Annotated in this window: 61 protein-coding genes and 1 tRNA gene (1 of these 62 only partly in view); 35 read left to right on the forward strand and 27 right to left on the reverse strand. The window is 46.4% G+C overall.

Annotated features, from left to right (window positions below; genetic code table 11):
* Positions 1-45 precede the first annotated feature (45 nt).
* Genes ABV409_RS00305 through ABV409_RS00320 form a run of 4 tightly spaced genes read left to right on the forward strand, consistent with a single transcriptional unit; the run spans position 46 to position 2332 of the window.
* Positions 46-327 (forward strand): EF-hand domain-containing protein, encoded by a 282-nt coding sequence (locus tag ABV409_RS00305; protein ID WP_353875464.1) that lies wholly within the window; start codon positions 46-48, stop codon positions 325-327.
* Positions 328-338: 11 nt separating this feature from the next.
* On the forward strand, positions 339-1112 hold the full coding sequence (locus ABV409_RS00310) for a YHYH protein (protein WP_353875466.1): 774 nt from the start codon (positions 339-341) through the stop codon (positions 1110-1112).
* Positions 1113-1116: 4 nt separating this feature from the next.
* On the forward strand, positions 1117-1689 hold the full coding sequence (locus tag ABV409_RS00315; RefSeq protein WP_353875467.1) for a toxin-antitoxin system YwqK family antitoxin: 573 nt from the start codon (positions 1117-1119) through the stop codon (positions 1687-1689).
* Positions 1670-2332, forward strand: a complete 663-nt coding sequence (locus ABV409_RS00320; protein WP_353875469.1) for an SCO family protein — start codon at positions 1670-1672, stop codon at positions 2330-2332. The genes ABV409_RS00315 and ABV409_RS00320 overlap by 20 nt, the downstream gene beginning before the upstream one ends.
* A gap of 3 nt (positions 2333-2335) precedes the next feature.
* Here the strand turns inward: ABV409_RS00320 and ABV409_RS00325 are convergent, their stop codons facing one another.
* On the reverse strand, positions 2336-3448 hold the full coding sequence (locus ABV409_RS00325; RefSeq protein WP_353875470.1) for a LytTR family transcriptional regulator DNA-binding domain-containing protein: 1113 nt from the start codon (positions 3446-3448) through the stop codon (positions 2336-2338).
* Between the two features lie 201 nt (positions 3449-3649).
* On the opposite strand from ABV409_RS00325, the gene ABV409_RS00330 reads away from it, so the two are divergent.
* The 10 genes from ABV409_RS00330 (at position 3650) to ABV409_RS00375 (ending at position 10105) form a co-directional block, all read left to right on the forward strand.
* Positions 3650-4042: a hypothetical protein gene (locus tag ABV409_RS00330; RefSeq protein ID WP_353875472.1), complete on the forward strand. Its 393-nt coding sequence runs from the start codon at positions 3650-3652 to the stop codon at positions 4040-4042.
* 17 nt (positions 4043-4059) lie between these two features.
* Positions 4060-4623 (forward strand): YceI family protein, encoded by a 564-nt coding sequence (locus ABV409_RS00335; RefSeq protein ID WP_353875473.1) that lies wholly within the window; start codon positions 4060-4062, stop codon positions 4621-4623.
* The gene (locus tag ABV409_RS00340; protein ID WP_353875475.1) at positions 4620-5027 is read left to right on the forward strand and encodes a hypothetical protein; all 408 of its coding nucleotides are present in this window, start codon (positions 4620-4622) and stop codon (positions 5025-5027) included. Before ABV409_RS00335 ends, ABV409_RS00340 begins: the two co-directional genes overlap by 4 nt.
* 11 nt (positions 5028-5038) lie before the next feature.
* Complete coding sequence (locus tag ABV409_RS00345) at positions 5039-5884, forward strand: DUF5777 family beta-barrel protein (RefSeq protein WP_353875476.1); 846 nt, start codon at positions 5039-5041, stop codon at positions 5882-5884.
* A 10-nt stretch (positions 5885-5894) separates the two neighbouring features.
* The gene (locus ABV409_RS00350) at positions 5895-6179 is read left to right on the forward strand and encodes a hypothetical protein (protein ID WP_353875478.1); all 285 of its coding nucleotides are present in this window, start codon (positions 5895-5897) and stop codon (positions 6177-6179) included.
* Positions 6180-6327: 148 nt separating this feature from the next.
* Complete coding sequence (locus ABV409_RS00355; RefSeq protein ID WP_353875479.1) at positions 6328-7989, forward strand: lamin tail domain-containing protein; 1662 nt, start codon at positions 6328-6330, stop codon at positions 7987-7989.
* Between the two features lie 23 nt (positions 7990-8012).
* The gene (locus tag ABV409_RS00360; protein WP_353875480.1) at positions 8013-8180 is read left to right on the forward strand and encodes a hypothetical protein; all 168 of its coding nucleotides are present in this window, start codon (positions 8013-8015) and stop codon (positions 8178-8180) included.
* Positions 8181-8249: 69 nt separating this feature from the next.
* The gene (locus tag ABV409_RS00365) at positions 8250-8678 is read left to right on the forward strand and encodes an OB-fold protein (protein WP_353875481.1); all 429 of its coding nucleotides are present in this window, start codon (positions 8250-8252) and stop codon (positions 8676-8678) included.
* A 1-nt stretch (position 8679) separates the two neighbouring features.
* Positions 8680-9225 carry a YceI family protein gene (locus ABV409_RS00370; protein WP_353875482.1) on the forward strand — a complete coding sequence of 182 codons (546 nt, stop codon included), beginning with the start codon at positions 8680-8682 and terminating at the stop codon, positions 9223-9225.
* Positions 9215-10105, forward strand: a complete 891-nt coding sequence (locus tag ABV409_RS00375) for a DUF5777 family beta-barrel protein (RefSeq protein WP_353875484.1) — start codon at positions 9215-9217, stop codon at positions 10103-10105. The genes ABV409_RS00370 and ABV409_RS00375 overlap by 11 nt, the downstream gene beginning before the upstream one ends.
* 30 nt (positions 10106-10135) lie before the next feature.
* On the opposite strand, the gene ABV409_RS00380 is transcribed toward ABV409_RS00375, so the two are convergent.
* Positions 10136-12589, reverse strand: coding sequence for an alpha/beta hydrolase family protein (locus tag ABV409_RS00380; RefSeq protein WP_353875486.1), 2454 nt, complete (start codon positions 12587-12589; stop codon positions 10136-10138).
* 169 nt (positions 12590-12758) lie between these two features.
* On the opposite strand from ABV409_RS00380, the gene ABV409_RS00385 reads away from it, so the two are divergent.
* The 8 genes from ABV409_RS00385 to ABV409_RS00420 all read left to right on the forward strand — a co-directional run bounded on the left by ABV409_RS00385 (position 12759) and on the right by ABV409_RS00420 (position 19606).
* The gene (locus ABV409_RS00385; RefSeq protein WP_353875488.1) at positions 12759-12920 is read left to right on the forward strand and encodes a Lacal_2735 family protein; all 162 of its coding nucleotides are present in this window, start codon (positions 12759-12761) and stop codon (positions 12918-12920) included.
* Between the two features lie 3 nt (positions 12921-12923).
* Entirely contained in the window at positions 12924-13208 is a 285-nt protein-coding gene (locus tag ABV409_RS00390; RefSeq protein ID WP_353875489.1) for a TIGR03643 family protein, read from the forward strand.
* Entirely contained in the window at positions 13205-14314 is a 1110-nt protein-coding gene (locus ABV409_RS00395) for an FAD-binding domain-containing protein (RefSeq protein ID WP_353875491.1), read from the forward strand. Before ABV409_RS00390 ends, ABV409_RS00395 begins: the two co-directional genes overlap by 4 nt.
* 8 nt (positions 14315-14322) lie before the next feature.
* Complete coding sequence (locus ABV409_RS00400) at positions 14323-14961, forward strand: flavin reductase family protein (RefSeq protein ID WP_353875493.1); 639 nt, start codon at positions 14323-14325, stop codon at positions 14959-14961.
* Positions 14958-15092 carry a DUF2256 domain-containing protein gene (locus ABV409_RS00405; RefSeq protein ID WP_353875495.1) on the forward strand — a complete coding sequence of 45 codons (135 nt, stop codon included), beginning with the start codon at positions 14958-14960 and terminating at the stop codon, positions 15090-15092. Before ABV409_RS00400 ends, ABV409_RS00405 begins: the two co-directional genes overlap by 4 nt.
* Positions 15089-16567 carry a cryptochrome/photolyase family protein gene (locus ABV409_RS00410; RefSeq protein ID WP_353875496.1) on the forward strand — a complete coding sequence of 493 codons (1479 nt, stop codon included), beginning with the start codon at positions 15089-15091 and terminating at the stop codon, positions 16565-16567. The genes ABV409_RS00405 and ABV409_RS00410 overlap by 4 nt, the downstream gene beginning before the upstream one ends.
* 1049 nt (positions 16568-17616) lie before the next feature.
* Complete coding sequence (locus tag ABV409_RS00415; protein WP_353875497.1) at positions 17617-19293, forward strand: serine hydrolase domain-containing protein; 1677 nt, start codon at positions 17617-17619, stop codon at positions 19291-19293.
* Between the two features lie 181 nt (positions 19294-19474).
* Positions 19475-19606, forward strand: a complete 132-nt coding sequence (locus ABV409_RS00420; protein WP_353875499.1) for a hypothetical protein — start codon at positions 19475-19477, stop codon at positions 19604-19606.
* Here ABV409_RS00420 and ABV409_RS00425 read toward each other — a convergent pair.
* The 6 genes from ABV409_RS00425 to ABV409_RS00450 form a co-directional block, all read right to left on the reverse strand.
* Positions 19603-20475, reverse strand: coding sequence for an ROK family protein (locus ABV409_RS00425; RefSeq protein WP_353875500.1), 873 nt, complete (start codon positions 20473-20475; stop codon positions 19603-19605). The genes ABV409_RS00420 and ABV409_RS00425 overlap by 4 nt on opposite strands.
* Positions 20472-21617, reverse strand: a complete 1146-nt coding sequence (locus ABV409_RS00430; protein ID WP_353875501.1) for a glycerate kinase — start codon at positions 21615-21617, stop codon at positions 20472-20474. The genes ABV409_RS00425 and ABV409_RS00430 overlap by 4 nt, the downstream gene beginning before the upstream one ends.
* Positions 21618-21622: 5 nt before the next feature.
* On the reverse strand, positions 21623-23227 hold the full coding sequence (locus tag ABV409_RS00435; protein ID WP_353875502.1) for a sodium:solute symporter family protein: 1605 nt from the start codon (positions 23225-23227) through the stop codon (positions 21623-21625).
* The gene (locus ABV409_RS00440) at positions 23224-23811 is read right to left on the reverse strand and encodes a GNAT family N-acetyltransferase (protein WP_353875503.1); all 588 of its coding nucleotides are present in this window, start codon (positions 23809-23811) and stop codon (positions 23224-23226) included. The genes ABV409_RS00435 and ABV409_RS00440 overlap by 4 nt, the downstream gene beginning before the upstream one ends.
* Positions 23812-23814: 3 nt before the next feature.
* Positions 23815-25134: an amylo-alpha-1,6-glucosidase gene (locus tag ABV409_RS00445; RefSeq protein ID WP_353875504.1), complete on the reverse strand. Its 1320-nt coding sequence runs from the start codon at positions 25132-25134 to the stop codon at positions 23815-23817.
* A 78-nt stretch (positions 25135-25212) separates the two neighbouring features.
* Positions 25213-27879, reverse strand: a complete 2667-nt coding sequence (locus ABV409_RS00450) for a TonB-dependent receptor domain-containing protein (RefSeq protein WP_353875505.1) — start codon at positions 27877-27879, stop codon at positions 25213-25215.
* A 155-nt stretch (positions 27880-28034) separates the two neighbouring features.
* On the opposite strand from ABV409_RS00450, the gene ABV409_RS00455 reads away from it, so the two are divergent.
* Positions 28035-29060, forward strand: a complete 1026-nt coding sequence (locus tag ABV409_RS00455) for a LacI family DNA-binding transcriptional regulator (RefSeq protein ID WP_353875507.1) — start codon at positions 28035-28037, stop codon at positions 29058-29060.
* A gap of 717 nt (positions 29061-29777) precedes the next feature.
* Here ABV409_RS00455 and ABV409_RS00460 read toward each other — a convergent pair.
* The 16 genes from ABV409_RS00460 to ABV409_RS00535 form a co-directional block, all read right to left on the reverse strand.
* Entirely contained in the window at positions 29778-30728 is a 951-nt protein-coding gene (locus ABV409_RS00460) for an AlbA family DNA-binding domain-containing protein (RefSeq protein WP_353875509.1), read from the reverse strand.
* A 222-nt stretch (positions 30729-30950) separates the two neighbouring features.
* Positions 30951-31027, reverse strand: a tRNA-Arg gene (locus tag ABV409_RS00465).
* An 8-nt stretch (positions 31028-31035) separates the two neighbouring features.
* Complete coding sequence (locus tag ABV409_RS00470; RefSeq protein WP_353875510.1) at positions 31036-31488, reverse strand: GatB/YqeY domain-containing protein; 453 nt, start codon at positions 31486-31488, stop codon at positions 31036-31038.
* 100 nt (positions 31489-31588) lie between these two features.
* Positions 31589-33550: a cell division protein FtsZ gene (gene ftsZ / locus ABV409_RS00475; RefSeq protein ID WP_353875511.1), complete on the reverse strand. Its 1962-nt coding sequence runs from the start codon at positions 33548-33550 to the stop codon at positions 31589-31591.
* Positions 33551-33579: 29 nt separating this feature from the next.
* Positions 33580-34911, reverse strand: coding sequence for a cell division protein FtsA (gene ftsA, locus ABV409_RS00480; RefSeq protein WP_353875512.1), 1332 nt, complete (start codon positions 34909-34911; stop codon positions 33580-33582).
* A gap of 3 nt (positions 34912-34914) precedes the next feature.
* Positions 34915-35613, reverse strand: a complete 699-nt coding sequence (locus tag ABV409_RS00485) for a cell division protein FtsQ/DivIB (protein WP_353875514.1) — start codon at positions 35611-35613, stop codon at positions 34915-34917.
* A 10-nt stretch (positions 35614-35623) separates the two neighbouring features.
* Positions 35624-36976 carry a UDP-N-acetylmuramate--L-alanine ligase gene (gene murC / locus ABV409_RS00490; protein ID WP_353875515.1) on the reverse strand — a complete coding sequence of 451 codons (1353 nt, stop codon included), beginning with the start codon at positions 36974-36976 and terminating at the stop codon, positions 35624-35626.
* Positions 36973-38061, reverse strand: coding sequence for an undecaprenyldiphospho-muramoylpentapeptide beta-N-acetylglucosaminyltransferase (gene murG / locus ABV409_RS00495; RefSeq protein ID WP_353875517.1), 1089 nt, complete (start codon positions 38059-38061; stop codon positions 36973-36975). Before murG ends, murC begins: the two co-directional genes overlap by 4 nt.
* Complete coding sequence (locus tag ABV409_RS00500; RefSeq protein WP_353875519.1) at positions 38048-39250, reverse strand: FtsW/RodA/SpoVE family cell cycle protein; 1203 nt, start codon at positions 39248-39250, stop codon at positions 38048-38050. The genes murG and ABV409_RS00500 overlap by 14 nt, the downstream gene beginning before the upstream one ends.
* Before the next feature lie 5 nt (positions 39251-39255).
* Positions 39256-40590 (reverse strand): UDP-N-acetylmuramoyl-L-alanine--D-glutamate ligase, encoded by a 1335-nt coding sequence (gene murD / locus ABV409_RS00505; protein ID WP_353875520.1) that lies wholly within the window; start codon positions 40588-40590, stop codon positions 39256-39258.
* Position 40591: 1 nt separating this feature from the next.
* The gene (gene mraY, locus ABV409_RS00510; RefSeq protein ID WP_353875522.1) at positions 40592-41812 is read right to left on the reverse strand and encodes a phospho-N-acetylmuramoyl-pentapeptide-transferase; all 1221 of its coding nucleotides are present in this window, start codon (positions 41810-41812) and stop codon (positions 40592-40594) included.
* A gap of 1 nt (position 41813) precedes the next feature.
* Positions 41814-43277 (reverse strand): UDP-N-acetylmuramoyl-L-alanyl-D-glutamate--2,6-diaminopimelate ligase, encoded by a 1464-nt coding sequence (locus ABV409_RS00515; protein WP_353875523.1) that lies wholly within the window; start codon positions 43275-43277, stop codon positions 41814-41816.
* Positions 43274-45286, reverse strand: coding sequence for a penicillin-binding protein (locus ABV409_RS00520; RefSeq protein ID WP_353875524.1), 2013 nt, complete (start codon positions 45284-45286; stop codon positions 43274-43276). Before ABV409_RS00520 ends, ABV409_RS00515 begins: the two co-directional genes overlap by 4 nt.
* A complete protein-coding gene (locus tag ABV409_RS00525) occupies positions 45286-45603 on the reverse strand; it encodes an FtsL-like putative cell division protein (protein ID WP_353875525.1) in 318 nt (105 codons plus the stop codon). Before ABV409_RS00525 ends, ABV409_RS00520 begins: the two co-directional genes overlap by 1 nt.
* A 36-nt stretch (positions 45604-45639) precedes the next feature.
* A complete protein-coding gene (rsmH, locus tag ABV409_RS00530; RefSeq protein ID WP_353875527.1) occupies positions 45640-46533 on the reverse strand; it encodes a 16S rRNA (cytosine(1402)-N(4))-methyltransferase RsmH in 894 nt (297 codons plus the stop codon).
* Positions 46523-46996 (reverse strand): division/cell wall cluster transcriptional repressor MraZ, encoded by a 474-nt coding sequence (locus ABV409_RS00535; RefSeq protein ID WP_353875528.1) that lies wholly within the window; start codon positions 46994-46996, stop codon positions 46523-46525. Before ABV409_RS00535 ends, rsmH begins: the two co-directional genes overlap by 11 nt.
* 261 nt (positions 46997-47257) lie before the next feature.
* Between ABV409_RS00535 and ABV409_RS00540 the strand changes: the two genes are divergently transcribed.
* The 10 genes from ABV409_RS00540 (at position 47258) to ABV409_RS00585 (ending at position 53756) form a co-directional block, all read left to right on the forward strand.
* Positions 47258-48022 carry an alpha/beta fold hydrolase gene (locus tag ABV409_RS00540; RefSeq protein ID WP_353875529.1) on the forward strand — a complete coding sequence of 255 codons (765 nt, stop codon included), beginning with the start codon at positions 47258-47260 and terminating at the stop codon, positions 48020-48022.
* A gap of 58 nt (positions 48023-48080) precedes the next feature.
* The gene (gene yihA, locus ABV409_RS00545; RefSeq protein ID WP_353875530.1) at positions 48081-48689 is read left to right on the forward strand and encodes a ribosome biogenesis GTP-binding protein YihA/YsxC; all 609 of its coding nucleotides are present in this window, start codon (positions 48081-48083) and stop codon (positions 48687-48689) included.
* 54 nt (positions 48690-48743) lie between these two features.
* Positions 48744-49088: a DUF3307 domain-containing protein gene (locus ABV409_RS00550; protein WP_353875531.1), complete on the forward strand. Its 345-nt coding sequence runs from the start codon at positions 48744-48746 to the stop codon at positions 49086-49088.
* Positions 49089-49189: 101 nt separating this feature from the next.
* The gene (locus ABV409_RS00555; RefSeq protein ID WP_353875532.1) at positions 49190-50029 is read left to right on the forward strand and encodes an ABC transporter ATP-binding protein; all 840 of its coding nucleotides are present in this window, start codon (positions 49190-49192) and stop codon (positions 50027-50029) included.
* 35 nt (positions 50030-50064) lie between these two features.
* Entirely contained in the window at positions 50065-50778 is a 714-nt protein-coding gene (locus ABV409_RS00560; RefSeq protein WP_353875534.1) for a hypothetical protein, read from the forward strand.
* Positions 50779-50818: 40 nt separating this feature from the next.
* Complete coding sequence (locus ABV409_RS00565) at positions 50819-51148, forward strand: GntR family transcriptional regulator (RefSeq protein ID WP_353875536.1); 330 nt, start codon at positions 50819-50821, stop codon at positions 51146-51148.
* The gene (locus ABV409_RS00570; protein ID WP_353875537.1) at positions 51135-51677 is read left to right on the forward strand and encodes a GIN domain-containing protein; all 543 of its coding nucleotides are present in this window, start codon (positions 51135-51137) and stop codon (positions 51675-51677) included. The genes ABV409_RS00565 and ABV409_RS00570 overlap by 14 nt, the downstream gene beginning before the upstream one ends.
* Positions 51678-51701: 24 nt before the next feature.
* On the forward strand, positions 51702-52151 hold the full coding sequence (locus ABV409_RS00575; protein WP_353875538.1) for a hypothetical protein: 450 nt from the start codon (positions 51702-51704) through the stop codon (positions 52149-52151).
* A gap of 36 nt (positions 52152-52187) precedes the next feature.
* Entirely contained in the window at positions 52188-52871 is a 684-nt protein-coding gene (locus ABV409_RS00580; RefSeq protein ID WP_353875539.1) for a DUF4386 domain-containing protein, read from the forward strand.
* Between the two features lie 48 nt (positions 52872-52919).
* Positions 52920-53756 carry a DUF2306 domain-containing protein gene (locus ABV409_RS00585; protein WP_353875540.1) on the forward strand — a complete coding sequence of 279 codons (837 nt, stop codon included), beginning with the start codon at positions 52920-52922 and terminating at the stop codon, positions 53754-53756.
* Between the two features lie 5 nt (positions 53757-53761).
* Here ABV409_RS00585 and gldC read toward each other — a convergent pair whose 3' ends face one another.
* Positions 53762-54094: a gliding motility protein GldC gene (gene gldC, locus ABV409_RS00590; protein WP_353875541.1), complete on the reverse strand. Its 333-nt coding sequence runs from the start codon at positions 54092-54094 to the stop codon at positions 53762-53764.
* Position 54095: 1 nt separating this feature from the next.
* Positions 54096-55067, reverse strand: coding sequence for a gliding motility lipoprotein GldB (gldB, locus tag ABV409_RS00595; protein WP_353875542.1), 972 nt, complete (start codon positions 55065-55067; stop codon positions 54096-54098).
* A gap of 65 nt (positions 55068-55132) precedes the next feature.
* Here gldB and nadE point away from each other — a divergent pair, with 65 nt between their 5' ends.
* Together nadE and ABV409_RS00605 are read left to right on the forward strand one after the other, a co-directional pair.
* On the forward strand, positions 55133-55936 hold the full coding sequence (gene nadE / locus ABV409_RS00600) for an NAD(+) synthase (RefSeq protein WP_353875544.1): 804 nt from the start codon (positions 55133-55135) through the stop codon (positions 55934-55936).
* 158 nt (positions 55937-56094) lie between these two features.
* Complete coding sequence (locus tag ABV409_RS00605) at positions 56095-56724, forward strand: response regulator (protein WP_353875546.1); 630 nt, start codon at positions 56095-56097, stop codon at positions 56722-56724.
* A gap of 52 nt (positions 56725-56776) precedes the next feature.
* Here the strand turns inward: ABV409_RS00605 and dnaG are convergent, their stop codons facing one another.
* A protein-coding gene (gene dnaG / locus ABV409_RS00610; protein WP_353875547.1) for a DNA primase crosses the window boundary here: on the reverse strand, positions 56777-57671 show its final stretch. Its footprint extends 1079 nt past the window's final position; the window shows 895 of its 1974 coding nt (coding positions 1080-1974); its start codon lies off the right edge, out of view — the gene reads right to left on this strand; the stop codon is at positions 56777-56779.

Genomic DNA, 57671 nt, shown 5'->3' on the forward strand with positions numbered 1-57671 from the left:
TCTCCATCTAATTATACAAACAGAGTAATCATGAAAACAAACGGTATGAAGCTAGTAGCATCCACCTTGGTGTTCCTTTTCACCAGTGGCACCCTCATGGCGCAAGCAAACAATGAAGATCGAGAGCGGCGTGAGCCACCAACAGTCGATGAGATTTTCGAACACCTTGACACCAATGAAGATGGCAAACTTTCCAAAAAGGAGGTGAAAGGACCCCTTAGTAGGGACTTCGACAAGGTCGATACGAACGAAGACGGTTTTATTTCAAGGGAAGAACTGGAGAAGGCCCCCAAACCGAAACGTAGGGAAAGACCGAACCGTAATTAAAAACGACACCGATGAAGAACAAATCGATGATTTTCAGTGTCGCCCTATTGCTTTTGGCGGCGTTGGCCTGCAGTTCAGACAGTGAAGACCCCCTGTTGGGGAATAACGATGCCACGGGCTCCGATGACGATATTTCGAGCGGTACCCTGAGTGCCGCTTTCGCGGAATTCGATGAAAACGAAACCACGATCTACCTTGACGGCACCAATGTCGTGATAGAAACTACGGGCTTCCCAAACCATGAGACCGTCTATTGGGGCGAGGGCAATGCCCTGTATCGTGAAGAACCGGATGTGGCACTGACCCCGAGTATTATCCCGAATTTCAATGGCTCGGCGACTTTGGTCGTTCCTTCAGATCCCCAACTAGCGGCGAACAGTACATCGACCAATCTCGGGGCCATCGGCATCGCCGTCAGCGGAGCGGCGATCTATAATGACCAAGAAGGAAATGGACCATTGAGCGGCGCCGCGGGGAGTCTTGATTGGAGTGGCGGCCATATCGGGCCTTCGGCCTACCATTATCATTTGGAACCCAAAGCTTGGTCTGACGACGACGATGCCCTTATCGGGATTCTTGCCGATGGCTTCTTTGTATATGGAAGAAAGTGTTTTGAAAGCGGTGATTACCCGACCGACCTTGATGCCTCGGGCGGGCATTTCGGATTGACCCAGCATTCCGATGAACCCGTATACCACTACCACATTCAAAATGAGTTATACCTCAATGAATATTATGTCATTTTTCCAGGGGATTACCAAGGCACTCCTAGCAGTATCAATTAGCCTAGTGGGCCTGATTTGGTTCGTAACGTTGAGGGCCCCACAAGGCGATGTCGACGGACAGGCCCCAAACCGCAACCAATCATTTGTCAGAATCGATGCTTCGACCTTGGTTTTAGACAAACAACTGGGTGTTTGGCATTACAAAGGCAGCCCGTTTAACGGTCAGGCGTTGAGCTGGCATCACAATGGCCAAGTGGCATCACGAATCCCCTTCATTGAGGGCAAGCGTCAAGGCACCGCTTTCAGCTGGCACGAAGATGGGGCATTGGCAAGCAAAAAGACCTACAAGACGAACCGCCTAGAAGGAACATCATTGACCTGGTGGCCCAATGGGTATTTGAGTTCTGAATCGAATTATGTCGATCGCGTACGTCACGGCGTGCAAAAACGATGGTATCCCAATGGGCAAATGGCCCGATTGATGTATTTCAATCAAGGTAAGGAGGAGGGCCTGCAAAAGGCTTGGCTCGAAACCGGTAAACTATACGTGAACTATGAGGCTAGAAACGGCCGGTTCTTTGGAATGAAACGTGCGAACCTCTGTTACGAATTGGAAGATGAAGTGGTTCAAAAATAGCATGCTCCTACTGGTTTTGGTTTCTTGGGGATGCCAGGACCGGACAGCACTACGAAAAGAAAGTCGCGTGGCCGTTTTGCCCTATTACAATGATCCGTCGTTCACCCCGACTTGGTTGGAAGAAAACAGCGATTCGATCCGGGGGATGCACCGCATCCCCGATTTTGAATTGATCAATCAACTGGGCGATACGATTACGGAGCTCACCTTTGCGGATAAAATCTATGTTGCGGATTTCTTTTTCACAAGCTGCCCGGGCATTTGCCCTAAAATGACGGCGAACATGCAATTGGTCCAAGAAGCATTTGAATCCGATCAGGAAATCGTATTGATTTCGCATTCGGTAACCCCCTTGTACGATTCCGTGCCTGTTTTAAAGCGTTATGCCGATGCGAAGGGTGTGCAGGCCGGCAAATGGCATTTGGTAACGGGCGATCGAAGCACTATCTATGATTTGGGGCGATACGCCTATTTTGTAGATGAGGATTTGGGGCTTTCCAAAGAGGCATCCGATTTTCTGCACACCGAGAATTTCATCTTGGTCGATAAACGAAAGCACATCAGGGGTATTTACAATGGCTTGAACAAGACCGCCATAGCGCAGCTCATTGCCGACATCAAAACCTTGAAGGCGGAGTATTGATACTTAAGAATTCAACCACTGCTTGAATTCGGCTGCCCGGTTCTTGCTGATGATGATATCAAAATCCGAATCGGGTTCGACGACCAATTTTAATTGGTTGTTTCCGTATTTAATGATTTTTCGAATGGCCGAAATCGCGACGATGAATTGCCTGTTCGCCCTATAAAAATGGGTGTCGTCCAAATGGGAAAACAACTCATCAAGGCTTGAATTCGAAGTAGATTGTGCCCCATTGATCGCTACGACGTAAGTCACCGTACTTTCCATAAAGATATAGGCGATCTCTTCGGTCGAAATGGGTCTCAGTTCGTTGCGGACATAGGTCAAGATCCGCTTTTTGCCCTTATCGGTGACCTCGCTCTTCGCATCGGGATCCGTCTCGGTCACCCGTTGTTGGTAATTGTCAAGGTCTTTGTTGAGCTTGGCCAAATTGATGACCTCGTCTTCGAGTTTTTGGTTCTTGGCTTCCAAGCGCTTCTCATAGGAACTTCCGATCAACCGCACCAAAATGACGGAACATAAAATGATGGCAAAACCCATGATGCTGAAGATGGTGTAGAATTTTCCGCGCAGCGCACCGATTTGCGAGGTGATCTTTTCGGTGTTGGCATGCGCAGCGATGATCCAATCCGAATTCGCAACAGGATAGAGGTAAATGATCTCCGATTCTTTATCCTCTTCCTTAAAATCAAGTAACCCACCCACGTTCCGGCGGTTCACCAAGAGGTCATAAAAATCTTCAGAGGTCATTTCACCATCAATCGACGATACCGAAGATTGCTGGGGATTGATCTGCTGCCCTACTTTCGTGATATCAGGATGGCAGATCTCCTTGCCCGACCAATCGAACATGCAAATAAAACCGTTCTCGATATCGGTATGTTCGATGCTTTTCTGTACCATAGCGACCACACTATCCCGATTCATTCCGTTCGCCAGTTGCATGCCGACGAGGGTGGCCACTTCTTTCGCTTCCCGTTTGCTCGATTCCAATTGGGTCTTGAGCAGTTCATTCGCACTGACCTTGATAATAGAGCGAATTGAAATTCCGGCAATCAAAATAAAGATGCAGGTAATCGCCAAAAAGGTAAAAAAGTACAAGCGGTCTTTTCGCATGCGTCCAAAATAGTAAAACCTCGATTGCCGTTCAAATGTATGCCGATCGAAAGTTATCGGTTTTAGGCACCCTTTTCAAACAACTCCTTTCCCTTTCAAGGCCCAAAGTTCCCTTTCGCCAACATTTATATGATGTAATCCTTTGGTCATCAGTTGCTTTGTGGTGAAGCAAAAAATAAATGTTCAACCAAAAACAAACGTATGAAAAGAAAAGCAATCTTCTTCCAAGCCGTTCTCGTGCTCCTTTTGATCGGCTGTACGAATGACAGTGAAAGTGACCTCCTGTTAGTCGAAGAAGGGGAAAACGAAGAAACCGTAGACCCTGATGACGGGACCAACGCCACGGTCACCTATGGCGACGACATCGCCCCCATCATCACCAGAAACTGCTTGGGTTGTCATTCGAACCCTACACGAAACGGGGCACCGTTTTCACTGACCACTTTTGCACAGGTCAGCTCTCGGAGCGATGCCATTCTCCGCACGACATCCTTGCAAACCGGAGAACCGGGTGCGATGCCCCCAGCAGCGAGAATCCCTCAAGCATCCATCGATTTGATCGCACAATGGATCGAGGAAGGAACACCTGAATAACCTCTAAACAAACTGAAATGAAAACACTGAAAACCTTAGTATTGCTATGCTTGGTCATAGCGACATCCGGCACCCAAATATGCCGGGCCCAATCGAAATTTATCGACAAGACCGGCTCGATTACCTTCGAAGCTTCCGAAAAACTCTTCCAAGAGGTCAAGGCGACCACCGGATCTGCCACGGCCATTCTTGATGTGGCCACCAATCAAATCGCCGCCCTTGCCCTGGTCAAAGGATTTCGATTCAAGAATTCGTTGATGCAAGAACACTTCAACGAGAATTACATCGAATCGGATACCTACCCCAAAGCGATTTTCAAAGGCGAACTTTTGGACACGGACCTTAACGGTTTGGATGCGAGCCCGAAAACCGCACGCATCAAAGGCACCCTTGAACTTCACGGGGTCACCCATGAACTTGACGATACCATGAACATCCATCGTATCGAAGACACCATTTTTATAGAAGGTGAATTCAGGGTGACACCCCAGGACTTTGCCATTGAAATCCCAAAAATCGTTCGCAACAAAATCGCCAAAGAGGTTTTGGTTGCCGTCAATTTCAAACTTCTGAAGAAATGAAACAACAAAGAAAAATAGCGGTAACCGTCGTTTCGATCTTACTGGTTGCCTTGTTGGCGTTCGCAGCCAATGAGTACCTGTTCGGCGGGCATCGCGATATCGCCGAAGAGAAAGCGGCATTGCGAATTGAGACGGCTGCACTCATGCAGAAGGTCCAGGCCTCGGTTTCCGAAGAACAGGCACTTGCCGACAGCGTCATCGAAATCAGCGGGGGCATCTCCGAAATAGAAGGTGGCAACACCATCATATTGGACGGAAGCGTTCAAGTCGCCCTGGATCCCGAGCGGGAACCCCCACAGTTGTCCGAAGGGGCCATGGTAGTGATGAAAGGGCGCTATGTCGGTTATGACGATCTGCTCGAAATGGTCAAGGTCGACCAAGCCATATTATTGATAACAAACTAAAAACACCAACAATGAGAATACTGTTTTTCCTTCTGTTTTTTGCACCCCTATATGGGATAGCACAAGACGATCTATTCGACGAAATCGATACCGATGCGACCGACAATTATGAAAGTGCCGCGTTCAAAGGTTTGAAAATCGTCAATTTCGAATCGACCAAAATGGTCTCAAAAAACGAACTCTACTTTGTAGTCTCGCACCGTTTTGGATCGATAAAACCAGGTTTTGAAGACTTTTTCGGTCTTGACCAAGCGGTTACCCGATTGAATTTTATCTATGGAATCTCAGATGGGGTCACCCTAGGGGTTTCACGTAGTTCCTTCTTGAAAACCTATGAAAGTTCGTTAAAAGTTCGCTTGGCCCGACAGCAAAAGAAAGGCTTTCCGATCACCCTCGTCGGTTTTGGTACCGTTTTGGTGAACGGTGCCTTGGATCAGGGGAACCTTCCGGGGTTGGAATTCCAAAACCGTTTGGGATACACCGCCCAATTGCTGATTTCCAAAAAATTCAACAAGAATTTTTCCTTGGAACTTATCCCCACCTTTTTCCACGATAATTTGGTATCGATCGATGAACAGGAAAATTCACAATACGCCCTGGGATTCGGCGGAAGGCACAAACTATCGAAACGGCTTTCATTGAATGTCGATTACGGATTGCATTTGAACCGCGCCGATACCTCACCGTTCAAGAACCCACTATCGATCGGTATTGACATCGAAACCGGGGGACACGTTTTCCAACTGCACTTCACCAACGCCCAGCCGATGAATACCAATGGCTTTTTGGGTCGGGCCACCGGTGATTGGTCGGAACTGGATATTTTCTTTGGCTTCAATCTATCAAGGGTCTTTTAAGATGGAAGCGATGAAATCACACACAGCCCGTATTCCGGTCCAGCAATCTTTTTGCCAGCGATGCGCCGAAACCATCAAAAACGTCTTGTCGCAAATTGAAGATGTGACCCATGTACGATTGTATCCTGAAGAAGCCCTAGTGGTCTTCAATTTTATCAGGGCAAATGAAATTTCAAAGGTATTGAACGCCCTTTCCGACTTAGGGTTCCCCGAACGGGGCGAAGAACGGATCGGTTTTGACATTCCATGCATAGAATGCACTCAAATACTTGATATTCAAAGGGAATGCGCCTAAAACCATTTGTGAAAAGTGGAATTCGGCCAACTGAATTTATTCCCTTTTAAGGCCGAAAATTCCCTTTCACACACATTTATAAAAAAGAAGCACACAAGGCATCGTTGCTTTGTAGCAGAAATTAACAAATCCTATAAAAACAATTAAAATGAAAAAGTTTCTATCACTATTTGCAATTGCTATCGCTATTATGGCGTGCTCGGAAGACGATGTCACCGAGGTGCCCGACGATACCTCCAACCCACCCGTTGACAACGGACCTGTAGGTGAAGCCTCGGTCGTCATCAACGAAGTCGCTTACCTTAGCGCCGAAGTCGAACTCTACAACAATGGTGATATCGCCATTGATGTAAGCGATTATTTCCTTTGCCTTGGCCCAGGCACTTACGATCGGGTCAGCACCTTGATCACCTCAGGAAATGCCACTATGGAACCGGGTGATTTCTTGGTCTTGAACTATGCACGTCCAGGAGCTACCGGTGGTCTTGGTCTTTACATCAACAACTCCGGGTTCGGTGATGCCGCGAACATCGCCGATTTCGTTCAGTGGGGTAATGCGGGGAGCGCGCGCGAAAATGTAGCCGTTGCCGCTGGAATTTGGACCGCTGGTGATTTTATCCCCGTTCTTGAAGATTCGGCCAACAGTATTGTATATGATGGGGAAGGGGAAGCCTCATCCGATTGGACCGAGACCTCTACCGTTACTTTGGGAAGCTCCAATGTCGTCACGGAACCTGTTACCCCTGAAGCCTCCGTTGTTTTGAACGAGGTCGGTTACTTGGGCAACTTCCTAGAATTGTACAACAACGGTAATGTGGCCGTTGATGTGAGTGATTATTTTCTTTGCCTCGGCCCAGGAACCTATAGAAGGGTCGGCGACTTGAACGTTGAAGGCGATTTGAACCTTCAACCTGGCGCCTTTTTGAGTATTGCCTATGAAATGCCCAGCGCTACAGGAGGTATCGGTCTTTATGCCAACAACGATGGCTTTGCTGATGCCGCCAACATCCTGGATTTCGTCCAATGGGGTGCTGCAGGTAGTCCACGTGAGAATGTGGCCGTCGAAGCAGGGCTCTGGACCGCTGGCGAATACGTCGACGTTGTAGGTAGTGCCGACAACAGCATCGCCTATGATGGGGAAGGCTCATCAGCAGCCGATTGGTCTGAGACCACAACAACGACCTTCGGTGCTGCCAACAGCTTTACCGCACCTGAAATCCGTTCGGTCATTATCAACGAAGTCGAATATTTGGTAGAAGATCTCATCGAATTGTATAACAACGGAAACACGACCATAGATCTATCGGACTACTGGATGTGCTTCGGACCTGGCCAATACTTCAGGATCGGTGACCCAGCTATGACTACCATAGTTTCTGGGGATGTCAACTTGGCCCCTGGTGATTTCTTGGTGATTACCCCAGCAGCTTTGGAAGCCCCTAACGATGCGGGCGGTTTGGGGCTATACGCCAATAACAATGGATTCGGTAATGCCGACAACATCAGGAGTTTCGTACAATGGGGGAACTCAGGAAATGCCAGGGAAGGTGTTGCCGTCGAAGCGGGTATCTGGAATGCGGGAGGTTTTGTACCGAATGTAGCATCAGGATCCAGCATCGCTTATGATGGAGAAGGATTCACCGCCGATGATTGGGCAGAAGACACCACCCCTACCCTGGGATCAGGAAACGGCTCATCAAGTTCATCGAATAGCCAAGGCGGGCAAAATAACGGCAACGGAAACGGAAGCAACGATGGTTCCAACGACGGTTATGATGGATACAATGACGGTACCGATACCGGCAACTAATCGTGAACCTTAAAATTCATATTATGAAGACTAGATTTATAATGTACTTGATGATCTTACTAGGGGTACTGGGCTACTCGTGTAATGATGATGACGATAGTGCCTATGCCGCAAACGAAGTCGACCCACCGACCTCAACGATCATTAAAATTGATGGGAAACAAATTGCTATGTCTTGTTTTTTAAGTTAAGTTTAGTCTGAAACCAAAGGGCCAGTTTCCATAATTCTGGCCCTTTCGGTTATCAAGGCACCTATTGAAATGGCTCGAAAAAACTACATTGCGGCAATCGGCTTCCTCACTTTGGTCGTTCTTCTCATCATTTGGGTGGTGCACTACGTGAACCGGGCTCCTGAAACCGTCGACTCCGACACCCTAGTTGAAATCAAGATCAGCTCCAAGGATCTCTTGGCTGAATTTCTTGCGGATGAGGCGAAAGCCAATGAAAATTATGTTGAAAAAGTCATCGAAGTGGCTGGCACCGTCAAGGAAGTCACTTTTTTGAATAACCGATATACCGTATTATTGCAAGGACAGGGCGAATATGCCTGTTTGATTTGCGATATGGACAGTGGCATGGTCGAAGAAATCCAATCGATCGCCAAGGGCGATTCCATAAAACTGAAAGGGGTCTGCAAAGGCTTTTTGATGGATGCCATATTACTGAACTGTGTATTAATCGCCAACTAAAATGAACCGACCGACCTTAATACTCTTACTGCTGTTTCCGATGACACTCGTCTTTGGCCAAGACCGATTGGTGGCTAGACAAGGACAGGTTTCCTTTTTTTCCTATACCTCGGTAGAGAACATCGAAGCGACCAACAACCAAGTCTTCAGCATCATCGATTTAGACAAGAACGAAATCGCCATCAGTATGTTGATGCGGGCTTTTGTCTTCAAAAAAGCCTTGATGCAAGAGCACTTTAATGAAAGTTATATCGAATCGGACATCCACCCTAAAGCGACTTTTGAAGGAAGGATTTTGGAGTTCGATCCCAAGCTGCCCGATACCCAGACCAAATTGGTCAAAGGCATGATCAGCCTTCATGGGGTGACCAAAGAAAAAGAAATCAAAACCACCATTGAACGTGTCGGTCAAGGATTGCTCTTAACGGGATCCTTTACGATGACCGTGGCCGATTACCAAATCAAAATACCGCCCATTGTGGCCGGTAATATCGCGAAAACCATCGAAGTGACCTTTAGAATCCAATTTGCATCCTATGAAAAATAAAGCACGCTATCTGCTGGTCCTATTCGTATGTACCGTTTCGTTAGGAAGGGCACAATCGCTGTTAGATGAGGTAGAACAGGAAATCGACGATCAGACCATTCTGACCGAAGCTACCTTCAAGACGACCGTTTTGGCTTTAGGCCAATCCGTACAAACCCGAAAACAAGGTACCTTGGAGATTTCGGCCAACACCCGTTTTTGGAACATTCCGCAGCGCACCCAAGGTTTTCTGGCCGATCGGGTAAGCACCCGATTTGGGTTGTCGTATGCCATTTCGGATCGATTGAGCTTAGGAGTGGGCGCAACCACCTTCGACGGCATCTTGGATGGTCATTTGAAATACAAATTGATTCGGCAAGTCTCACAAGGCAAAGGAGCACCGTTTAGCTTGACCGTGTTTCAAAATACAAGTATTCGCACCAATCCGAACCGCAGCATCAATCGCAGTGACGGTTTTTCAGATAAGTTATCCTTTACCACACAAGCCTTATTGGCCCGTAAATTCACTAGGAACCTCTCACTTCAATTGGCACCGACCTTCATACATCGTAACTCCTCATTGAGTACGGAAGACCCTAGAAACCATTTTGCGATCGGCTTTGGAGGACGTTACCGGATCGGTGGGCATGTTTCCATTTCCTCGGAATACTATTACCTCACCAACCCTATTGAATCGGTTACCACATTTGATGCGTTTGCCATCGGTGTTAATTGGGAAATGACCGATTTGATGCTCCAATTCCATTTGAGTAATGCGCCGAATATCGCAGAAGACGCTTTCATCACCCAAACTAGAAATAACTTCAATACCCGTGACGGCAACCTATTTTTCGGTTTCAACGCCACCTTCATATTGCATCTAAGGAGGAACGACCGCTAAGGTGCCGAAACGGATTGCATCGACTTGAGCTTAAGGTCGATCCTTGAACTGTTCGGCATTTTCGATCGCGGTTTCCGTCTTCTTGTTTTTTACGTGGGTCTCCAACCAACTGTCTTGTTCCCAAAGCATGTGCATGATCGACTCTTTAGCACGATATCCATGGCTCTCTTTGGGCAACATGACCAAGCGCACAGGTGCCCCTAAACCTTTCAAGGCATTGAAGTACCGCTCACTTTGCAAGGGATACGTTCCTGAATTGTTGTCAGCGACCCCATGTATCAAGAGCAAAGGTGTTTTCATCTTATCGGCATGCATAAAGGGTGACATGGTGTAATACACCTCAGGGGCTTCCCAATAGCTACGTTCCTCGCTTTGAAATCCGAAGGGTGTCAAGGTCCGGTTGTACGCCCCGCTGCGGGCGATGCCGGCGGCGAACAGGTTCGAATGCGAGAGCAAATTGGCCGTCATGAAGGCTCCATAACTGTGCCCGCCAACAGCTACTTTTTCACGATCGATATACCCGAGTTCATCGACTGCATCGATGGCTGCTTTGGCGTTACCGACCAACTGGCTTCGAAACGTATCATTGGGCTCTTCATCCCCTTCGCCAACGATCGGAAAGGCAGCGTCATCCAAGACCACATAACCCCGTGTCACCCAGTAAATCGGGGAACCCCAATATGGATAAACGAATTCATTGGGATTGGTCGTACTTTGTGAAGCACTTGATTTATCCTTGAATTCCCTAGGATAAGCCCAAAGGATCATCGGATATTTTTTACCTTCCTCGTAGTCTAAGGGCAAATAGAGGGTACCTTCAAGGTCAAGGCCATCGTCCCGTTTGTAATTGATGACCCTTTTGTCTACCTCTTCCAAACTCTTGAACGGATTTTCAAAAGCCGTCAAGGCAGTAAGTTCGTTATCCCCTTTGATATTCCGGAAGTAATAGTTGGGATACTCGGTCTGTGATTCGATGCGTACCAAAATCTTACCTGCATCCATATCGATCGCCGCATTCAAGCTTTCCAATTTGTCGGTGTACTCCGATTGATAGAGCCGTTCGGTTTCCTGGGTTTGTAGATCAAAGGCATCAACGAATGGGAACTGTCCGTCTTTGGTATACCCATCGCCCATCAAGAACAATTTTCCGTCGCTTTCTTTCAAGGTGCGTCTACCATAAGCGTTTTTGGCGGTCACGAAATTTCCCGGATCGCTGTAACGGTCTTGGTAATTTCGGTCGCCGATGACCTTGGGAGCTTCGGTAGCATCGGAAGGATTGAAAAGATAGGTCTTCAAGTTTCGCGTATTCCACCAATAATCGTAGGCGACCGCGGTATCCTCGTCACCCCATTCCACGCCCCCAAAACGTTGGGCAGTCTGCAACAATAGGTCAGCCTTACCGGTAAATGGGGCCTTTAACTGATACAGTGCATCACGGTAAGCGACCTCCTTAGCGGCATCCCCTTCGTCTAAGGCTTCGGTCCAAACCAAAGTAGCAGGCTGATCATCGCGCCATTGCATGTTCCGTTTTCCCATGCGTGTTGACATAAAACCTTTGGGGCGCACCTCATCAAGAGGAACATCGTTCACTTGGGCCACCAAGTTTCCATTGGTGTTATATACATTGCTTTCACTAGGAAAACGGGAGTAGGTGACCAAATAAGAGAACGGCCGCTTGATCTTGCTGACCATGACGTATTGGCCATCTGGTGAAAAGCTGACACCGCGATACATGGCCTCTGGAAGAAAATCGGAAACCGTACCGTCAATGGCTATCTTTTTGATTTCGGACAAAGCCAACTGCTCGAAATTGAATTCATCATTAGGGGTTTTCAAAAGGTCTTGGTACGTTCTGTTCTGGGCTTTGGAACCGTCGCTGACCGAAATGGTCGGCCCGGTCGGAACCGCTGACTTCGTATCTATCAAAGCCTTTCTATTGGGTGAAAGTACCTTTACCAAAAGGTGTTGGTTGTCGCCGAACCAACGAAGTGCACTTCCCATGTTCGCGTTGATGGTAGCCCCCGTGATCTTCTTCACGGAAGCGGAAGCGATATCCAATATCCAGACTTCGACCCCGGTCGCCGTGGTATTCAGACAGGCGATCATAGATTCATCCGGTGACCAGGTGAAACCAGAAAGACGTGCATTCTCAGGTAATCCCGCAACTTGAACGGCTTCTTTGTCAGCCACTTTTTTGACCTTCAAATTAGTATAGAACCGCGTCCGACTGCCAATATTGGTTACCGGATTGATGCGTAGTCCGGCGAGGCGCATTTCGGTTTCCGACAGTTCGCGAATGGATTTATACTGGTTCCGATAGATCAAGACCATGCGTTCGCCTTTGCTGTCAATGCGCACCAAAGGGGCTAGATCAACATCGGCAAGCTCCAGGATTTCCTGGGGCGGCTGCTGGTAAGAGAGATTGTCTTGTGCGAAGGCATTCGCAACAAAAAGCAACAGAAGCAAGGATAAAGGGCGTTTCATACAGTGATTGATTTTGATTGGAAGCTTCAAGATAGAAATATCCCCAGCAAGCTGGATTTAAGAAGCCGTTAAATTTTCCTAAATGGCATGGATTACAACGGTCATTTTTTTCAAATGCGCCTACAATAGTTTATTTTTGTTTAAGATTTTTTGTCATTTATTAAACATTATGGGATTCTTTACTAGAAAAACTGAAAAAGAGAAATTGCAAGACCAGTATCGCAAGTTGCTTGCCGAAGCACATCGACTGTCGACCAGCAATCGAAAATTGAGTGATGAAAAAGTTGCGGAAGCCGAAGCGGTGATGCAAAAGATCGAAGCCCTCACTTAAGTCATGTCCGCTGCCCTAACAGAAGCACAAGTCGACCGGATCATCGAAATGGCCTGGGAAGACCGCACCCCTTTCGAGGCCATCGAATATCAATTTGGCCTGGCTGAAAAGGAAGTCATCAAAATTATGCGCTCCGAATTGAAACGCAGCAGTTTCAATCATTGGCGAAAGAGGGTGAACAGTGGGGTAAGCAGCAAACACCTGAAAAAAAGGAATCCTGAAATCGACCGGTTCAAATGCAGCCGACAGCGTCACATTTCGAACAACAAAATCAGTAAAAGACCATGACAGAGAACGTCATGGCCCGTCATAGGTTCCCGACCGATACCGATACCATCATCGAACGGATGCTGGCCGTAGATCCCATCCGTTATGGCAAAACCCGTAATTTCCTTGATGGGGCAGTCACCTACCTTTCACCCTATATCTCACGCGGTGTCCTATCGACCAAAATGGTGATGGAATCCGTGTTGAACCGAGGCTACCCCCCGAGCAGTATTGAAAAGTTCCTACAGGAATTGGCCTGGCGCGACTATTGGCAACAACTTTGGATCGCTAAGGGCCATGAGATCAACTCAGCCATCAGACAGCCACAGTCGGGAGTTGAAAACCGAGGGATTGCCCAAGCGATATTGGATGCGCGAACGGGTATCGATGCCATCGACAACGGCCTCAAGACCCTTTATGATACCGGTTATATGCACAACCACCTTCGCATGTACGTTGCCTCCATCGTGGGAAATATTTCGAAGTCGCATTGGTTGCTCCCCGCCCGATGGATGTACTACCATTTACTAGACGCTGATTGGGCCAGTAATGCCTTAAGCTGGCAATGGGTCGTTGGGGCGAACAGCAGCAAAAAATACTACGCCAATCAAGGCAATATCAACACCTATTGCCAAAGCGATCAACATGGTACCTTTTTGGACGTTTCCTACGATGAAATCGTTTCGATTCCGGTTCCCGATTCACTAGAAAATATCGCGCAACCGGTTTTCTACACCCCCTTTCCTGAATCGGATGCACTATCGATAGTACCCGACAGACCCACGCTGATATACAACTTTTATAATCTTGATCCGAATTGGATGGCTGATAAGAATGCCAACCGAATCTTATTGTTGGAGCCCTCGGTTTTCGCCCAATACCCGATTGGTCAACAAAGTGTGGATTTCATGATGGCGTTGACCAAGAACATTCCAGACATTCAGGTGTTCGTAGGGGAATTCGAAGCCCTGAAACAAAACTTGGGAACGTCCCAACTCCATTACAAGGAACATCCGCTCAACCGACATTACGAAGGCATCGAAACCCCAAGGGACTGGATGTTTTCGGTAAATGGGTATTATCGCTCGTTTTTCGCATTTTGGAAACGGTGTAAAAAAGAACTTTAAGCCACGGTATGGAACTGGACAAACTTGCCATTGCGGAATTGGATAGGGTGCCCCGTTTACGCTTGATCAATGCCCTATCGGGCATCAAACCCGCAAACCTGATCGGCACTGTTTCGACTTCAGGACAAACGAATCTGGCCATAATCAGTTCGGTAGTCCATTTGGGCAGCGATCCCGCATTGATGGCCTATATCTGTAGACCGGACACCGTTCCGCGGCACAGCTTGGACAATATCAAAACCACCGGCAGTTTCACCATCAATCACATCCATACCGACTTGATCGAAAAGGCCCACTATACGTCGGCGAAATTCGATCGAACGGTTTCCGAATTCGATCGCTGTGGGCTTACCTCTACTTTCGTTGAAGGCATAGCCGCTCCTTTCGTTGCCGAAAGCAGGATAAGGATCGGGTTGGCATTGGTTGAAATCATGCCGATAAAGCATAACGGTACCTTTTTGGTTATTGGGGAAATCAATTTTATCCATGTCGATGACGACTTGTATAGCGTGAATTCCGAAATGGACCTTTCGACTTTTGAAGGCGTTGGCATTTCTGGTCTTAACAGCTATTACGGTTTGACCAAATTGGCCGAATTCCCGTATGCCCGGGTCGATGAAACCCCTGATTTCAAGCGTGAACCATGAAAAAAAGTGAGCTGCCCGTGAAAACTTGTTTGCGCTGCCAGCGCCCTTTTCGTTGGCGCAAGAAATGGGAACGTGATTGGGAGCATGTCAAGTATTGCAGTGAACGCTGCCGCAGAAACAAACAAGCATGAAGACCGTTTGTATTCTTTTTCCACATCAATTGTTTGAAAACAATCCCTTGTTTTCTTTTAAAGCCCCTTGCTATTTGTTGGAAGAACAGCTGTTTTTCACACAATTTGCCTTCCACAAACAAAAGTTAGCCTTTCACAGGGCCAGCATGAAGGCTTTTGCAGATCATGCCAAAAACCAAGGGGTTTCGATAAACTATATCGAATCGATTGATGGGCGTTCCGACATACGAAGACTGATTCCCGATCTGGCCAAGGCCGGTATAGGCCGCATTGAAATAATGGATCCGGTCGATGATTGGTTGTTAAGCCGAATTACAACCGCATGTGAAGCCAACGCCATCGCCTTGCACATTACCGAATCACCATGTTTTCTCAACGACGATGCGGCCATAGCGGACTATTTCAAAAAGGGGAGGAAACGCTACCATCAGACCCATTTTTATACCGAACAACGGAAACAGCGTGGTATCTTACTCGATAAGGAGCGAAAACCCAAAGGGGGCAAGTGGACCTTCGACACGGAGAATCGGAAAAAATATCCCGCCAAAAAAATACCGCCACCAATCCACTTCCCGGATAAGAACCCTTATTATCAAGAGGCGGTGGCCTATACCGAGCTTCATTTCGGCACCAATCCTGGTCGTTTGGAGACCACCTCGTGGTATCCGACCACGTATAGCGAATCGAAGGCCTGGTTGACCCAATTCCTGCAATATCGTTTCGCCGAATTCGGTGCTTATGAAGATGCGATTGTCAAATCGGAATACATCTTGAACCACAGCGTTTTGACCCCGATGTTGAACGTTGGCTTACTCACCCCACAGTACGTATTGGAAAGCAGTCTTGATTTTGCGGAAACTTCGCAGATCCCCATCAATTCGACGGAAGGCTTCGTACGCCAAATCATCGGATGGCGCGAATTTATCAGGGGGATTTACCAAGTACATGGTGGGGAAATCAGAACCCGTAATTTCTGGAATTTCAACCGTAAGATCCCTGCATCTTTCTACGATGGCACGACGGGTATCGAACCCATTGACAACACGATAAAAAAAGTACTCCGAACCGGCTATTGCCACCACATCGAACGTTTGATGATCTTGGGTAATTTCATGCTTTTGTGCGAATTCGATCCAAACGAAGTGTACCGTTGGTTCATGGAACTGTTCATCGATGCCTACGACTGGGTGATGGTACCCAACATTTACGGGATGAGCCAATTCTCGGATGGGGGACTTTTCGCGACCAAACCCTATATCAGTGGCAGCAACTATGTCATCAAAATGAGCGATTATAAAAAGGGTGACTGGCAGCAGGTCTGGGACGGTCTTTTTTGGCGGTTTATGGATGTACACCGGGAATTTTTCCTAAAAAACCCTCGTTTGGGAATGTTGGTGCGTACCTATGACAAGATGCATCCTGAAAAGCAACAGGCCCACCATGGGCATGCCGCCCGATTTCTTGAAACGCTCTAAATAACACTTTGTAGCGCCTGAATCTTACCACTGCGAAAATACAGTTGGATATTTTCAGTTGTCCTTTAAAACGTGAATTCCTGGCATTACTAAAAAAGTCTAGGAATAGAACCCCTTGATATGTAGCACTAGTCCGACATAAACAAACCCAAAAAAACGGCTATTTTGTGGTGTTAAGAAAGCTCTTGATCATTTATCAATATTGGACTTGCAATAGGGAATTCAATTCCTACCTGAAAACACTTGACGGTGTTGATTTTCACATCAACCAGAAGAAAGTTTTTGCTTGGCATTTGTGAACTATATCCCACAAATGGTATATGTTATTGGAGCAATTGAGTTTGCAATCAGCCTCATCGTCACTGTTTATTTTTAACCCAACAAATCGAACCCTAAACTCTGTAACCACCTTTAAAAATCGACTATGATCTTCTGAACGAGATCAGTTCCCATCCCTTGATCACGCTTATGAATGTGGATTTTATTCGAAATCAACGCAACACTATTTTTAATAAAATGACCCAACTTATAGCAAGTGAGTCCTTTTTAAAAACAAAAAAAAGTGTCCTAACGGAAGCATTCGGTCGCTTGAGATCGTTGTCAAGCATATGTTTGCCGTAAAAAGAACGCATGTTCAAAACAAAGATGTCCAAAATTATTTGCTGGAAACCATTGCTGGTATCAATGGCAGTTTTACTGGGATTCAAATTTCAGTCCAACGGTTTTCAAAAGCAGATGCCTTATTCGAATTGATTCAATTAAAATTCTCCCCCAGAGAATACTCATTTGATCTTTCTACCTAAACTACTAAGGAAGCTTTTGAGCAGAATTTTTAAAGGAAAAAAACAAATTGAAGCTTAAGCGAAATTGTAAATATATAAGGCGTCATAAATGTTTATTTGATGATAGCTGACATTTGACGCTCCGATTCATTTATCAAATAGTGAACCTCCAACAAACCGTTCATTTCAAAATTGAAAACAGCTTGATATTAATAACAATCTTGACCAGTTACCTATAGGCAAAAACCACTTTAAAAAACCCAAATAATGAGATCAAATCTTCTGCTATTATTTACTATTTGCTTGTGTACATCCTGTAAAAAGGATAACCAACTAAAACGAGATACGATTAAGAATGAAGAAATTACCCAAATATTGTTTTCAAAAACCGATGTTGCCCAAAATAAAGTATCCCAAGATGATTTTGTAAATACTTTCACTCTGCACAAAAACAAATTCTTAAGTCTTCATTTTAGTCTAGAGCAACCCCTTATTGAAAGCCTTAAAAAACTTGCCCCTAACCTTTCTGAAGAAGAATTACTGAGTATAGGGAACTTCCAGTTTTCATTTTTAGTAGATGGTGAAACCACTTATGTTGAAAACCTTAACACAGGAGCTGGAACAAAAATTCAAAAAACAAAAGAACTAAATAAAGTAGTAAGGTTAGTAACACCGGAACAAATAGGGTTTTGGGGCTGGTTTATGTGGAGAAGGTTTATTACACGGCATAGCGGTCAGGAGGTCTGGACGAAAGGAAAACATAATTTAACCATAGAAATTAGATCTTATATAAACGACGACACATTAAAAGTAAGTGGATTATTGGCTAAGGGTAGCATTTCCGTTGAAGTTCCTGAAATTGAAATTGATAACGATTTGATTGCTATCCAAAAAATAAAGCCAAATAGTGGATGGGAAGTGTCTAAGGACAATTTTGACAGACGTAAAATTGAAAACTTGAATAGGAGCATAGCGGAAGCTAGCCTCTATGGTATCGAAATCAATGGCCTAGTGGTACTCAAAGACGGTAAACTTTTGATAGAACAATATTTTAATGGTTCATCAAGGGATAGCCTGCACGATGTCAGGTCAGTTGGAAAATCATTTGCATCTACGATGATGGGCATTGCCATTGATGAGAACTATATACCAAGTGAAGATGCTAAGCTTAAAGACTATTATGAATTAAAGTCTTTTAAAAACTACACTTCAAAGAAAGATTCGGTCACCTTAAAATCTCTTTTGACCATGACATCGGGATTTCTTGGTGATGACTCGGATAATAGTAATCCCGGGAATGAAGAAAATATGTACCCAACCGATAATTGGGTAAAGTTTGGACTTGACTTACCGATGCATCAGGATAAAATAATAGGTCAAGACTATAACTACTTTACCGCTGGTGTAGTGGTCCTTGGGGATATTATCCATAAATCCGTCCCTAATGGACTTGCTTCATACGCCGATAAAAATCTTTTCGCACCATTAAATATCAAGGATTATAAATGGCAGTATACGCCACAGAATGTGGCCAGCACGGCTGGGGGAATACAATTGAGAGCCATTGATTTGGCTAAATATGGACAGCTAAATAAGAACGAAGGAAAATGGAATAACCAACAGATCGTGAGCAGTGAATGGGTTCGGAAAAGTTTAACCAGACAGGTATCACAAGCCTATGCTGGCAAAGAGAATTTATATTACGGTTACCTATTTTGGAACAAAACATTTACGGTCAATGATACGGATTACGAAGTTTCGTTTTGTACAGGTAATGGCGGAAATAAAATATTCGTATTTAAAGATATTCCTTTTGTAGTGGTCATTACCGCATCTGCGTATGGTAATCCTAATGGACATGCCACCGTTGATACGATGATGATGGATTATATCATACCAGCTATCACAAATATAACCAGTCGTAAAGTAGGTTATAAGCAATGACCGTAATTGATAAAACGAAAAATAAGGTCTTAAGCAATGGTCTTTACCCAACGGAATATTTGTAGGTTGTAATCCTTTATAGCTGAAATCAAATTCTAAACCGGTCGTACGACTTAACAACCATCCTTGCTGAAAATGAAGGGACTAGCAGCAGGTCTGGGATGGCCTATTTTGGCTGTTTATGGGTGTACACCGGGAATTCTTCCTTAAAAACCCACGATTGGGAATGTTGGTTCGCACCTATGATAAGATGCATCCTGAAAAGCAACAGGCCCACCATGGGCATGCCGCCCGAGTATTAAAAGCGCTTTAATCACCGTCAGCAAAGTGTATCTGGCGTAATTTCTCAGCAGCTCCGAAAAATGGCGCTTTCTCGTTCAATTCACCGACCAATACCGGGATGGTCATTTCGGTTCTAAGGCTTTCACCGTAAATCGGAAAAGCCCCGGAAAGTCCCCCGAGAACCAAAACGGCTTCCGGAGCGAAATCAACAAGACGGTATGCTAAAAACCGGCCAAGGTCGCGCCCCCATCGTTGAAAGGCCTCGGCAATTGCTTCATGCTCATCGACCAACCCTGCGGCTTTTTTGGGGTCTCCCTCAAAGCCGTGTTCGGCCAAATACGATTGCAGTCCACGAATCGAGAAAAGATCATCGATACGATTTCCGTTCCAATACTCTTCATACAACCAGCCGTTCTCAGGAACCCCCGTGCCTTCGACCAATGGAGTCCCCCTTTCGATGAAACACGAACCGAAACCCGTGCCCAAAGTGATCCCTACCATCTTTTCGAAATCCTTTCCAACACCGTATTCCGCTTCGCCCAAAACCGCGCATTCAGCATCATTACGAAAAGAAAATGGACATTTTATTTGATGCTCTTCACGAAGTATTCGCCCGATATTCAATCCGTAAAGCGATTCGAACTTATTGACCCCCTTGATGCGAAAGACACCATGTTCATACTCGAAAGGGCCCGGCATTGAAAACGCGATACCATCTAACTTGAAGCACGCCATATAAGACGTGATGATCGCTTTGAAATCCGAAATGATATGTTCTCGAGACCCCCTACTATCAATCGGCGTTTTTTTCACCTTACTGACCACATCCCCCTTCAAAAGGCCACTCTTAATGGAAGAACCTCCGACATCGAGACATAAAATGGTTCTACCTAAACTCATAACGATTTCATTTGGGCCCATAACAGGGAGGCGAAATTGAAAGCGGTAAATTCCAGATCCCGGTCAGCTTGGTGCATCGCTTCCACAAGACTACACGGTTTTCTCAAAACGGAAGCCACAAAAGCAAGGCCAAGCGCCTGTTGCTGAATGTGGTCGAGCGCAACGTTTCCGCAGAAAGCGGCGACCGGAACTTGATGCTCGATGGCCCGTTGGGCAATACCTTGTATCGTTTTACCGGCCTGGGTCTGGGCATCGATTTTTCCTTCCCCCGTAATGATCCAATCAGCGCCTTGAAGTCGGTCTTCGAAGCCAATGAGATCGGCCATCAATTCAAATCCGGAACATAGGCTGGCATTGAACATTGCCGCTAGCCCTCCGGCAACCCCGCCGGCTGCCCCGGCACCTTTGATACCATTGACATCCAATTCAAATTGGGTACGCAAAACCTCTGCGAAATGCCTAAGTCCATCATCCAAAAACCCAACTTGTTCGTCATTGGCCCCTTTCTGCGGGGCATACGTAAAGGCGGCCCCGAATGGTCCGTTAAAAGGATTGCCCACATCACAAGCAAGTTTAAATTGAACACCCCGAATCCGTTGGTGATCTTCTTTATCGATTTCGATTTGGGCCACCTTGATCAAATTCTTTCCTATCGGTTCCAGCTCCAGCCTATTCCTATCGTAAAATCGGAAGCCCAAAGCAGCAGCGATTCCCATACCCCCATCATTGGTAGCACTTCCTCCTAGACCGACGATGATATGACGCGCCCCTTTTTCAATTGCATGACGGATTAACTCACCCGTACCATACGAACTGGATTTCAAACAATCCAGTTCATTCGAGACCAACAATTTATGTCCTGAGGCTTCTGATAGTTCCACAAAAGCGGTCCGTTGTCTTGTGTGGATCAAGTAGCGTGAAAGAATCGGTCGAAACAGAGGATCATTGACTTCAAGCACTTCGTTTTCGAAGCCTTGTAGTTGTCCCAATACATCAATCGACCCATCACCCCCATCCGCCATTGGCATGGCGATGATCCTGGCTTCCGGAAAAACCTTCCGAATCCCCTTTTCGACCGCGCTACAAAACCCTGCGCCGGATAGGGAACCTTTGAATTTATCGGGAGCGATCACGAATTTCATAGGCTTCAAGAAAGCAAATTGGGTAAAGTGATACTTAACAGAACTATGAAGAGGAAAAAACCGGTAAGGATCAGCACTTCTTTTTTACTGAAATCAAAAACAACCGCCACTCCTTGACCGGGGTTACGATGAACTAATTTGGTCAAAAGCATAGCGACCAGGATGGTGACAATGCACCCAATGGCGTTCCACCAAAACCAGAATATTTCAGGCACGAACAACCACAAAACCATGTTCAAGAACACACCGAATACGATACCCACGTTTGCTGCCAAGGCATGCGTGTTCTTGGTCAGTATGGCCAAGATGAAAGCAGCCAAAATCGGACCATAAAAGACCGAACTGATCTTATTGATCACCTCGATGACCGTTCCTTCGATACTACCTGCGAAAAAAGCGAATCCCAAACAGACCAGACCCCAAAACAGCGATAATAGTCGGGAAGTCTTCACATAGTCACTATCGGTAATCGCGGGGCGCATGCGTTTCACAAAGTCTTCCATGGTGACTGCCGATAAAGAGTTCACCGTTGAACTCAACGAAGACATGGCTGCTGACATGATCGCCACGATGAGGATACCAATGATCCCGTTCGGTAAGTAATGGATGATAAAGACCGGAACCATAAGATCCGCCCTTTTACCATTTAGGGAATCGATATTCTGTTGGTATACCGTATCCATCATACCACTAAACCCGGCATCTTGCAGTAGTAAGGTACCCAACACCAAACCCATGATACAATAGATCAGGGTCAAAGGAAAACGCATTACCCCATTGGCCAAGAGCAGTTTCTTTATGGTCGGAAGGTTTTTGGCCGACAAGAGACGTTGTGATTGTGTTTGATCGGTGCCATAATAGGAAGCATAGAGAAAGAATCCGCCGATAACCATGGGCCAAAACCCGAATTCATCATTTTTATCGGCATTGTTGAAACCGAGTTTATCGAAATCGACCGCTACCAATCGGTCTTTATCAACCGCCTGTAAAAATGAATCGATTCCCCCCAATTCACTTAGGCCATAACCTAGGCAAATCAGAATACCCAAAAAGAGGATGACCATTTGAATTACATCGCCCCAGATTACAGCTTTCATTCCGCCTTGAAAAGAGTATACTAAAGTGATGGCCCCGATGATCAAGATCGAAATCCAGAAATCGACTTGTACGGTGGCCTGTAAGATCAACGCCATGGTATAGACCATAACCCCAGTGGCCACGGAACGGCTGATCTGAAATACAAAACTGATCAAGAGGCGCGAAGAGGCATCAAACCTGCGTTCTAGATATTCATAGACACTAACGATACCCGACTTATAAAGCGTAGGTATCACCGCGACCATCAAAAATGCCATAGCCAAAGGAACCCCGAATTCATAAGTAAGCCATTGCATGCCGCCACCCTCTTTGAGTCCGACAAAGGCTGGGGCTGAAATAAAACTGATCGCTGAAAGTTGGGTGGCCATGGTCGATAGGCTCAAAGGGAGCCACCCCATGCTGCGACCTCCCAAAAAGTAATCCCCTGAACTCTTGTTCTCCTTGAATAAAAATCCGATTCCGAGAAACCCGATGAGATAAACCGCAATAACAATGTAATCAATGGTATTCATAAACTTTGCTTCAATTGATTTTTATGGGTGCCCATCCATTCCTCTTTGAGCATCCCGAATAAAACCGCATCAGCAGCGTTGGCACCCTCAAGGGAAGGGAACATGTGGCGTACACGACCTTCTTCAATGCATCCCACTTTGCGCATAGCGCCTAGACTGCGATGGTTTTCACTGTGCACCCCAAAGCCCACACGTTGCACGTCAAGCGGCCCAAAAAGCCAATCGAAAAGAAGGAATTTCAAATGTTCGTTCAATTGACTGCCCCAAAAATCCCTACCGATCCAAGTATGCCCGATCCGGGCACTTCGGCCATCTTCAGAGACATCGTATACCCTTGTACTCCCCGCATAACACTGCTTTAGCTTATCATAAATCGCAAAGGGATATTGCCTGCCCATGCTCTTCTCACCCATCATATGCTTGAAGTAGGCCGTAAAATCGGAACTTCCATCAGCACTACCCAACAAGAACTTCCAGATTGCTCGTTCAGATGCGAAGCCTTCCAAAAAACGCTGGTGTCTGAACTGCATAGGCTCCAAACGGACCCTTTCGTTTTCAAGAAGGTATTTTTTTGTAAAGTCCATCCCTTAGTACTCCGTCGATTTCAAAAAATCGATAAAAAGGGCAGCGCTCCATGAAAAGTTGTTTCCACCGTAGCCTTCCGTATGGTTATCGGGATTGTCCTTTCGAGAGTCGAAGTATTCATAAAAACCGTATTTCTCGATCAAACTGATGGAATCTTGCTTGACCCTATTGGCCAGTACGCGATACCCATAGCGACGTAATCCGTGGTACAACATCCAGTTCATGTTGATCCAAACAGGACCCCGCCAGTATTTTCTAGGATCAAAACGCTCATGGGTTGGATCAAAAGATGCACAGAGGTATTTGTCTTCGCCCCCAAACCGCTCCATCATGGTCGCGACCATACGGGAGGCCCTATCCGCATTCGGAGCACCACAGAACAAAGGGGCGAACGATGAGGAAGTTAGATAGGGAATCTGTGCGTTTCGCCTTAAGTCATAGTGTACATAAGCCCCTAAAGATTCACTAAATAGTTTGGCGTTCATTCCAGCTATACTTTTTTCCTGTTTTTCACGCAGGTAACGAACCATATCATCGGCATGACCGAACAGTTCGTACAATTCGATCAACGCTTCATTCGATTTGATCAACATGGCATTGAACAAAGGATCCAATACAAGAAAAGGGGAATGCTCCGCGATCTTGCCGTCATCATAATTGAATTCCTTGGCTACGTCGATGATGTACAGATAATGATCGTATTCGCGTTGCGAAGGGCGCTGCGATGCATCGACATGCGAAGTATCACGGCGTTCAAAAGAATATTGGGGTGGGTTCATGGTCTGCCAGATATCGTCCCAAATGGGGGAGTTATCGGTTCCGGATTCCCAATTGTGGTAGATATAGACGAGTCCATCATCATGGATATCGCGATGCTCGTAAAAGTAGATATGGTTTTGGAACACCTTATCGATATGTTCCTTGATGAAGTCGAGAATGTCTTTCTTGTCTTCAGCGATCCGCAATAGTTCCCTGAGGATGAAACCGATGACCGGTGGCTGGGTCATTCCTGTAGACCGGTACTTTTTGGAAGCTTTGGGATGCAACTCCGATCGATGGAAATCAGGTCCTGGAAAATAGGTGTCGCTATCGGTATGGAACACGATGTGCGGTATGAACCCATTGTCCCATTGGGCATCGAGTAGGGTAGCTACTTCTTGTTTGGCCTTTTCGATATCGAAATGGGCGAAACCCAAGGCAATGAAACCGGAATCCCATTTCCATTGAAAAGGATAGAGCCCTTTACTCGGAATGGTAAACCCTTCTTTTTGGAAGTTGTTGTCCAACACTTCCATCGCTTTATGGAGCATGTTCTTTTGCATCTTTTAAAAAACACATTGGCGATAGGAACATCGCCAATGTGATTACCGAACTATAAACTAACTTAAACTAATCCAAGACTAAAAATTGAAGGTCGCGGTCAAGAAGAACCTTCGTGGTAAAATCGGACGTCCGAAGAAAAACTCCCCGTCATCGACCTGCCCGCCGATACCGGCTCTTGGGTTTCCTTCGGTCAAACCAACACTATCGAACAGGTTGAAGACCGAAAAACCAAGGCGTACCGAATTCACATCCTGGGTACGGAAGGTATATCCAGCACCCAAGCGGGCGATCGTGATCGCGTCTAATTCTACATTATTACTATCATCGGTGAACTTGCTCCCTGTATGGTTCAAGGTGAAGTTCGCATCGAATTTGCTATTGTCGTAATTGAACCCGAGGCTTCCCAGGAAATTAGGCTGTCTGCCGATCTCATTGCCCTCGTTAATGGTCGACACATCCCCATTGGTCAAATCCGTTGTTTCATTTTTGGTGATTTCATGGTTTTGATAGGTCGCCGTACCATTGATGTTGAAGAAATCGGTAACCCGGTAGTTCCAAGTTGCTTCGAGACCGACCGTTGAAGTGGTCTGTTCGCTTCTTCCTTGATCGACCAATTGGCCGTTGACGATGGCCTGATCGATTCGGATACGATCCCTCAGCGTCACATAGTACCCGGCAAAGGACCCCGAGAAGGTCGAAGTGCCAAACTTGGCCCCGGTTTCGAATTGCAAAATGGTCTCACCTTCATAGTTGGACTCCCGAATACCTGGTGTTGGTGCAAAACCACGCTGTTGCGGCCAAAAGAAACCCCGTGAAAAGTTGGCGTATAAGTTGGTCGACTCCGTTAGTTCATAAAGGCCAGCCAAGGATACCGCCCAATCCGTCGCATTGATCTCAGCCGTGGTAAAACTTCCATCGGCAAATCGTACGTTGGCTAATTCAGGGGTCAATTCAGGGTCATCATAGACTTGACTTTCTTCCAATCCCCCATTGTTAAAGGTTCCCGTGGTCGACTCGATACGCAGACCGACGTCAAAACGCCATTTGTCGAACACCATTTCATCAGTGGCATAAAAGGCCGTTCTACTTTGTGAAAGGAAGCGGTTAGAGGTCATCCCGATGCGGTTATACAAACCTCCATCCGAATAAATGACGTTGCCCCCACCGGCATCGGTATAGCTAAGGTTGACCAGTCTCGGATTGTTATTGAATTCCGAGAGTACCCGGTATTGGTAATTCACGTCTTCAGCCTCGGTTCTCGCTACATAGGTACCAAAGGTGAAGGTATGCTCACGGCTGTTGGTTCGCACAATCAAGTTGGCATCACCCGAGTAATCGGTCATTGGTCGAAGACGGTCAACATGAAGGTTCTCGACCACAAGGTCGCTACCGTTGATCTGTTCACCGCTACCCCCTTGATAGGTAGCACTGAACCCTGTGTTATCAGGCGCTATTTGGGCCACGTAGTTCGAAAGGGATATCGGGTTGCCGAAGGTACCGTTGCCCCCGACATACAATGCGAAATTGTGCTGGTAGTTGGCATAGCGTATTTTTGATTTAAAGCTTACCAAATCGCTGAAGTTATATAAGAAATCACCCATGATATAGCCCCCTTTGGTAGAGACCCCATCTTCTATCGGACTTTTATAAACCCCACCCGGTGTCAAGAAGGAGGTTTCGGCCAATTCGCCCGAAAGCAATTGCTCTACATCTTCCCCATCATTACCGGCTATGCGTTCACGGGAGTTACCGTCTAGAGGTAAGGGAAGAAAAAACTGGGCCCTATCATCGATATACTGGGCATGCACGGTAAAGGAACCGTTTTCAAAACGCTTTTTGATATTGCCACGAAATTGGACACCACGCGTTGGCAGCCCAGTCTCAATCGGACCGTCATCCTTTCGAACGAAGCCTGTGAAGGCGTAAAAGGTATTGGAATCTTCACCACCCAGCTTTCCACCGGTGTAAAAATCGGTCTTTAACCTACCCCTGCTTCCCCATTCAACGTTGATTACGTTTCCAGGATTCGTATCACCCGTTTTACTGGTATAGTTGATGATACCTGCAACAGATCCGGCACCATACAAAACGGCTGCGCCACCACGAACGAATTCGACCCCTTTGAAGCCGATATCGGGTCTTGCATAGACATCATGTGCCGAGGAGTTCAAACCAAACGTACTCATCAAGGGCATTCCATCGTATTGCAGCGGATTGAACACATACTGCCCGCCCGAAGGCAAACCTCTAACGAACAAGTTGGTTGCCGTCTCACCACCACCACCTTCAGCGGTAATGCCGGGTACATCACGTAAGATATCGGCCTGGCTATTCGCTGAGAGTTTTGTGATTTCCGTGATTTTCTTCGAACTGATCGAAAGTGGTGCTTGCTTCTGTGACCGAAAGGTTGTCGAAGCGGTGATGACCACTTCATCCAATTGTTGGCCACTTTCGACCAAAATGAAATCAAGTGAAAGCGCTGTACCATTCAAATCGACCGTTTGCTCTACTGTTGTGAACCCAATAAAGGAAACTCGCAAGGTTTGCGAACCACTTAAAGAAGTTGTCAATACGAAATTGCCATCAAAATCGGTCGTGGTCCCTTCTTCAGAACCCAAGATCAACACGTTGGCCCCTAGAACGGGAATACCGGCCTCGTCTTTTACCGTACCGGAGATTTCAGTTTGGGCGAAGATCGTTGCCGTAAATAATAGACATGCCATCGCCGACAATACATTTTTCATAGTTGCTCAGTTATTAGTGAAACATTTTTGAGTTAGAATTGATTTTATTCAATGTTTTGACCAAAATAATTTTGATATGACAATAAAATGATGGAATATTTGTCAAAAACCTATGCAAACGTTCTCGCAAACGTTTGCAATTTCAAATCGGGAACATGAGCAAAAGACATCAGGTGACCTTAAAGGAACTGGCCAAATTATTGGAATTATCCATTTCAACGGTGTCACGGGCCTTGAACGATCATCCGGATATCAGTGCGGAAACCAAGCTTAAAGTAAAGCGCTTGGCTGAAAAAATGAATTATGCGCCAAATCTCTTCGCGCGCGGCTTTCGATCGCACCGCAGCCATATTCTCGGTGTGATCGTTCCGAACATTTCACATTACTTTACTTCAACAATTCTGAAAGGCATTCTAGACCAAGGGGAAAGTCTGGGATATCGGGTGATCATTTCCGAATCCAAAAACGACGAAAAGAAACAGACCGAGATGTTGAACACCATGATCCAATTCGGGGTTGATGGCATCTTGATGGCCCTAGCGCGTAAGACCCATTCCATTGAAGCGATCCTTGATGTAGTCGATAGAATCCCAGTCGTGCTTTTCGACAAAGTCTCGGGCAAGATTCCGTGCACCCAAGTGGTCATCAATGAAGAAGAAGCAGCTTATAATGCCGTCGAACATTTAATCAATACCGGTAAGCGGCGCATTGCCATCATTAAGGAGACCGAAGGATCCTACAATTCGGAAAAACGCTTTCAAGGCTATCAAAGGGCGCTTAAAGAGCACAATATCCCTATTGATGACAAGATCATTTTAAGTACGGAAGACATCTCTTTGACCAAAGGCAGGATGATGGCCAATATATTATTGAGCTTGAAAAAACGGCCTGATGCTATTTTTGCCATCACAGACAGCGCTGCCGTTGGCACCATAAAAGCCCTGCATAAATTCAATGTGAAAATTCCCGAAGAAATTGCTGTGGTCGGTTTCAGTAACTCCAAGGCTTCGACCATAGTCAGTCCTTCCTTATCAACGGTCGACCAACCTGGCGATAAGATCGGAAGAACGGCAGTGGGTTATTTGATCGAGGAAATCGAAAACCCTAAGGAAGACCCAGTGACCAAAACGGTCGAGATCAAGACCAATCTCATCATTAGGGATTCTTCGTTCATTCCTTAACGGATTGACAACAGCCCACAAGGTGGGATTACCTCACTTGCGTTCGGTGTTCCTCCAGCACTCCGTGCTGAAAATAAAAAAGTCCCACTTACAAATTTAAAACACCCAATTATGGAAAGAGTAGGACTACCTCACTTGCGTTCGGTGTTCCTCCAGCACTCCGTGCTGAAAATAAAAAAGTCCCACTTACAAATTCAAAACACCCAATTATGGAAAGAGTAGGACTACCTCACCTGCGTTCGGTGTTCCTCCAGCACTCCGTGCTGAAAATAAAAAAGTCCCACTTACAAATTTAAAACACCCAATTATGGAAAGAGCAGGACTACCTCACTTGCGTTCGGTGTTCCTCCAGCACTCCGTGCTGAAAATAAAAAAGTCCCACTTACAAATTTAAAACACCCAATTATGGAAAGAGTAGGACTACCTCACTTGCGTTCGGTGTTCCTCCAGCACTCCGTGCTGAAAATAAAAAAGTCCCACTTACAAATTCAAGCAAGCTTGATTTGACGTGGAACTTCTTTATTTATTCGTGACCGCGGGAGGATTTGATTTCATTTATAACTAACTGTATTTGTTTCAATTACAATATTGCTGGGACAATATTGGGACTTTTAGACCGTGAACAATAAGCAAAATATTTTATAATTAATTGATTTACAAGTGTTTACATTAATTTTTGACATTTCAAATTTGGTGAAATTTAACAGTTTTTATAGCTTATTCTTGGCCTTTAAAGTGCTCTTCAAATATCTTTTTCCTTCCACCTGACCCTGTGTCAACCTCAAAAAACATTCTTTCCGTTACTGAATACCTCAATAATTTTTGCTCTACGTTCCGTTGCTTACACCAATATGAGAGATTAATAAAATAATCTTCATTTTTATGAACAACCCTGAAAGAAACTGATTGTGTTATGCGTTGTACAATCAAAGTATCGAACTTCTTCGTTAGAGAATATCTACGCTCTTTTGGAGGGCCGTCAATTAGCCTAAAACTTCTGTTATTCACTACTTGTATGACGTTATAGACATCAATTAAAATTGCCGCTTTATCCGCCGGGTAGACAGATACGTTAGTAAGTCCTATATTAATTAAATCAACGTTATCGGATTTTTGATCGATTCTGGTAACTGTATCTAACTCAGGTGCTCTTCTTTTATCGAAAAGAGCTGCGACAATCCCATGTGGGGCGGGTTTTGTTTCACTATCTAGTCGGATATAATATCTTTTGTCGAGCGATGACTGATGCGGAGGGGTTACACTTTGTGGAACATCGACCAAAAAGATTTTACCATTCATATATTCTAGTTCCTTGACCTTGATTGATATTGGTGAAGGAATAATATTAGTTGCTATTTTTTGGACCAACCAATCCTTACTTTTAAACTTAGATTGCGTCAAACTTCCTTGACAAAAAGTTACTTTCACCCTATCCGACGTTTTTGTCTTTTCTACTGGTGCTCCAATTATCAGAAGACCCCCTTCCGTATTTAGAAATGCTGTTACTTCTTTGTATATCGAATCAACATCAACCGTACCACTCTTGAATTCAAGAATCGAAGTTTCCTGCTGTTCATATTTAAAGAAGTCTTGGACTTGAGAAATGGTTAGTTCATCATCATCAACACCAAAAATCTTAGAAATGAAATATTTGTGGTTATTCTCCATGATACTTTTCAATTATTTTTCATTGTCCTATGGCAAATTAAGATTTATTGCGCTTCCTTGGAGCACTCTACCGCCTCTTCCATTGTCAAAATCCACCACTCTACAAATACCTTTTGCCAATCAACTGATTATCAATATTTTACATAATTCATTATTTTAAACTTATTGTTCAAATAAAAAGGCATAACTTACTGTATATCAGTTAGTTATGCCTTTAAAAAATGGTGACCGCGGGAGGATTCGAACCCCCAACCCTCAGAGCCGAAATCTGATATTCTATCCAGTTGAACTACGCGGCCTTATGTCTTTATGAACTTAGTTTTGCCTTTACTACGCTTGAAATGGTCTTGCCGTCAGCCTGTCCGGCCAATTCCTTGGACACGATGCCCATGACCTTCCCCATATCCTTCATGCCTTCGGCACCGATAGCATCAATGGTCTGAACAACGACTTTTTCAATCTCAGCTTCAGTCAATTGCTCGGGCAAAAAGCGCTCCAATACGGCTACTTGGGCCAATTCGGGTTCGGCTAGATCGTTACGGCCCTGCTCGGTGAAAATGGCCGCGCTGTCTTTGCGTTGCTTGACCAATTTCTGCACCAACTTCACCTCGTCGGCCTCTGAAAGCCCATCACCGCCCCCTTTTTCGGTCTTGGCGAGCAACAGGGCCGATTTGATGGCACGCAACGATTCGAGGGCCACGGTGTCCTTGGCCTTCATTGCTGCCTTCATTTCGGTCATTACTTGCTCTTGCAAACCCATTTCAAACTTTTTAGGGCTGCGAAGATAAAAAATAAACCCGAAAGCTTTTCAACTTTCGGGTTCAAACGTTCCATTAAAAATGGAGACAAACTAAACACTACTAATCAACATTATCGTGCAAGAAGGAGTTGTTCGAACGCAACTGGATTTCGTCATTACTATCCTCACCTAAACTCATTCGTGATACTTTTTGTTCTTTCGGTTCTTCGTCAAGATCGATGCCCTGCCGCTTATAGGCGGGCTGCTTTTCGATTTCATCGATATTACTGCGGTTGTTCTTGAACTTGTAATTGAAACTCTTTAGTTTTTTACGTCGCTCATCGGCCCGTTCTTTCAACAAATCATCAATGGAGCTGTTAAACGGATCGGCACCTCCTTCGTTGGATGTGCCCGCCTCGGTCGCGTCGACTTTGATGGTCTTTTTCTCAAAAACCAACTCGTCTTCGACCATTTTGGGCTCGTGGGTCTCCGCTACTGATTTGGCTCCGGTAAGTTGGGTTTCCAACTCCATATACTCCTCGAGATTGTACCGGGTCTCCCCTTCTTTGTTGAAGTCCAATACCGGACTTACCTCGATATATTCGTTAACACTGATATCCTTGACTTCTTCATCGAGATCGAAGGTGATGGTATGTTGTTGTTCTTCCTTGGCCACCTCGTTCAAAGGCATATCAAAGGTCAGGGCGAACTGATCTTCTTCGGTTTTCTTTGAAGAAACGATTTCTGGATCGACAACTTCGATGTCGTTCAAAATGTTCTTGGCCTCGATAATGATGAAATCATCGGTCACGTCGGTTGCCAATTCCTCGGTTACCGGTTCTGGAACCACTTCTTCATAGAATACATGGAAGTTTCTTATGTAATTGGTGGTTTCTATCAAATCGGATGCTGGAGGTTCAGGAAGGGTCTCCTCTTCTTCCATGACCAACTCGTGCTTGATCATCGGTTCTTCAATAGGTTCTGACGGGGCCACTTTCTTAATTCTAGGTTCCGCGGTTAAGTCATGAACGGCTTTTTGCTCATCTTCCAAAGTATGGATGATCTTCTTCGTTTCGGTATTGACGATGTCATCTTGTTGGTCCATGTTGAACCCTGTGGCAATAACGGTCACGGCAATAGCATCGCCTAAGCCATCATCTTCACCGACACCCATAATGATATTGGCACCATGACCGGCCTCGATCTGGATATGATCATTGATTTCACCGATTTCGTCGATGGTGATCTCTTGACTGCCCGACACGATCAACAACAACACGTTCTTGGCCCCGGTGATCTTATTGTCGTTCAGTAGGGGTGAATCCAAAGCCTTCATAATGGCCTCGTTGGCCCGGGCCGATCCCGAAGCCGTGGCAGAGCCCATAATAGCGGTACCGCTATTCGACAATACGGTTTTCGCATCGCGAAGGTCAATGTTCTGTGTATAGTGATGGGTAATGACCTCAGCAATGCCCCTTGCTGCTGTCGACAAAACCTCATCGGCTTTTGAGAAGCCCGCTTTGAAGCCCAAATTACCATAGACTTCACGTAATTTATTGTTGTTGATGACGATCAACGAATCTACATTGGCACGGAGTTTCTCGATACCGGTCTGCGCTTGTTTGCAACGCATGGCCCCTTCGAATTGAAACGGCATGGTAACGATACCTACGGTCAATACATCGGCTTCCCTGGCGATCTTGGCGATGACCGGTGCGGCGCCCGTACCGGTACCACCCCCCATACCGGCGGTGATAAAGGCCATTTTGGTATTGTGCTCCAACATGGTCTTGATCTCTTCCATACTTTCCATGGCAGCCTGCTCCCCAACTTCCGGGTTGGCCCCTGCACCCAAACCTTCGGTCAAAGAGACGCCCAGTTGGATCTTATTAGGGACCGGACTATTGTCCAATGCTTGCGAATCGGTATTGCAAACCACGAAATCGACACCATTGATCCCGGCTTGGAACATGTGGTTGATGGCATTGCTACCACCACCGCCAACGCCGATGACCTTGATCACGTTACTTTTGTTCTTGGGCAAATCGAAAGCGATATTATCAAATTCAGTGTTCTTACTCATGTTGTCTTATTTATAGTGGGCTTAGTTTCTTATTCGGCGTTATCCAAAAAATCCTTCAGTTTCTCCGACCATTTATCAAAAATCGATTTGCGGTGTTTCGCGGTGCCTTGGGCAACAGGTTCACCGACCTGCTCTTGACCGACCAATACCTCTTCGTCGACCCCGATTTCGGCTTCTTCAGATTCCTGGTTGTATCGGGGTTTACCATCTAGGGCCTTCATTAAAAGACCGACGGCCGTTGCATATAAGGGACTGGCGATTTCTTCATCGGAATCACCCGCCAAATGCTCGTTAGGGTATCCGATTCGGGTGTCCATACCTGTGATGTATTCAACCAGCTGTTTTAAGTGTTTCAATTGACTACCCCCACCGGTCAATACAATACCGGCGATCAATTTTTTCTTTTGTTCCTCGTGGCCGTAGTTTTTGATTTCGACGTAGACCTGTTCAACGATCTCAACGACCCGGGCATGGATGATCTTCGAAAGGTTTTTCAAGGTGATCTCTTTGGGTTCGCGCCCTCGTAGGCCGGGTATGGAAACGATCTCGTTGTCCTTGTTCTCCCCTGGCCATGCGGATCCAAATTTCATCTTCAACAATTCGGCTTGCTTTTCGATGATCGAACAACCCTCCTTGATGTCTTCTGTAATGACATTACCCCCAAAAGGGATTACGGCCGTATGGCGAATGATCCCATCTTTGAAAATCGCGAGATCCGTGGTTCCACCCCCGATATCGATCAAGGCGACCCCGGCTTCTTTCTCTTCTTGACTCAAGACCGCATCGGCAGAAGCAAGGGGTTCCAAAGTGATGTTCCCCAAATCCAAGCCGGCACTTTTGATGCACCGTCCGATATTCTTTATCGAAGTGACCTGCCCAACGACCACGTGGAAGTTCGCTTCCAAACGCCCACCGTACATACCGATGGGTTGTTTGATCTCCGATTGGCCATCTACTTTGTATTCTTGGGGCAGCACATGGATGATCTCTTCTCCTGGCAGCATGACGAGTTTGTAGACCTGGTTGCAAAGTTTGTCGAGGTCTTCTTCACCGATAACTTCTTCGGCATTGGCCCGGGTAATGTAATCACTGTGTTGCAGGCTTCTAATATGTTGCCCTGCGATACCGACGACCACCGAACCGATCTTCAAACCTGCATCAAGCTCCGCTTGTTCTACAGCCTGTTGTATCGATGAAATCGTTTGGGTGATATTGTTCACCACTCCCCTATGGACCCCAAGGCTTTTGGATCGACCACAACCCAATACCTCGATTTTTCCATATTCGTTCTCACGTCCGATAATCGCTACGATCTTGGTCGTACCGATATCCAATCCAACTGAATAATTACCTTGTTCCATACCTTATATTTTTGTGCAAACCACTTGGTTATCAAATTCAAGATTGACCATGGCATATTTTTCCAAAGAATTGTCTTTGGCCGCTTTCACGTAGAATGCCATGAAATTTTTAAATTTTTCATCAAGATTATCCACACTACCCAAATTCACTACAAAATTCTCTACCCTGAGCTTTAACTGATACTTGTCGACATCCTCAATATGGATACCGATTACGTTCTTTCTCAAAAAATCGTCCTCATTGATATAAGTCAGGATGGTATAGGCATCCTCAAGGGTCTCCCCCGTAATTTTACCCGTGATAATGGGAACGCGTGCCGAATGAAACTTCGATAAAGGCATGCGTTTCCCCATGTCATCCAAATAAAATTTGGAGGCCCCTTCAACCCTTCCTATAGGTTCTCGCTGAACAATTTTTGAAATAAGCTCACCCTCGACGGTGAGGTAGACTTGGGCATTTTTTACCATAGGATCGGAACTGATTACCGATTCTATGGTATTCAAAACTACTTGTTCTTTTGCCCTATTTTTTACGCTGCCGTAATTTTGTATTAACAATTTATTAACTGCATCCTCATTGATATATAAGTCGTTGTCGCCCATGAATTTAATGGTCAGACCATCGATTGTTTTGGCATTGCTCCTATAGTCGGCAAAACCGTATAACACGATGATCGTCAACAGCAGGGTCAACGTTTTCAAAAGGTTCCAATTAACTCGCATAGGCCAATCCTGATTTTATTCGTTCAACTTCAAGTCCGATGTCTCCGGCCCCCATGGTGATCAGTATATCGGGGCTTTGGGATCGGACTTCATGGAGGATATTTTCTTTCTCGATCAGTTTTTTGTTGGGGTTCTTTATTTTTTCCAAGAGCCAGGCCGAATCGACCCCTGCTATCGGTAATTCCCTAGCGGGATAGATCTCGAGCAATAGCACGCTATCAAACCGCGAAAGGCTCGCCGCGAAAGCATCGGCAAAATCTTGGGTGCGTGAGAACAAATGGGGTTGAAAAACGACCAAAACCCGCGCATCGGGATGCATTTCGACCACTGCCTGGTACACCGCATCGATTTCTGTCGGATGGTGGGCATAATCGTCGATAAAGACGATATGCTCATTCTTCAATCGGTAAGAGAACCTGCGCTCTACCCCCTTGAAGGAGGCCATCGCTTCAGCTAGGCGGTGCGTCGGTGAGCCCGTTTGCACCGCCATTGCGAAAGCAGCTAATCCATTGAGCAAATTGTGTTGGCCCGGCTTGTTGAAACGGATGTCTCGAACCGTTTCATTCGGGGTTTGAATGTCAAATACGTAGGTTCCTTGTTCAATTCGGATGTTCTTGATTTCATAATCGGAGCCGTCTTCGATACCATAGGTCAACCCCTTAATGGGCAGTCCGCTCTTAACAATGAGGGTTCCGCCGGGCTTGATCTGGGATGCAAAGGCCCTAAAGGATTCTTCCAGCTTCTCGCCTGAGCCGTAAATATCCAAATGATCGGCATCCATCGAGGTGATACAGGCAACGTTCGGATGCAGGTGTAAGAACGACCTATCGTACTCATCGGCTTCCACTACCGCATACTCATTGCCGTTGAGCACGAAATTGCTATTGAAGTCTTCCGAAATCCCACCTAGAAAGGCAATGATGGGGTTGCCGGCCTCATAGAGCAAATGGGCCAAAATGCTTGAAGTCGTTGTTTTTCCGTGGGTTCCTGCGACCGCCAGGCAAAAAATGTCTTTGGTTATCAACCCCAAAACTTCGGCGCGTTTCATCACCCTGTGCCCGGATTTGTTGAAATAGTCCAATTCGGAATGCGCTTTGGGGACGGCTGGGGTATAAACCACCAAGGTATGTACCGGCTCTAAATATTGAGGGGCAATGGCCTTCAAGTCGTCTTCAAAATGCACATCGATACCACACGCCATCAGCTCGTCGATCAGCGGGGTGCGCACCCTATCATAGCCTGCGACTTGCTTTCCGATGAACTCGAAATACCGTGCCAAGGCCGACATACCGATACCTCCGATACCGATGAAATAGACGTTATGGATGTCTTTCAATGTCATGCCAGCACTTTTTCGATTTCATCAACGATAGCCGTCGTCGCATGGGGCATCGCCAAACTTTTTATGCGTTTCGCCAAACGATTTTGCGAATCGGCATCCTCCAATAGCGATTGGAAGACCGCTTCGAACCGTTCATCGATTTCCTTTTCTTCGACCATTACCGCCGCCCCTTCGTTGACGAGGGCAAGCGCGTTCTTCGTTTGATGGTCTTCAGCCACGTTAGGGGACGGAATGAACAGTGTCGGTTTCCCTACCAAACAGAGTTCAGAGACCGAACCGGCCCCTGCCCTTGAAATGATCAGATCGGCTGCTGCATAGGCATGGTCCATATCCTTGATAAAAGGCTTCACTTTGACCGTTTCCGATTGGTTGTTTTGATATTGGTTGTAATACAGCTTACCGCATTGCCATAACAATTGAACCTTGTTCCGTTCGAAAAGCGTCAAGTGGTCAGCGACCAATTGGTTGATACGTCGGGCCCCTAGACTTCCCCCTAAAACCAAAACGACCGTAGCATTCTTTTGAAGCCCGAACCGCTCTTTGGCTTCGGTTTGCGGTACTTTGATATCAATAAGGTCCTTGCGGATCGGATTACCGGTCTTGACGACCTTGGATGCCGGAAAAAACCGCTCCATACCATCGTAGGCCACACAGATCTTTTCTGCTCTGGAAGCCAATAATTTGTTGGTGATGCCTGCAAAAGAGTTTTGTTCCTGCAAAACCGTTGGAATACCGTTCATAGCCGCCATACGCAAGAGCGGACCACTGGCGAAGCCACCTGTACCCACCGCGACATGGGGTTTGAACTGACGTACGATTTGATGTGCTCGAAACAAACTACTTATCAATTTAATCGGAAACAACAGGTTCTTGACCGTCAGTTTCCTTTGTAATCCACTAATCCATAGGCCTTTTATGCTATACCCGGCCTGGGGTACTTTTTCCATCTCCATTTTATCCTTCGCCCCGACGAACAGGAACTCCGCATCGGCAAACCTTCGTTTCAGTTCATTGGCAATGGCGATTGCCGGATAAATATGTCCTCCCGTTCCCCCTCCGGAAATGATAAACCTATAATTGCCCACTCAACACTTCTAAAGGGTTGTTATCGTCGACCGTCGTGTGAGTGACCTCCTGTTCTTTGTCACTCGCACTCAAAACGATCCCTATGGCCAAGCAGGTCATCCAAATGGAGGTACCCCCCATACTGATCAGGGGTAAGGGTTGCCCTGTGGTCGGAAACAGTTCGACCACCACGGCCATATTGATGAAGGCCTGGAACACGATGGGCAGTCCGACACCGATGACCAGCAGTTTCGCGAAAATCGATTTGGCGGCATTGGCCACCACCACGATACGAAACAGCAATAAGAGGTAGAAAAACAAAAGTCCTATTCCTCCTATCAATCCATATTCTTCAATAATGATCGCAAAAATGAAATCAGAGGTACTTTGCGAGAGGATGTTCTTCATGACACTCTTGCCGGCCCCTTTGCCCATCAGACCTCCTTCGGCGACGGCCATCTTGGCGTACTCTACTTGTCGTGAGGCATCGGCCGAGGCTTTTTCCGGGTAGACGAAAGTCTCGATACGGTTTTTCCAGGTCAATGCCCGTTGCGATGGTATTTTATCAGGTGCTACGAAGAGTACGGTCAAAAAAGTGGTGGCGATGAGTAGGCCCACACCCACCATTGAAAGCAGGTACTTTAACGGATACCCTCCCAAAAAACAAAGCATCAAGGCCATGACGGTGATGATCGCCGCTGTTGAGAAATTCTCGGGCACGATGAGCAAGACCACCAGTGCCACCGGAACCCAAAGCGGTAAAATGCTTTCTTTGAAACTGATCGTTTTATCCTTGATCTTCGAAAGGTATCGGGCGATCCAGATCATCAACACCACCGACGCCAAAGTCGAGGTCTGAAAATTTACCCCGATGAACGGGATTCGAATCCAGCGGTTGGCCGTGACCGCACCGATCTGGGTCTCGACGGTCAGGGTATAGGCCAATAAAGGCAAAACGATGGGCAAGGCGATCAACGAAAGCCCTTTAAAATAATGTGTTGGGATGCGATGTACGGCATAGATGATCATAAAACCCAAGAACAACAAGACCCCATGTTTGATCAAGTGGCTTATGGTCGTTCCGGTATCCTTGACGTATACCAAATTGGTGCTGGCGCTGTAAACCGGCAAAAAAGAGAACAGTGCCAATAGCGCAACGATGCCCCAAATGGCTTTATCCCCCTTAATATTTCTTGCCAGCGCCCTCATTTTCCCTATAGTTTTTTAATGGCGTCTTTGAATTGGTTGCCCCGGTCTTCGTAATTTTCGAAGAGATCGAAACTGGCGCAGGCCGGCGAAAGCAAAACCGCATCGCCCCGTTGACCTATCTTGTAGGCTACTTTGACCGCTTCTTCCATAGAATAGGTTTCGATCATGAGATCGATGACGTTTCCGAAAGCCGTAACCAATTTGGTATTGTCCATACCCAAACAGATGATGGCCTTGACCTTTTCACGCACCAAAGGCATGAGTTCACTATAGTCATTGCCCTTGTCAACGCCACCAACGATCCAGACGATGGGTTTCTTGATACCATCCAAAGCGAAATAGGTCGCGTTCACATTGGTGGCTTTCGAGTCGTTGATGTATTCGACATGATTGATCTTCAAGACCTTTTCAAGACGGTGTGGCACCCCTTGGAACGTCTGAATACTGTTTCTAATGGCTTCTTTTCGCACACCCACCAAGAGGGAGGCCATACTGGCGGCCATCGCGTTTTTTACATTGTGTTGCCCTTCCAAGGCCAAGATATCAGTACTCATTTCAAAGGTTTTTGATTCCACGTTCATAATTATTCGATCTGCGTCTTGATATGCCCCTTCCTGCAATCGCTGTTGCAAGGAAAAAGGCAGTAATTTCGATTGTATGGGATTGGTTCGTAACCAGTCGGTGATCGTCACATCATCGGCATCATAAATCAGGTAATCCTCTGGACCCTGATTCATTGCGATTCGAAATTTCGAGGCCACGTAATTTTCAAAGCGATTGGCATAGCGATCCAAATGATCGGGTGTGATGTTCGTCAAAATCGCGATATGCGGTTTAAAATCAACGATACCATCGAGTTGAAAACTGCTGATTTCGAGCACATAATGCGCGTAATGATGATCAGCTACCATTTTGGCATAACTATCACCGATATTTCCGGCCATACCCGCATCCATACCAGCCTGTTTCAGCAAATGGTGCGTCAACATGGTGGTTGTGGTCTTGCCGTTACTTCCTGTAATACCGATAACCACCGCATCTGAGTAGCGACTGGCGAATTCGATTTCCGAAATCACCGGAATCCCATGAGTCACCAACTCGACCACCAAGGGCACCGTATCCGGTATCCCCGGGCTTTTCATGACCAGTTGGGCATTTAGGATCTTTTCGGCCGTATGCCGGTTCTCCTCCCATTCAATTCCAAAATTTTCAAGAACGTCTTTATATTTTTCTTGGATCGGACCCTTGTCGGAGACAAAGACCTCAAATCCTTGCTGTTGCCCCAATAGGGCTGTTCCTACACCACTTTCGCCGCCACCCAGCACCACCAAACGGCCCATATCATCTGATTTTCAAAGTGACGATACTCAAAATGGCCAAAAGGATCCCGATGATCCAAAATCGCGTCACGATCTTACTTTCGTGGTATAGTTTTTTCTGATAATGATGGTGCAAAGGCGCCATCAGGAAAAGGCGTTTTCCTTCCCCGTATTTTTTCTTGGTTCGCTTGAAATAGCTGACTTGGAGCATCACCGATACCGTTTCGGCAAAGAAAATCCCGCACAAGAGCGGAATCAACAGCTCTTTTCTGACAATGATGGCGATGACCGCGATCACCCCACCAATGGTCAAACTCCCAGTATCGCCCATGAACACCTGTGCTGGAAACGCATTGTACCATAAAAAGCCCACCAAGCCCCCGACAAAAGCGGCAATGAACACGACCAATTCACCCACCCTTGGGATGTAGAAAATATCGAGGTAGGCCGAAAATTCGATATTACCCGAAACCCAGGCGAAAATCCCCAAGGTCAAGACGATGATGGCCGATGTACCCCCGGCCAGACCGTCGATCCCGTCGGTTAAATTGGCACCGTTCGATACTGCGGTCACGATCACGATGACGATCGGTATGAAAATCAACCAAGCATAGTCTTTGGCACCTTCACCCATCCATCCAAGAAAATCGGCATAGTCCAATTCGTTGTTTTTGAAAAACGGGACATTGGTCCGTACCGACTTGATCTCTTTGCCATACACTTGTTCTACAGTAAACTGTTCGGTGATCCTTGAGGTATCCTTCTCCTTCACGGTCACTCCAGGATGGAAATACAGGACGGACCCAACGATCAATCCGAGTCCGACCTGACCCAACACCTTGAACCGTCCTTTAAGGCCCTTTTTGTCTTTTTTGAAGATTTTGATATAGTCATCGATAAAGCCGATAACCCCCATCCAGACCATGGTAATGATCAGCAGCAGCACGTAAATGTTCTTCAGGTCAGCGACCAACAAAACAGGGATCAGGGTCGACATGATGATGATGACGCCTCCCATGGTCGGGGTGCCCGCCTTTTGTTTCTGTCCTTGCAAACCAAGGTCACGAACGCTTTCCCCGATTTGCTTGGCCTTAAGGAAAAGGATGATCCGTTTCCCATATACCATGGCGATCAATAGGGATAGGATGACGGCAAAGGCAGCCCGAAAAGTCAAAAATTGGAACAAAGACGCCCCAGGCAATTGGTATTGTCGTTCTAAAAATTCGAATAGATAATAGAGCATGTTATTTATCCAATTCGTTCAATGCGTTCCTTACTTCCTTAAAGTCATCGAATGCGACACGTTTGCCGTTCGTTTCCTGATAATTTTCATGCCCTTTACCGGCCACCAAAATAATGTCATTGGCGTGGGCTAGTTTACAAGCCGTTCGAATGGCTTGTTTGCGGTTCTCGACCGTTAGTACTTTTTTTTGGTTTTGAGGTTCGACACCGGCCTCCATTTCCTCAATGATCGTCGCCGGAGGCTCGGATCTTGGGTTATCGGAAGTGAAAATCGCCTGGTTGCTCATCTCTGAAGCGATATGACCCATAACCGGACGCTTAGACTTATCACGGTCACCACCACACCCCACTACGGTGATGACGTTTTCATTTCCAGTCCTCAATGCGTTGATGGTAACCAACACATTTTTTAGTGCGTCCGGCGTATGGGCATAATCAACAATAGCCGTTATGCGTGCTTTTGAAACATAATATTGAAACCTGCCATCGACATTTTCCAACTCGCTGAGCAGTTTTAGGATCTCTAGGCGTTCAAGCCCGAGTAGTTCAGCTGTGGCATAGATGGCCAGGAGGTTGTATGCATTGAAATTGCCAATGAGCTTGGTCCAAATCTCATTGTCATCGATTTTTAATAGTTGCCCATCCAATTGATGCTCTAAGATCTGCCCGCGATAATCGGCATACGATTTCAAGGCGTAGGAATAGGTCTTGGCCTTGGTATTCTGCAGCATGACCATGCCGTTTTTATCATCAAGGTTCGTCAGGGCAAATGCCGTTTTGGGCAATTTATCGAAGAGTTCCTTTTTGGTATCGCGATAGGCCGCAAAGGTTTTGTGGTAATCGAGATGGTCATGCGAAAGGTTGGTGAAAATCGCAGCGGCAAAGGTCAAGCCTTCTGCCCGTTTTTGATGGATGCCGTGTGAACTGACCTCCATAAAACAGAACTCCACACCCGCCTCGTTCATTTCGTGTAGATGCTTATTAATGGTCAGTGCATCAGGTGTGGTATGGGTAGTGGGAAATTCGGCATCGTCTATCAGTACTTTGATGGTTGATATCAATCCGACTTTGTACCCCGCTTTTTTGAATAGGTTATACAGTAAAGTGGTCACTGTGGTCTTGCCATTGGTCCCCGTCACACCGACCAATTTTAGGTTCTTTGAGGGGATCCCATAAAAGTTCGACGCCATGATGGCCAAGGCCTTATTCGCATCATCGACTTGTAAATAGGTAATACCCCCAACGGTCAGTTCCGGAATTTGTTCGCATACAACGGCTTTGACACCCGAATCGATGGCCTTTTGTATAAAATCGTGCCCGTCAACGGTCAACCCTTTGATCGCAACGAAAACATCGTCCATGGCCACCTTTCGGGAATCGAAATGAATGGCATTGATCAAAACGTCAGTACCACCACTGACTGCCGAGAGGCCTACCCCATACAATATGTCTTTCAATAACTTCATGAAAGGGTCAAGATGATTTTATCGATTTTATGGATGTCGGTTCCCTGAGCCACCGATTGCCTACGTACTTTACCATTGCCCTGCACCTCGACCTTCAATCCTAAATTCTCCAGTAGGGCTATGGCGTCCATACCGCACATCCCTTTCAGGTTGGGCATTTGGGTGCGATCGTTGTCAGCAGCATGGGCATAAAAAGCATTGTAATCGGAATCCAACTCATCATCTTCAGGGGTTTGCCCCCCTACCTCATCGATGATGGGTGAATTGGCATAGATCTTATGGGCCATCGACCTGAAAACAGGTCCGGATACGTCGGCTCCGTAATACCCCACACTCTTATCGGGTTCATGAATGACCACGATACATGAGTATTTGGGGCGATCCGCTGGAAAGTACCCCACGAATGAAGAGATATACGCTAGTTTATCAGGGTCTTTGGCAACGTAGTTCTTTTGACAGGTTCCGGTTTTACCGGCCATGGAAAATTCCGGCGAATACAAGCCATGTCCGGTACCGCTTTTCTTTTCGACCACATCCTTAAGCAGTTGCTTGACCTTGCCGATATTGCTCGTCGAAGCGATGGATGGATTTACGACTTCGGTCTCGAAGCGCTCTAAGACGCGATCACCGACACGGGCCTCTTTCAAGAACCTCGGACGCACATACTTGCCATCGTTGGCCACGGCGTTATAGAAGGCCAAGGTTTGCAAAGGGGTCATCGAGACTTCATAGCCATGCGACATCCACGCCAAGGATACCCCCGACCATCCTTGCTCGCCAGGATACCGGAGCACCGGTTCACCTTCACCTACGATCGGAAGGCTCAAAGGCTTATGCAAATCCATATTCATCAATCGGTTGACGAATTGCTCTGGACGGTCTTTGTAGTTTTCATGGATGATTTTTGCAAAGGCCGTGTTCGAGGAAACCGCGAAGGCTTCTGCGACGGACACTTTACCGTAGCCACCCCATTTGGAATCCTTAACGGTACGGTCATAGACCCGCCATCTCCCTTTTTCGGTATCGACCACCGTGCTGGTGTCGACTACGTTATCTTCAAGGGCGGCCAGCAAGGACATTAGCTTGAACGTGGATCCCGGTTCGTGCGATTCACCCACGGCATAATTTAGGCGTTCGTAATATTTTCCTTCCTCGGTACGTCCCAAATTCGAAATGGCCTTGACCTCGCCCGTCTCCGTTTCCATGACGACCACACAACCATGGTCGGCCTTGTAGTACTCGAGTTGCTTTAGTAGCGCATGGTGCGCTATGTCTTGGATGTTCGAATTCAAGGTGGTGACCAAATCCCTTCCGTCTTGGGGTTCGATGATGTTATCGAAACCGACCGGTTTCCATTCACTGCCCGCACTTTTTTGTTTTAGGCGTTTGCCTTCGATACCCCTGAGGTAGGTTTTTCCGAAAGCACCGTCCAATCCGACCCTGGTAAAATGCCCTTCACCGTCTATCCTTTCATAACCGATGCTCCGAGCCGCCATTTTTCCCAACGGATACTCACGCACTACCCGGTGGGATTCAATGAACCCTCCGCGATGTGGACCGTATCGGAACAAGGGGAAGTTTCGGATTCGCGCATAATCCAAATACGAAACGTTTCGCGCGATCAATTTGTAGCCGTTTTTGTTGGCCCTGGCCTTTCGAAAAAGATTGAGGTAGTGCGAAGAGGGCCTACCGAACAGTTGGCCTAATGAATCACTTAAGGCATTAATATGGTCATCCCAGTCGTTCTTGGTGACCGTGTTGGCATCGAAACGGATTTCGTACTTAGCCACTGAGGCCGCGAGAAGACTTCCGTCATCGGCATAGATGTTACCGCGATTAGGCTGAATAGTGAACATGCGTTCGGTCTTCTGCATCGCCAGTTCCTTATAGGTTTCCCCTTTGACCATTTGGATATCGACCAACTTGACCACCACCGCCACGGCAAAAACAAAGAAGCCGGCGGCGACCAGATACAGCCTATTCATGATATTTTTTTCAGTGATAGGCATCAGTTAGACGATTTGACTTTTATTTTTTGAGGAGGATTGCCAGCAGGGCGCAGACCGCTTAAAACGACCGATTCGGTCAGGGTCGATTCCAAACGCAATTGTTGGAGCTGTTTGCGATTCTGTACGAATTCGCTACGCAACGCACGCACTTCTTCGTTCAATTCGGATATCTTGTGCACCCGCTTATCGGCGTGGTGCGAACTGGAAATCATGACGACCGCCAAAAAGGAAGCGAACAACAAGAACAGCCAATTCTTGGGGGCATCGCCACTGACCAAGAATTTACCCTTCAAGATATCCAACAGTCCTTTTTTCATTGTGTTCCCTTTAGTGTTCGTTTTTCGATTTTGCATTCAAATGCGCTCCGCGATGCGGAGCTTGGCACTTCTGGCCCGGTTGTTCTTGGCGATCTCATCGGCACTCGGCACGATCAAACCCCCTACTTTCTTCAATGGCTGGTTGCTGTTCCCGTAAAAATCCTTTTCGACCTCCCCTTCAAAGTTGCCAGACCGAATGAATCGTTTGACCAAACGGTCTTCCAAAGAATGGTAACTGATCATACTGAGTCGCCCCCCTTTGACCAAAACCCCGGGTGCCTGCTGTAAAAATTCCTTGAGCACCTCGACTTCTTGGTTCACTTCTATCCGGATGGCCTGATAAATCTGCGCCAGCACCTTGTTTTCACGTGCCTTGGGCAATACGGGACCCAGGATTTCCTTTAAGGCTCCCGTAGTGTCGATTTCGCGATCGCTACGTGACCGAACGATCAGGCCAGCGATTTTTCTCGAATTCCGCAAATCACCGTATTGAAACAACACATCGGCCAGTCGGGCTTCATCATAGGTGTTGACCACTTCGAAAGCAGAGAGTGCGCTGGAAGCATCCATGCGCATGTCGAGCGACGCATCGAATCGGATCGAAAATCCGCGATCCGCTTGATCGAACTGGTGGGATGAAACGCCGAAATCAGCGAGAATTCCGTCAACCTTTACAATGCCATAGAACTTCAAATACCTTTTCAGATAGCGAAAGTTTTCATTGATCAATTGAAACCTTTCGTCAGCGATACTGTTTTGCAACGCATCTTTATCTTGATCGAACGCTACCAAGCGTCCGTTTGCACCAAGTCTTTTCAATATTTCTTTGGAATGGCCACCACCACCGAAGGTGACATCGACATACACCCCGTCCTCCTTAATGTCCAAGCCATCAACCGATTCCGTCAACAGAACGGGATCATGATACATCGGGCTTGGATTTACCGTCGACCATTACGCGACGTGCCAATTCCTTTTTGTCTTTTTTCGAAGCGGTAATCGCTTTCTCGTACGCAGCTTTGTCCCAAATCTCCAAGTGCTTCCCGATCGGGGCGATTTTGACTTCCTTGGTGATCCCAACGAGCCCGATAACGTCTTTCGGTATCAGCAACCTTCCGGTAGCGTCCATTTCCACTTGGCGAAGACCATCGGTGAACATCCTGATGAAATCGACGTTCTCCTCTTCGAAACGACTCTTTTCGTTCAGTTCGGCCATCACGCGTCTCCATTCGTAGGCAGGATACAACTCCAAGCACTCGTTGTAATATGATTTCTTGATGTAGAACCCATCTTTGAGTATCGGTGTCATCTGGTTTCGTAGGGCAATAGGAAGCATCACCCGACCCTTTGCGTCAGCTTTGCATGTAAAAGAACCCAAGAAATAAATATCCAAAACCAGCCTATTTACTTTCTATAACTCAAATATATAAATATTATTACCACAATTTACCACAAAAAAACACTTTGTTAATAAAATCAGAATTTTTTCGCTTCAATTTGACACTAAACTAGTAAAATGATGGCTTTTCTGAACTCCTTAGGGTCAAAAAGCGCGGAGCTCAATTACGAAACAAGGCATACGGCAAGACGAAAAGCGCTAATTTCCATTGTACTGAAATGCCTATATTTGCCGCTCTAGACCGAACTGTCGTAGATGGAAGATCAGATTAAACAAGAAGGGAAATTTCGATATATCGAGTTTGGTGAGGGGACCCCGATCATCATTTTACATGGGTTGATGGGTGGATTGAGCAATTTTCACGGGGTAACGGACCATTTTCCCCAGAAAAATTACAAAGTACTCGTACCCGAACTACCGATATACGAAATGCCGACCTTAAAGACCACGGTAAAGAACTTTGCCAAGTTCCTCGAGCAATTCATCGAGCACAAAGGTTTGGAAAACGTCATCTTATTAGGGAATTCGTTAGGCGGCCATATCGGTTTGCTGCATACCAAAATGTACCCCCAACATGTCAAGGCCCTGGTCATCACCGGAAGCTCCGGACTTTATGAAAGTGCCATGGGTGACGGCTATCCGAAACGGGGTGATTACGAATTCATCAAGAAAAAGGCGGAGGACGTCTTTTACGATCCAAAAGTGGCGACCAAAGAAATCGTAGACGAAGTGTTCGCCACCGTGAACGATCGCATGAAGTTGGTCAAGACCTTGGCGATCGCCAAAAGTGCCATACGCCACAACATGTCTAAAGACCTGCCTAACATGAACACGCCGACCTGTATCATCTGGGGCAAGAACGATACGGTGACCCCGCCTGAGGTCGCTGAGGAATTTCACGAGCTGTTGCCGGATTCCGATCTTTTTTGGATCGAAAAATGCGGTCACGCCCCCATGATGGAGCACCCGATCGAGTTCAATAGGATATTGGAATCCTGGCTCGACCAACGGGGATTTTGATCGAAAGCGGCATGGCTTCGGACCGGCCTGGAAATATCCTTCACCTTAAACCCAAGTTGTGAAAATCAAAAGTGCAACATTCGTAATGAGCAATTCCGACGTGGCCAAGTGCCCGAAGGATCCCATTCCCGAATATGCGTTCATCGGCCGCTCCAATGTAGGCAAATCGTCTTTGATCAATATGTTGGTCAATAAAAAAGGACTGGCGAAGACTTCAGGGCGACCGGGAAAAACACAATTGATCAACCATTTTAAGATCAATGACAATTGGTTTTTGGTCGATTTGCCCGGTTATGGGTATGCTAGGGTCTCAAAAAGGGACAAAAAGACCTTTCAACGGTATATTACCGACTATTTCCTGAAACGGAAACAACTGGTCTGTGCATTTGTTTTGGTGGATATTAGACACGAACCACAACCGATCGATCTGGAATTCATGGAATGGCTGGGCGGTAACGGTATTCCGTTCGCCTTGATATTCACCAAAGCCGACAAGCTCAAACCCAAAACCATCACCCAAACCACGGAAGCCTATCTCAAAGTGCTGCTCGATACCGCCTGGGAGGAGACGCCTCCATATTTCGTCACCTCTTCTTCGAACCGCATCGGGGGAGATGAATTGCTAACATACATCGATGGCATCAACCAGCAGGTTTCGGGTCTGTGACGTGGATAAAACAGTATTGACATCATCCAACTGTAAAAAGACTATCTTAGGTCCATGGACTTTTTGATCATTCTCCTTGCCCATTGGCTGGCCGATTATGCCCTTCCACATGCCCAAAGAAGCGAGAACCAACGCATGAAATCGTTGCTTTTGCACGTAGTGCTCTATGGCCTTGTGATGACCGCTACGGGCACCTTGCTGTATTCATGGCAGGTAGGCCTAGGCTATGGGGTATTCAATGTCGTTTTGCACTTGCTTACCGATTTGATTACCGAAAAAGCCATGCGAGCCAGTAAAGGGCGCCCTAAAACACATTTCATCTTGCATGGTTTCGATCAATTGGTGCATACCGCCTGTTTGTATTGGACGTTCATCAACGCCGACGTACTCGCCTTGTAAGGCCCGATACCACCCGTTTTTTTAGAAAATTCGAAGTTGGATTTTGAAATTCGATCTTCTTTTCTATATTTGCAGTGTACTAGTTATCTAATACACTAGATATGATTACCATTTCCAATCTTGATTTTTGGTATCCTAAGGGTCAAAAAGTCTTAAACGGGGTTTCGTTGCAACTTGAATGCGGGAACATCTATGGCCTTTTCGGTAAGAACGGTGAAGGAAAAACCTCATTGATGAAAATCCTGTCGGGACTGTTGTACCCCAAAGCGGGTGAGTATCGGATGGGTGAAAACCACATCAACGCAAGAAACGCGGGTTGGTTGCAGGACCTCTTTTTGGTTCCTGAAGACTTCAGTCTGCCGAACATCAAGGTCAGCACCTATGAAGCCATCAACGCCCCATTGTACCCCCGTTTTTCAAAAGAGCGCTTCCGAACCCTGACCCAAGAGTTCGGACTCCGCATGGATGCGCAGATCGGCACCCTATCGTTCGGACAGCAGAAAAAGGCCCTTATTGCCTTTGCCCTGGCGACCCAGACACGGTTCTTGTTCATGGACGAACCGACCAACGGACTTGACATTCCCTCTAAAAGCCAGTTTAGAAAAGTCATGGCCTCAGTCGCTACCGATCAAAAATGCATCGTCATTTCTACCCATCAAGTTCGGGATCTCTATAGTCTGATCAACCATGTCATCGTTCTCGACCATGCCCGAGTGGCTTTTGACCATTCACTGGATGCCGTGGCAGAGCAGCTCTGGTTCGGAAAGGCAAGTGCGGCGCAGCGAGATCTTGCCCTCTATTCGGAAAGTGGTTTTGGTGGAAAGTCCATTCTAGCCAAAAAAGATCTCGATGAAACCGAAATCGACCTAGAACTCTTGTTCCATGGTATTCTTAACGCACCGAATTCGATCAACTCGGTTCTAAACGGACAACGACCATGACAACAAACGGAACAATACATCGAATTTGGTCGCATTTGAAGCGGGACATCATCTTACTGCGCAGTACCTTGCTGACCAGTTTGGCCATTTGTGCCGCGCTGTTGTTCGTCTTTATCCAACTCAATCTCTTTTGGAACAAGTCCCTTTCGGCCGATACGTTTTATGCGGTTTTTGCACTGTTATATATCCTCTCCGGTATTGTACTCTGTTTCTCCTATTTTAAGGAACTACATGACGATACGAAACGTTCCCTTTATTTGACCTTACCGATTTCTACCGGCGAACGCCTGCTTTCGATATGGCTCAGTACCACGATGGTGCACAGCCTAGCGTTTTTGGCCCTGGGAGTTGTTTTTGGTGGGATTTCCATATTCTTTGGAAGCCTGCTCTTTGGAGCGGAACTCGACTTTGTCAACATGACCTTCGAAAACTATTGGACCATGTTCAAGACGTATGTATTCCTGCTACCGGTCTTCCTTTTCGGAGCGGCCAGTTTCAGTAAGAACCGAAGGGCGAAAACCATTCTCTTGGTCGTGATCACGACGGTCGCCTTGGTTTTTTTCAATATGTTCCTCTATGGGGTCTTGAACCACGGTTTGGACGTTTTCGAACAAAACGGTTTGGGTTCTAAGGCTTTTGATTTGGCCCAAGAAGATTTCAACGGTGTCGGTCGGTTGCTGTTTTTATCGGTCTTAGGGCCGGTTCTCGTGCTGGCCACCTATTTTAAAATGAAGGAAAAAGAAGGATAAGATGGATTTTGACGGCAGTAAACCCATATACCTTCAAATCGTGGATTTCTTCTACGAGAACATCCTCATCCGGAAATGGCAGGAAGGCGAACGGATTCCGTCCGTACGTGAGATCGCCGTACTGGTTGAAGTCAATCCGAATACGGCCATACGGGCCTTTAACCACTTACAGGAAATGGAGATAATTTACAACAAACGGGGTATCGGTTATTTCGTCTCGGAAGATGGCTATCAAAAAGTACTATCCATCCGAAGAAACGAATTCAAGGAAGTCGTCCTTCCCGATGTGTTCAAAAAAATGCGGCTACTCGATGTGAGCTTTGAAGAAGTCAAATCCCTATATGAACAAAACAAGGATGAAAACAAGTAATCTCATCGCCCTAGGAGGGGTAGCGTTGCTATTCATGCTTTCGATCGCCTTTCAGTCACGGGTCCATTACCACGTTAAAAAGGAACGAAAGGCGGGTTTTGGTGCCCGAATGACCCAAGATAGGCCTTTGGAATACTTTGAAGGTATTCGAATCGAGGCGCCGATCCATGTAATCTTTACACAAGATTCTATCGGTTCGATCACGGTCTCTGCACCAGAAGAAATTATCGACTCCGTAACGACCCAGGTCGTTGACCGGGTCCTTTATCTGTCGCTGAATGGCAAAAAGCGGGGCAAAGACACCATCCTGATCAAGATACACCACCCCAAACTTGAATCACTGGAGCTGACAAAAGGTTCTTTCGAAAACTCAGGAACCTTGCAATGCCAAAAGTTTCGATTGCAAATGGCCGACAAAAGTCATTGTCGGTTGCGACTCGATAGTCCACTACTGGAGGTGGCCAACGAAAAAGGTGCCGACCTTACCCTGGAAGGGGCAACGGAACAAATCAATTTCATCAATCAATGAACCATCAATCAAAAAACGAACATCATGCAAACGACGCACGGGGCCCCAGGCCCTACCCTAACCTTTTATGAAACCAAAGGGATCCCCAAATGGCGGTGGTACCTTCTCAAGGGCTTTTACCTTTTCGTATTCTTGGCATTCGGCCTACAAATTTGGAGCACGCTTTTGACCAGCAGTGAACCTTGGGATCCCCTTCACGGCATCGCCTTTAGTTTTTGGGCCGCCTTCGCTTTGCTGATGGGCCTAGGAATTCGCTATCCGTTGAAAATGCTCGCATTGATCCTTTTGCAACTCTCATACAAAAGCATTTGGTTGCTTTTGGTCTACCTCCCACTTCGGGCGGACGGCATGCTTTCGGATGGGGCGATCGAATTATTCCAAGCCAACAGCATCGGTGTGGTGTTGGACCTTCTGGTCATCCCATGGGGTTATGTGCTTCGCAACTATCTACGACCCTTGTTCCACTGGGGGTAATTTTTATCATCATTTATCAATCAAAAAACGAATAGTATGAACAATTCAAAACGATTCGGAAGAACCGTCGGGCTCCTAATGCTGGGCGTTATTGTCTTTGGCATTCCTTCCACACTATTTCGGGGCATCAATACCACAATGACCGAAGCACCTGACTTTATGGAGACGGTTTTCAATCAGCGTCAAGCGATGCGCTATATCATGCCCTTTGATGTTTTGGCCTCGGCCCTTTGGCTAGTGATCGGGAGCATCATGCTCCCCTTGATGAAGCGGTACAGCCAATCCCTAACCGCTCTTTATTTAGGATTGCTTATCGCTTTCTTAACCCTCATTGTCATCGGAAACATGAGTCATCTAACCCTTATCGATTTAGCGACCCGGTTCACGGAATCGGGATCGACTTCGGAAACCTTTCGCATTTTAGGATTCGCCAAGGTGAAAGACTACCTGTGGTCCCATATTTTCTCATTGATCTTGTATGCTTCAGCTAATTTTCTGCTGCTGTTTTTCTTGTTCAAAAGCCAAATGGTACCGCGATTTCTGACGGTATGGGGTATGATGGCGATGGTTGTCGTCTTCTCGGCCAGTTGGCTACAGCTTCTTGGTTTTTCCGTGAGTATTTATGCGTATGCACAGAATGGCATCCATTTCATCACGTTCATCACTTGGTTGTTGATCAAAGGTTTCCGAACCCCGGACCCGATCCGAATTGGCGCATAGTGTTTGCCATTGATCTATTTCTTTCAATCCCAATAAAAACCGAATCCCATGCATTCGAAAAACGAACGTTCGGAACAAGACCGAACAATAAAGCATATTGTACGCAACTTACTGCCTAAAACAGCAGTACTATGGTTTGCCGTAGCGGTAATCGGGCAGTGGCTCTTCGCCACATATGTTGCCCTATTTTACGGCGGTGCGGCCATCAACAATGACTTCATGAAATGGAACAGGGTGTTGCCCCATGGCTATGTCGAAGGTGAAACCATGGGCAACCTTGCAGTTGGCATCCATGTGTTTTTTGCAGCGGTCATCTTGTTCGGTGGCCCATTGCAGTTCATTCCTTTTATCAGAAATCGTTTCAAAGCCTTTCATCGCTTGAACGGTAGGTTTTACCTGATCACCATGGTATTGGTAAGCATCAGCGGTATCTATATGGTACTTACCAAAGGCACCATCAGTGGCCTGGTCGGTGATATCAGCGTCAGCATCAATGGGGTGTTGATCTTGGTATTCGCCTACCTCACCTTGCGGTTCGCCCTTCAACGTAAATTCGAGAAACATGGGCAATGGGCCTTTCGATTGTTTCTGGTGGCAAACGGGGTCTGGTTTTTCCGGATTGGACTGATGTTTTGGCTGTTGATCCATGGCAGACCGGTAGGATTCGATCCGGAAACCTTCACAGGTCCATTCCTGGTGGTTCTCGGTTTCGGGCAATACCTCATTCCAATAGCGGTGTATGAAGGGTATCGCAAAGCGATTAAGAGTGGTGGCCTATGGCAACCCTTGGGATCGACCTTGATCATGATCATGGCCATAACGATAACCGCGATCGGTATCTTCGCCGCGACCCTGGGCATGTGGTTGCCTAGGATCAGTGGTTAAGCGAATCACTTCAGCTCCAACTTCTCGGCGAAATAGTCACAGAAATCCTTCATGGTGGCCGTCATCTTTTCATCTTGGGTGGCCTTCATGAAGGTATCCGCTAAGGTAACCAAGGTTTGATGGAAGAAGATTTTCATTTCATCGACCGGCATGTCCTTGGTCCAGAGGTCGATTTTTAGCGACTCCTTATGCTTGCTGTCCCATACCGACAACAACATGGCCTTGGCTTCTTCGTTGTCGATACCCCCATCTTGGGCCGACCAACTGAGTTCTTCGGGAACCCGATTTTCATCGAGCCCCACTTTTAAACGTATTTCCGAGGTATGTGCTACTGCCATTTTATTTCTTCGGTTTGTAATTTGCTTCTTTGAAAAGTTCATCGGCCGGTAAGACCAAAAGTTCGGTCAACGGTACTTCAGGACGGTTTTTGGCAAACGATCGAACGATCTGCCAACCTAGATAACGACCCAATCGCCCGGGTGATTCGGTATCGAGTTCCAATTGGAATTTCGAAAAGGGTGCGGGATCCAAGAACCTTCGATCCAATCCGGATTCGGTGCTGTACAACAATTCCCTTTCGATAAAATACCGCCACATCTGTGCTTCATTGGCCGCTGCCCATTCCATTTCATCGGTCTCATAGCCTATGATAGCGGCTTTCGGCAAATCAGGCAACAGCATCTCTTTCAAGTAAAGTTCTTTACCGTGATATACCATCCGCGACAAAAAGGTTCGGTTTCGAGGATAGCGGTTGACCGCCTTTGCAAAGGCGCTGGCCACATCGGCCACTAAGAATTGCCTATCAAGCCCCTTGGCAACATAGCGGGGGATTCCTTGATAAAAACGATGATCTTTCCCTAGATAATTATCCAAACCGATCAACAGTAAGGAATCGGTCAAGATCACCCTGTTGTTGTAATCAACGTCTGAGGTCATGGTCACGACCTTGGGTAAGGCCATACCGGGAAAGTAATAGCGAAGGTGTTGGAACAATCCCTTAAGTTGTCCGGTCTCGGTTTCAAAATCACCGAAGCCCATAGCGACTTCTTCGGAAAGTTCATGCTGTAGGGAATCTCCCATTTTGGCTACCCAAAGACTATCGGGGAAACGTTCAGGGAACAAATACGGATACTTCCGTTTTAATGCAGGAAGGTCTTTCGGTGTTGCTTTGGCGAATTCGACATCAAAGCGTGCCGGGCTTACTTGAACGGGTATGCCGGCGATCTGGTTTTCAAGCTTGTTCTCTTCTTTACAAGAAAAAACAAGGGCCATGAAGACCGCTAGCCAAAAGTATTTCGGGTTCAACTTCATTATTAAGGACCTAGCATTTAAATTTACAGGGCACAAAGGTAAATTTTTGACATTAAAGCTCAGCTATGCAAACAGAAAAGGTCATCGACCATATCGTGAATTGGTTAAAGGAGTATGCGAACAACGCGAACATCAAAGGTTTCGTCATCGGCGTTTCGGGAGGGATCGATTCAGCCGTGACCTCTACTTTATGTGCGAAAACCGGATTGGACCTGCTTTGCCTTGAAATGCCCATCCACCAAGGGGCCAATCAGGTCACACGCGCTGACCGCCATATTGAATGGTTGCAATCGAATTTCCCAAATGTCAAACGGCAACCGGTGAACTTGACCCCGGTTTTCGATAGTTTGGTAGCGGCATTACCGGCGGTAGCCAATGAGGAAGAACGCTTCATGTCATTGGCGAATACCCGAGCAAGGCTCCGCATGACCACCTTGTATTATTTCGCCGCCTTAAAAGGCTATTTAGTGGCCGGTACCGGGAACAAGGTTGAGGACTTCGGAGTGGGATTTTACACCAAATACGGTGATGGCGGGGTCGACCTTAGCCCTATTGCCGATTTGCTCAAATCGGAAGTATACGCCCTCGGAAGTGCGCTCGGGGTAAATCAAGATATTATGGAAGCAGCCCCTACCGATGGCCTTTGGGGCGATAGTCGTACTGATGAAGATCAAATCGGTGCCTCATACCCAGAATTGGAATGGGCGATGCAGATGGATGACCAGGGCAAAACCGCAGAAGACTTTTCTGACAGAAAAAAAGAGGTATTTACAATCTACAAAAAGTTCAATACCGCGAACAAGCATAAGATGATTCCTATTCCCATTTGTGAAATACCTGATTCACTAAAAGTTACCACTCAACCGTAAATCCTGCTATTAAAACGAATAAAACCACAAAAATTCTGTGGTTTTAATAAAAAAAGCACAATTTTGTAAGGCAAAATGGTTAACTTGCCTTTCATCGATTGTAAGCATTAGATTACTAAACACATTTTGCCAAACAGAATATAGTAAATCCTACCACAATGATTCAAGTATTAATTGCTGACAGTCACCCAATTGTGCGACTTGGCGTCAAACAAGTCCTTCAAAACTCTACGGAGTTTGAAGTGATCGGTGATGTGTCTTCGACAAGCGAGCTTTTCAAGACGCTCGAGAAAGTTTCACCGGATGTGGTGATGTTGGAAATGGATATTCCAGAAATCAACGGTATCGCCACCCTCCGCAAAATCAAACAAGATTTTCCGAATACCAAAGTATTGATGTACAGTGGTCAATCAGAAGATGTTTATGCCTTGAGTACGATCAGGGCGGGCGCCTTCGGTTACCTTTCAAAAACCGCAGAGGTCGACTACATTATTTCCGCCTTGAAGAAGGTTGCAGAAGGAAACATGTTCATTACCAATGAATTGGCCCAACGTTTGGCCTTTGATGAAGGAACTCAAAAACCAAGAAGATTCTTCAGAAAGCTATCAACCCGCGAGGTGGAAGTACTCAAACTTCTGGCCAGCGGTAAGCGAAACAAGGAGGTGGCCGAAGGGTTGAACCTCAACGAGAAAACGGTGAGTACCTATAAGGCTCGATTGATGCGCAAGTTGAACGTCGATAACCTCGTCGATTTGTTGCAACAAGCCAAAGCTTTGGAGCTGTACTAAACGTACTTCCATTTCATTCAACAAAAACCCCGGCAATGCCGGGGTTTTTGTTTTAGGAGAGCACGCGGTTCAATTTCGCGTTCAACAATTTGTTCAACTGGAGGTAGTTCATGATCTCTTCCAACACTTCGGCATTGTCGTTCGAAGGGGCGGCCGTAGTTTCCTGTAGTTTGGCGATTCGGTTCTTGATCAGATTACAACGTAGGGTCAAAATGGTCTCCCCAACCAATTGGGCGACCCCTGATTTCTTGCCTTTCGGATAGATATCCTTGCGTTCCCAATCATGTAACACATAACGTTCCTCTTCCATTAGGATGGAGCTGATCTCAGTCGCCATATGCTGATCCACCTCATTGAGAAAGGTACTCACCGAAAAGCTATCGTTCTCATTCAATTGGGCGATCAACCGATAGTATAAGGTTTTGAATTGTTCGTTCGATAATTCGATTTCATCTTCTTGAAGATCGAGATATACTTTCTCGTATACCTTGGCATTGACGGTTTCGGGAGCCAAGACCAATTCACCTTCATCATCCTCTTTCAACACTAAATCCTCGAATTCTTCTTGCTGCTGGCCATAAAGCAATAGCATTTCGATGATCTTTCGTTCGAGTTCGTATTGCACATCGACCTTTTCGGTTACCGGATCGTGTTTGACCACCTCGAAAGCCTTTTGCCCTTGTTGAATTTTCTTAGTGGCTTCCTGAACCCCTTTTTTATCGATTTGGGCCATGGTATTGTACAAGACCGCTTCGGAAACGTTCATGATCTTCGCACATTCCTGGATGTAAATCTCCTTTTTGATCCTATCGGGTATCTTGGCGATACTGTTGACGATGTCCCTTACGGTATCGGCCCGTTTGATAGGGTCATCAGCTGCTTCATCGGTCAACATCGAAGCTTTGAACTGGATAAAGTCTTTGGCATTGTCCGCTAAAAACGACACC

It is taken from the genome of Flagellimonas algarum (assembly GCF_040513375.1).
GTDB lineage: Bacteria > Bacteroidota > Bacteroidia > Flavobacteriales > Flavobacteriaceae > Flagellimonas_B > Flagellimonas_B algarum.

Bases quoted from the DNA above. Each gene is read 5' to 3' on its own strand.
- ABV409_RS00400 (WP_353875493.1), top strand. From the start codon at position 14,323: ATGGAACTGGACAAACTTGCCATTGCGGAATTGGATAGGGTGCCCCGT.
- ABV409_RS00390 (WP_353875489.1), top strand. From the start codon at position 12,924: ATGTCCGCTGCCCTAACAGAAGCACAAGTCGACCGGATCATCGAAATG.
- gldB (WP_353875542.1), bottom strand. From the start codon at position 55,067: ATGAAGTTGAACCCGAAATACTTTTGGCTAGCGGTCTTCATGGCCCTT.
- ABV409_RS00355 (WP_353875479.1), top strand. From the start codon at position 6,328: ATGAAAAAGTTTCTATCACTATTTGCAATTGCTATCGCTATTATGGCG.
- ABV409_RS00370 (WP_353875482.1), top strand. From the start codon at position 8,680: ATGAACCGACCGACCTTAATACTCTTACTGCTGTTTCCGATGACACTC.
- gldC (WP_353875541.1), bottom strand. From the start codon at position 54,094: ATGGCAGTAGCACATACCTCGGAAATACGTTTAAAAGTGGGGCTCGAT.
- rsmH (WP_353875527.1), bottom strand. From the start codon at position 46,533: ATGTATCATGATCCCGTTCTGTTGACGGAATCGGTTGATGGCTTGGAC.
- ABV409_RS00405 (WP_353875495.1), top strand. From the start codon at position 14,958: ATGAAAAAAAGTGAGCTGCCCGTGAAAACTTGTTTGCGCTGCCAGCGC.
- ABV409_RS00395 (WP_353875491.1), top strand. From the start codon at position 13,205: ATGACAGAGAACGTCATGGCCCGTCATAGGTTCCCGACCGATACCGAT.
- ABV409_RS00460 (WP_353875509.1), bottom strand. From the start codon at position 30,728: ATGGAGAATAACCACAAATATTTCATTTCTAAGATTTTTGGTGTTGAT.
- ABV409_RS00360 (WP_353875480.1), top strand. From the start codon at position 8,013: ATGAAGACTAGATTTATAATGTACTTGATGATCTTACTAGGGGTACTG.
- ABV409_RS00570 (WP_353875537.1), top strand. From the start codon at position 51,135: ATGAAAACAAGTAATCTCATCGCCCTAGGAGGGGTAGCGTTGCTATTC.
- ABV409_RS00425 (WP_353875500.1), bottom strand. From the start codon at position 20,475: ATGAGTTTAGGTAGAACCATTTTATGTCTCGATGTCGGAGGTTCTTCC.
- ABV409_RS00550 (WP_353875531.1), top strand. From the start codon at position 48,744: ATGGACTTTTTGATCATTCTCCTTGCCCATTGGCTGGCCGATTATGCC.
- ABV409_RS00335 (WP_353875473.1), top strand. From the start codon at position 4,060: ATGAAAACACTGAAAACCTTAGTATTGCTATGCTTGGTCATAGCGACA.
- ABV409_RS00410 (WP_353875496.1), top strand. From the start codon at position 15,089: ATGAAGACCGTTTGTATTCTTTTTCCACATCAATTGTTTGAAAACAAT.
- ABV409_RS00450 (WP_353875505.1), bottom strand. From the start codon at position 27,879: ATGAAAAATGTATTGTCGGCGATGGCATGTCTATTATTTACGGCAACG.
- ABV409_RS00375 (WP_353875484.1), top strand. From the start codon at position 9,215: ATGAAAAATAAAGCACGCTATCTGCTGGTCCTATTCGTATGTACCGTT.
- ABV409_RS00525 (WP_353875525.1), bottom strand. From the start codon at position 45,603: ATGAAAAAAGGACTGTTGGATATCTTGAAGGGTAAATTCTTGGTCAGT.
- ABV409_RS00415 (WP_353875497.1), top strand. From the start codon at position 17,617: ATGAGATCAAATCTTCTGCTATTATTTACTATTTGCTTGTGTACATCC.
- ABV409_RS00380 (WP_353875486.1), bottom strand. From the start codon at position 12,589: ATGAAACGCCCTTTATCCTTGCTTCTGTTGCTTTTTGTTGCGAATGCC.
- ABV409_RS00305 (WP_353875464.1), top strand. From the start codon at position 46: ATGAAGCTAGTAGCATCCACCTTGGTGTTCCTTTTCACCAGTGGCACC.
- ftsA (WP_353875512.1), bottom strand. From the start codon at position 34,911: ATGGAACAAGGTAATTATTCAGTTGGATTGGATATCGGTACGACCAAG.
- ABV409_RS00340 (WP_353875475.1), top strand. From the start codon at position 4,620: ATGAAACAACAAAGAAAAATAGCGGTAACCGTCGTTTCGATCTTACTG.
- ABV409_RS00435 (WP_353875502.1), bottom strand. From the start codon at position 23,227: ATGAATACCATTGATTACATTGTTATTGCGGTTTATCTCATCGGGTTT.
- ABV409_RS00540 (WP_353875529.1), top strand. From the start codon at position 47,258: ATGGAAGATCAGATTAAACAAGAAGGGAAATTTCGATATATCGAGTTT.
- ABV409_RS00580 (WP_353875539.1), top strand. From the start codon at position 52,188: ATGAACAATTCAAAACGATTCGGAAGAACCGTCGGGCTCCTAATGCTG.
- murD (WP_353875520.1), bottom strand. From the start codon at position 40,590: ATGGGCCGTTTGGTGGTGCTGGGTGGCGGCGAAAGTGGTGTAGGAACA.
- ABV409_RS00430 (WP_353875501.1), bottom strand. From the start codon at position 21,617: ATGAAATTCGTGATCGCTCCCGATAAATTCAAAGGTTCCCTATCCGGC.
- ABV409_RS00520 (WP_353875524.1), bottom strand. From the start codon at position 45,286: ATGCCTATCACTGAAAAAAATATCATGAATAGGCTGTATCTGGTCGCC.
- ABV409_RS00385 (WP_353875488.1), top strand. From the start codon at position 12,759: ATGGGATTCTTTACTAGAAAAACTGAAAAAGAGAAATTGCAAGACCAG.
- mraY (WP_353875522.1), bottom strand. From the start codon at position 41,812: ATGCTCTATTATCTATTCGAATTTTTAGAACGACAATACCAATTGCCT.
- ABV409_RS00445 (WP_353875504.1), bottom strand. From the start codon at position 25,134: ATGCAAAAGAACATGCTCCATAAAGCGATGGAAGTGTTGGACAACAAC.
- ABV409_RS00500 (WP_353875519.1), bottom strand. From the start codon at position 39,250: ATGAGGGCGCTGGCAAGAAATATTAAGGGGGATAAAGCCATTTGGGGC.
- ABV409_RS00310 (WP_353875466.1), top strand. From the start codon at position 339: ATGAAGAACAAATCGATGATTTTCAGTGTCGCCCTATTGCTTTTGGCG.
- ABV409_RS00605 (WP_353875546.1), top strand. From the start codon at position 56,095: ATGATTCAAGTATTAATTGCTGACAGTCACCCAATTGTGCGACTTGGC.
- ABV409_RS00325 (WP_353875470.1), bottom strand. From the start codon at position 3,448: ATGCGAAAAGACCGCTTGTACTTTTTTACCTTTTTGGCGATTACCTGC.
- ABV409_RS00330 (WP_353875472.1), top strand. From the start codon at position 3,650: ATGAAAAGAAAAGCAATCTTCTTCCAAGCCGTTCTCGTGCTCCTTTTG.
- ftsZ (WP_353875511.1), bottom strand. From the start codon at position 33,550: ATGAGTAAGAACACTGAATTTGATAATATCGCTTTCGATTTGCCCAAG.
- ABV409_RS00350 (WP_353875478.1), top strand. From the start codon at position 5,895: ATGAAATCACACACAGCCCGTATTCCGGTCCAGCAATCTTTTTGCCAG.
- ABV409_RS00585 (WP_353875540.1), top strand. From the start codon at position 52,920: ATGCATTCGAAAAACGAACGTTCGGAACAAGACCGAACAATAAAGCAT.
- ABV409_RS00320 (WP_353875469.1), top strand. From the start codon at position 1,670: ATGAAGTGGTTCAAAAATAGCATGCTCCTACTGGTTTTGGTTTCTTGG.
- ABV409_RS00440 (WP_353875503.1), bottom strand. From the start codon at position 23,811: ATGGACTTTACAAAAAAATACCTTCTTGAAAACGAAAGGGTCCGTTTG.
- ABV409_RS00345 (WP_353875476.1), top strand. From the start codon at position 5,039: ATGAGAATACTGTTTTTCCTTCTGTTTTTTGCACCCCTATATGGGATA.
- ABV409_RS00455 (WP_353875507.1), top strand. From the start codon at position 28,035: ATGAGCAAAAGACATCAGGTGACCTTAAAGGAACTGGCCAAATTATTG.
- nadE (WP_353875544.1), top strand. From the start codon at position 55,133: ATGCAAACAGAAAAGGTCATCGACCATATCGTGAATTGGTTAAAGGAG.
- ABV409_RS00365 (WP_353875481.1), top strand. From the start codon at position 8,250: ATGGCTCGAAAAAACTACATTGCGGCAATCGGCTTCCTCACTTTGGTC.
- ABV409_RS00575 (WP_353875538.1), top strand. From the start codon at position 51,702: ATGCAAACGACGCACGGGGCCCCAGGCCCTACCCTAACCTTTTATGAA.
- ABV409_RS00555 (WP_353875532.1), top strand. From the start codon at position 49,190: ATGATTACCATTTCCAATCTTGATTTTTGGTATCCTAAGGGTCAAAAA.
- ABV409_RS00420 (WP_353875499.1), top strand. From the start codon at position 19,475: ATGGGTGTACACCGGGAATTCTTCCTTAAAAACCCACGATTGGGAATG.
- murC (WP_353875515.1), bottom strand. From the start codon at position 36,976: ATGACATTGAAAGACATCCATAACGTCTATTTCATCGGTATCGGAGGT.
- ABV409_RS00515 (WP_353875523.1), bottom strand. From the start codon at position 43,277: ATGAAGTTATTGAAAGACATATTGTATGGGGTAGGCCTCTCGGCAGTC.
- ABV409_RS00470 (WP_353875510.1), bottom strand. From the start codon at position 31,488: ATGGGTTTGCAAGAGCAAGTAATGACCGAAATGAAGGCAGCAATGAAG.